Here is a 55,776-nt window from a genome sequence, read left to right as displayed (position 1 = left end):
GCCGGTCTGTGGCATGACCGCTGGCGCGCACCACCAACAATCGTGCGACGGCCTGACGAAGCTCGTCCGCATTCATGGATTGTCCGGGAGTTCGGTCCCTTCCGTTACATCTCCCCGTTCATCCCGCTCCCGTTCGAGTTCCCCAAGCAAATGGAGCACTGTGGTGCCTTTCTCAATCCCAAGATCGAGCTTGAAGACGATTTCAGGGGCTCGGCGCATTTGCAACCGACGGCCCAGCTCCCCACGTAGGAACCCTCTTGCAGCCTCAAGGCCATCCATGACCTCGTCTTTTTGCGCTTGTTCGCCGAAGACACTCACGAAAATTCGACAATGTTGAAGGTCGCCGCTGACCTCCACCTCGGTGATGCTCACCATCCCCTGATGAACTCGTTCGTCACGGATCCCATGGATGAGCAGCTCGCTGGTTTCCTTGCGGATTAAGGCGGCTACTCGCTCAACTCGACGTCCCTGGGCCATCGTCAGCTCAGTGGTGCTGTAGTAGTCACCATGGCACGGAGCACCAGCCCAAGGGTGATCAATCCACTAATCAAAGCCCCAATCAGAGCAACGGCAGTGACGGGATTGCTGAGCCGCTGAAGCAGGGGCTTCGCAACGGAGTTGAGGACTCCAAGACCGAAGGCAATGAGATAGCGCGGGTAACGCGTCACATTGACGAAAAACTCGCGCATGGTCCTGGCAGGGATATGAATCTGATAGCTACTCTGCCGGCTTAGGGCAAAGACGGTCATGCTGGAGCTGCATCAATTCCGTCATTCCGCCTTCTGCCTCAAGGTGAGGATGGCATTGCATGCCAAGGGTTTGAGCTTTCGAGAAGTGGAGGTCACACCTGGAATCGGGCAACTCGCCGTGTTCCGTTTGTCAGGGCAAAGACAAGTTCCGGTGCTCGTGGATGGCGACACGGTGGTGGCAGATTCCAGCGCGATCTGTCGTTATTTGGATGAGCTGCAGCCCGAACCACCGCTCTTCCCGAAGGACCCTCGATCTGTGGCCCAGATTCATTTGATTGAAGACTGGGCTGATACAACGCTTGCCGGATCCGTCCGCGCGGCTCTGCTTCAAGCGGCGGTGGATGATCCTGATTTGCGTGCGGCCCTCTTGCCTGATGACGTACCTGGCCCAATTAGGCAGGTGATGACCGGAGTGCCGACGGGTTGGCTGAGTGGGGTGAATGAGCTGTTTGGCCAGGAGGAGCGTTCCGCCATGCTCCACAACCTGATCGCGATTGCTGATGGCCTGACTCCAGACAGCGTCTTGGTTGGCGATTCCCTCAGCCTTGCGGATTTGGCAGTAGCGGCGCAGCTCTCCCTGTTGCGCTTTCCCGCTTCATCAGGGTCCCAATTGGCTGGTCGAGGCGTTGCCGGGCTCAGTGATCATCCTCGCCTTCAGCCTTTGTTTGAGTGGCGCGATCGACTGGAGGCTCGTGTGTTCAAGCAGGATCCTGCAGCCGTGTGAGCGTGAGCTTGTAGCGGCTTGCTCGTTGCACAAAAGATTCGCTGGCTTCCCCGGGGGCTGGATAGGTCTGTTGCCATTGCTCCACACAGATTCGGCTGATGTTTTCAGCGGTTGGAAGGTCTGGACATGGTTGATAGCGACTCAGGGTTTCAATTCTGCTGAGCCTTGGTGCTCTTGCCCCATGCATGACCTGAAGAACAAGCTCATCACTCAGAAAGACTGAGGTGTCGATCGAGGTTTTTTCCCTCCCGATCACGGTCGTTTCCAGTAGTCGATCGTTGCTCAGTCGAGCGAGCTGACGGTTCACCTGATGAGGGGCTTGCTCCACGCTGAGCAGTTGCTTGCCTAAAAGCGCTTGTCCAACGGCTTTGGCATTAAACGGTCGATTTCCCACCACATCGTTGTGCTGATTGAGCTGAAACTGGGCCAAATGCTGCAATGGGGGCAAGCTTTCGTCCACCTTGCCGTTCGCTAAAAGATCAAGGCTTTCCACCTCCCAAAGCCCTTCAAACCAATCCGGGTACACCAGGTCCTGGTTGGCGCGTGGCCGCGGCAGAGGAGCTGGATCCGGCCAAGCTGGCCATGCCTCAAGGCGGGCTTCGAGTTGCTGGCTGTTTTGGGTGTTGTCCGCTAAGGCTGGTTTTGAGGGCCCAACGAGTAGAAGCACGGCCATGATCAGTGCCAGCAGTGGCCGAGTCATGTCCGATCCCCTCATTCGTGCTTGTGATCACTACGTGGTACTCGAGCCTGGCAAGCCAGAACGACTGCTCAGCTCCGACGACACCCTGACATGGCTGACGGAGCAGCTGGAAAATATGTCAGTGCTACCCAGTGATTTGCGTGATTTTGGGTCTGCTGCTGCTGCCGCAGAAAGGCTGTTGGATACGGCGTGCGATCTCGAACTGGCGCCTGGGCTCAATCTTCAGTGGTTTGCGGTGCGTTTGGAGCCTGGAACATGAGCTCATGGGGTTTGAGGATGCCAGGAATGGCCTCAAGAATCTGCTCTGTCACAGCGTTCACCGTCTCGTCGCCCACCGTGATCCGTAAATCCGCCTCGGCATAAAGAGGGGTACGAGCTTCAAGGATCGCGTCGAGAGCAGCGGCAGGATCATGCTCCTGAAGCAATGGCCTTTCCCCTGGATCCACAAGGAGACGCGCCAGCAGTTGGTCCCGTTCAGGGGCAAGCCAGATCACGATCCCTTGATGCAGAACACCCCAGTTTTCTGGTTGCGTGATCACCCCACCACCGGTTGCAACCACGAGCGAATGGCGTTGGCCAATTGCTTGCAGCACCTGGCTTTCAAGGGTTCGGAACCCTTGCTCACCGTCTGTTTCAAAGATTTGGGGAATGGGGCGGCCAGCCAGCGCTTCCACGACTCCATCGGCGTCAACGAAGCCATAGCCCAGTCGTTGGGCTAAAGGGCGCCCTGTGCTGCTTTTGCCACTGCCCATCATTCCGATCAGATAAAGGTTGCGTCCGCCCAGACGGGCCTTCAAAGGGTGTGGTGTCGTGGTCGCGCCGTCAGCCATCATTCGGCAGGTGGGTGAACTCACTAGGATGATCGCTGGTCAGACCACGTCATGACTGATGCCATCACGACGGCACCGCACGGCCAAGGTCGTGGCTGTGTCATCACCCGCCGAGCCTGTTTCAGCTCCAGTCACCGTTACTGGTTGCCGGAATTAAGTGCTGATGACAATGCTGCCCGCTTTGGATCTTGTGCAATGGCCCCTGGCCATGGACACAACTACGAATTGATCGTGTCCATGGCCGGTGGTCTTGACGCCAACGGCATGGTGCTGAATCTCTCTGAGGTGAAGCATGCGATTCGTTCGGAGGTGACTGAACAACTCGACTTCCGCTTCCTCAATGAGGCTTGGCCAGAATTCGATGTCTCCAGTTCGGAGGGTTGCCTGCCAACCACCGAAGCTCTTGTTCGAATTATTTGGTCTCGGTTGGCCAATCAGCTCCCGCTTGTGGCGCTGCGCCTTTATGAATCATCTGGCCTGTGGGCCGACTACCTCGGACAAACCATGGACGCCTATCTCACCATCCGCACTCACTTCGCTGCTGCGCACCGCCTGGCAAGACCAGAGCTAAGCCAGGAAGAAAATGAGCTGATCTACGGCAAATGCGCCAGACCCCATGGCCATGGCCACAATTATCTAGTCGACGTAACGGTTCGCGGAAGCATTGATCCACGTACTGGGATGGTTTGCGATTTAGCAGCGCTTCAACGTCTCGTGAGCGATCTGGTCGTTGAGCCTTTTGATCACACTTTCCTGAATAAGGACGTCGCCCATTTCGCCGATTGTGTCCCTACCGCTGAGAACATTGCCCTTCATATCGTTGATCGACTGACCACTCCCGTGCGCGCCATTGGAGCGCAGCTTCATAAGGTTCGACTTCAGGAAAGCCCCAATAACGCTGCAGAGGTCTATGCCGAGGCTCCGGCGCTGAATGCAATGCCTGAAGCAATGCATGCCGTCGTGAACGGCTGAGCCCACTTCGACGTGCAGCGACCATTGGTTCGTCTAGTGCTTGCTGTCAGCCTGGATGGACGGCTTGCACCTTCCTCAGGTGGTGCTGCTCAACTAGGCGGTGCCGGTGATCGGCGGGTGCTTGAGCAAGCTTTGGCTTGGTCTGATGCTGTGTTGATCGGTGCAGGAACACTGCGAGCCCATCGCTGCACCTGTTTGATTCATGATCCACAGCTGTTGGCTCAGCGAAAGCAAGACGGCAGGCTCTTGCAGCCAGCGGCTTTTGTTGTGAGCCGCCATCCCGACTTTTGTCAGGAATGGCCGTTTTTCCACCAAGCGCTTGAGCGTCATCTCTTGACCCCAGATCGGATGTCAGCAGAGGGTTTTTTCTCTACTCATCGCTTGCAACCCTCTTGGGGAAGCACCTTGGTTGAGCTTGCTGCATTGGGTTTTCAGCGCTTTGTCCTTCTTGGAGGCGCTGGTCTTTGCGGATCACTACTGGAAGCCGATCAGGTGGATGAGCTGCAGTTGACCATGAGCCCATGCCTGCTGGGTGGTCGCTTCAGCTGGATTCCGAGCGACGGATTCAGAATGCCAACAGCGCTATCGCAGCCCGATGCTTGGACGTTGGTATCGGCTGATCGACTGAGCGGGAATGAGCTTGTGGTTCGTTATCGACGCAGTCGCTGAAAAATCTCGCTCAGGGGGACATCCTGTAGGTCTGTTGCTTGAAGTCCCAGCAGCGATGCCAGACAGCGCTTGATCACAACTTCGGCGTCATCTCCAATACGGCCAGACAACAATTCGCTGATGACACCCAGTTCTCTTCCACTGCGACTGGTTTCACGAATAAGACATTCACCGACCGGTTTGGCTATCGCCTGACAAGGCTGCTCTCCCATGCTGCTCAGTGGTTCAAGGTTGAGATCAGCGCCCTTTAGGGCTTGTTTCGCGAGTTGTTGACATTGATCAGCAAGCTGTCTCTCAAGTTTTGGACGCATCAGTTGCAGCAATGGCTGCAGGAGCCCTGCTTGGACAGCGCCTCCACTGAGCATCAAGCTGAGCGCCAAGAGTGTGAATGCCACCTGCGTTTTGTTTGGAGTCGAACGGTTCACAGCAGGCTGGACAGATCTGGCTTGTGTTCAGTGTGACTCTGTTAGCTCTCACTGGTTAGGGTCTTCACCTTCGCCGCTGTCTTCGCCGTTTATGGCATCCCTGAAGGCTCGATGGCATCGCTCGATTCGAGAGATTCCCGAACAGCAGTGGGAGCAACTGCTTGGTCCTGAAGCCATTCCCTTCTATCGCTGGAATTGGCTCGCTGCTCTTGAGGATTCTGGAAGCATTGCCCCCGATCAGGGATGGCAGCCGCTGCATCTATCCCTGTGGCGCGGAGAGGACCATCTTTGTGCGGTTGCTCCGCTGTATCTCAAGGGCCACAGCTACGGGGAATTTGTATTTGATCAAGCGTTCGCTCGGCTCGCTGGTGATCTTGGTCTTCGTTATTACCCAAAGTTGATTGGGATGAGCCCGGTAAGCCCGGTACAGGGCTATCGTTTTCATGTGGCTGCGGATGAAGATCTTGCAGCATTGACTCAACTCATGATGGAGTTGATTGATGCTTTTGCGCAGAATAATGGCATCCTTAGTTGCAATTTTCTCTATGTCGACCCGCTCTGGCGCCCTTTGGCAGAAGCGGCAGGTTGTGCCTCTTGGTTGAATCAGCAGAGTCTCTGGACATCAGATGATCAGTCCGATTTCAGCGACTATTTAGCAGGATTTAATGCTAATCAGCGGCGCAATATCAAACGAGAGCGGAAGGCGGTTCGTGAGGCAGGACTTGAAATTACGCCTCTTTGTGGTGAAGACCTTGACCCTGCGTTGATGCAATGCATGCATAGGTTCTATGAACAGCACTGCGCTCGTTGGGGGATGTGGGGTAGTAAGTATCTCGAGGCGTCGTTTTTCGATGCTTTAGCGACGAACTCATTACGGGAGCGGATTGTTCTTTTTAGTGCCCATCGTGGTAACCCGCGTGAACCAGTTGCGATGTCACTCTGTGTTCATGATGATGCGTCGCTCTGGGGCCGTTATTGGGGCAGTCATGAAGAGATTGATTGTTTGCATTTTGAGGTTTGTTATTACGCCCCGATTGAATGGGCGCTGAAGCAAGGATTGAAGAGTTTTGACCCAGGTGCAGGAGGGAGTCATAAACGACGACGTGGGTTTGTGGCTCGGCCTCAAACCAGCCTCCATCGCTGGTATGAGCCTCAAATGGATGGGCTGATACGTGGCTGGCTAGGCAAGGTCAATCCACTGATGCTGGAGGAGATTGAAGCGATCAATGCGGAACTCCCTTTTCGAAAAGAGGCTCCCTCTCTTGCTATGTAAGTTGAGAAGAGCATCTCAGCCAGATTGAACCAGATCAACACCGTCATTGACCCAAACGCGTGTGTTCAGCTTGATGATCAGTTGTCGCAGCGATTTATAGCTCTGGATCCGCTGGGTTATTTCTTGATTCGAGTGGACGCTGCTGCGGCTGAGTTGGTCGTTGAGCACTACGGCAACACGATTGATGAACGAGGCCTGGCTCGAGATCCCGATTCCGGGAAAGTGATTGCTTGCCGCCAAGGTGGCCCTAGAAAACCATCTGCCGTGTTGCGTGGGCGCACAGCAAAAGAAGTGGGCATTGCCTTAAGCGAAGGAGAGGAGAACTATTTCCTTAGCCGTTTGGATCATGCGTTGTATTTAGGCCGGGAGCTTCAAAAGGCTGAACAGTGCTTGAAGGACGGAAGCCCTTACGTTCAGGATTAATGCTCTAAACAGGCTGAAGCTCGCGTGAATTGCTGGGTTCCTCCGGTGGCAGTGATTCCAGCTGCTCGCGGATTTCCTTTTGCACAATTGCTCTGTACTCCATGAAGTGTTCATTGTGTGCAAGCACAACGATGAACTGTTCAAGCATGGCTGGATTCTGGCGTGCCATTCCAAAGAGATAGCGCCAGAAGCGTCCGCGCGTGTCGCGTTTGATGCCTTGGCGCCAGATTACGATTGAAAGTGCTTTGATATCAGTCCAAGTTGGTAATTTGCTGGTGCCTTTCCAGCGTGGAGCTCCCATTTTTAAGTAATAGGAATAAACCCGATCCATATAGGCATTGGGTTCATAGAGTGTGCAAAATGCTTCAACATATTCGTTGGCGATGTCACGAATGGGCCGGGTTGGTTTGAAATTAAGCAAATTAGTTTGATTCACTCCTTTGGCGGCCGATTCGTCTTGAATCAGGCGACCTTCTTTCTCAAGGCGATGCCATAGGGCTGTCTGGGGAAGAGCTTGAAGCATTCCCATCATTGCTGCAGGGATGCCTGTACGGGTCACGAAATCAACGATCCGGAGACCGGCACCATCCTTTTCTCCATCAAAGCCAATGATGAATCCGGCCATAACCCGAATGCCATTGGCCGTAATCCTGTCAACAGCGGCGTCAAGGGGATTGCGAGTGTTTTGAACTTTTCTCGCAACTTCCAAACTGGCTTCGTCTGGAGTTTCGATACCCAGAAACACGCTTTCAAAACGAGCTTCGTGCATCATTCGCATCATTTCATCGTCATCGGCTAGGTCAACTGAGGCCTCAGTGGCAAAACTAAATGGGTAGCCTCGATGTTCTTGCCAGGCTTTGATTTCCGGAAGCAAAAGCTTCGCGTTGCGCTTATTGCCGATGAAATTGTCATCCACCAGAAAGATCGAACGTCTCCATCCGAGGTCATAAAGAGATTGCAATTCAGCAATCAACTGCTCAGGTGTTTTTGTGCGTGGTTTGCGGCCGTAGAGAACGATGATGTCGCAAAATTCGCAATTAAATGGACATCCTCGAGAGAACTGCACGCTCATTGAGTCATAAGCTTCGAGCTGCAGCAGGTCAAAGCGAGGGATTGGAGTGGAGGTCACATCTGGTTTTTCTCCTTCTGCGCTAAATCGACCGCTGCTATCACCCCTTTGGATGGCTTCGATAAACAGAGGTAGGGTGATTTCTCCCTCATCCAAGATCTTGAAGTCGGCGTCCGCAATTTCCGGCGCATCAGGGGTGGAACTGGCGTAGGGGCCTCCCACAGCCACAGGAATGCCGCGGCGCCTTGCTTCATTGATCTGCTGTTTCATGTCGTCCTTCTGGACGATCATTCCTGAGATCACCACCAGCTCTGCCCAATTCCATTCGGCATCGGTCACATCGCGCACGTTGCGATCCACCAACTTCATCTCCCATTCCTGGGGAAGTAAGGCTGCAACCGTAACCAGGCCTAAGGGCGGCAGCAGTACCTTTCGGTTGACTAGTTCCAGAATTTTTTCGTAACTCCAGAATGTCTTGGGGAATACGGGGTAGATGAAAAGAGTGCGCATGTTCGTAACTGGAGAGCTAAGCGTTCGTGGAAGCCGGCCGACCCTCAATGCAGACCGGTTGTCAATCCGAAGATTTCGATGCGCACAAGCTTAAGCGTGTTTGTACGCAACTCGGCAGGGTTTCTGATCTAATGGTTGCTGCAATCTGTGTCTGTTATGGGCGTCGTTATTTATTTAGGTCTTGTGGGTGCCGGTTTGGTTGCAGCTTTTGCCTTCAGCACTCTTCTGCGCAGTATCAAGCTGATTTGACCTCGTTCATCGGCATTCCACCGCGACGCCAGATCTCCCCTAGGGAGAGAATCAGGCCGATCCCTCCTGCAATCGCAAATGTTGCTTGGAGTCCAAAGGTGATCGTGAGCTGAGCTGCGATCAGACCACTTAAGCCTCCACCACCCAAAAAAGCGATTTGGCTCAACCCGGCCATTCGGCCTCTCAGCACCTGCTTCGAGCCAACCTGCGTGATCAGATTGGCGCTACTGAGAAGGCCAGCTGTTCCCGCGCCGATGAGCCAAACCATCAGCAGCACGATGGGAATAAATCGGCTGCTAGCCATCCCAAGTTGAGCGACGGCTGTAATCAAGGCGAAACAACCCAGCGTGAGGCCAGGACGGCTGCTGAATTTGTGGCTATTGCGTTGCAAAACGATCCCACCGGTGATGCTTCCAGCAGCCAGCACACTTGTGAACAGACCAAGGTCTTGAGGGGTTGGCCCGAGTGTGTCGGCGGCAATCAGGGGTGCCAGACCTGGGTGGAAGAACCCAACCATGCAAATCAAGGCTGTGAACTTCAGCACATGCCGCAAAACGGGTCCGCATTCTTTCCAAGCTGAGTTGAGAGTGGCGGAATCTCTCGTGCTGCTTAGTTGTTCAATGGATTTGTTTGGCTTCAGCAGCCAGATCACGCTGGCAATTGGCAAAAGATAGGTGAGGGCATCAAGGCTCAGGGCCGTAGCGGGTCCTGTTAATGCCACAAGCCATCCCCCCAGGGGAGGACCGACTAATTTCCCAACATTGAATACAACTGAAAAACTGGCGAGATAGGGCGCCAATGTTCGTGGATCGTCCACAAGCAGCGCGCAGTATTTATTACGGGCAGTGAGTTCGTAGGCACCGGCAATCCCCATCAGCAGAGTGCTGGCGAGCAGCACTGCAACCTGGGCTGTGCCGTCCAAAAGAGGAATCGATAGGGCTGCAAGGAGCCCTGCCCCAAGGAGTGCCCACTGCGCCTGAATCAGTACCTGCTCGCAGCCAATTCGATCGGTCCGAACACCAGCAGGGCCACTCACGACCAGGGTCGGGAGAGAGAGCGCAGCAAAATGCAGGGCGAGCAACATGGCGTTGTCGGTGCCGCTCATCAAGATCCAGCCTTTGGCGGTGAGACCTGCGAAAGAACCAGCGGTGCTTACCCCCGAGGCAATAAGAAAAATTGTGCGTTGACGTTCATGCCAGCTGGGGCTTCTGTTCACGTCGCAGCGCGAGCGGCGGCGACCATGTGAGCAGCACTGACCACATGCCCGGAGAGGTCGTAGATGTCTGCTCCTGTGATCTGAACGGGCACCATGGTTCCCGGATTCACTTGCAGTCCGTTGTCCCCGGGTTGCACCAGCACTTCTCCGTCCACTTCTGGCGCGAATCGGGAGCATCGGCCAATCATTTCTCCGGTGGAGGGATTGTGTTGCTCAACTAAGACATCCACGGTTTTGCCAATCCAGGAGGCATTGCGAGCCGCGGAAATGGGCTGTTGCAAAGTCATCAACTTGTCCTTGCGCGCGATGGCAATCTCGTCTGGCACTGAATCAGGGAGAGTTGCTGCAGCCGTGCCATCTTCTGGTGAGAAGGTGAAAATCCCAACGTGATCAAAGCGTTGACGTTCTAAGAAACCGGCCAGATGTTCGAATTGATCCTCTGTTTCGCCGGGGAATCCCACAATCAATGTGGTGCGAAGGATCGCATTCGGTAGTTGTTCACGAATCTGATCGAGCAATCGCTCATTGACATCCGCTTGCCATGGCCGATTCATGGCTCGCAAAACCTCAGGATGGCTGTGCTGAAGCGGTAAATCGAGATAGGGCAGCACATTGGGAACATCTCGGTAGGCCGCAAGAACGGCAGGGGTAAGTCCCGTGGGGTAGGCGTAGTGCACGCGAATCCAGGGGATTTCCACGTCGCCGAGTGCCTTAAGGAGATCGGCGAGACGGGGCTTGCCATAGAGGTCTAGGCCGTAATTGGTGGTGATCTGGCTGATCAGGATCAATTCCTGAACCCCTTGTTCTGCCAACTGATGGGCTTCAGCCACGATCGATTCGATCGTTCTTGAGCGTTGATTTCCGCGGAGATGGGGAATGATGCAAAACGCGCAGCGGTAGTCGCAGCCTTCAGCAACTTTTAAATAGGCAACGGCTTCACCTGTGGTGCGGTAGCGGGGCAGGTTTTCGTCGGCCACAAAGGTTGGCGTTTGACTCACACGATTCACTCGTTCGCCCGCTTCTACCTGCTGCAGCACCTCCACGATGTGTTGATAGTCGCCGGTGCCCACGATCGCTTTTGCCTCTGGTATCGACTCCAGAAGCTCGTCCTGAAAATGCTGGGCCAGGCATCCAGCAATGATCAGCTCCTTGCCTTGCTCTGCAAGTCCCACGAGGGTTCTTACTGATTCTTCGCGGGCGTCTTGAATGAAGCTGCAGGTGTTCACCACCACAAGGTTGGCATCGTTTTCATCGCTGCTCACCCCATAGCCGGCTTCCGCGAGAAGTCCGAGCATGTGCTCTGTATCCACGCGATTTTTTTCGCAGCCCAGATGGGCGAAGGCCACTGTTGGCCGTTCCGAGAGGCTGTTGCCTGTTTTGGCGTCCACGGCCATGGCATGACCCTGCAATCCCTCAGTTTAGAAGCGGATGAACGTATAACACCCATGCGTAAACGCTGAATTGCTCACGCTTTGCTGCCAAAATCATGGGTAATTGATCGGCCTTAATGGCAACTCAGCGTCTCACCAGCCGACGCCGGCAGGACCAAGGCTCGAAATGGGTTCGGATTGTCATGGCCGTTTTGGCCACGGTCGGCGTCATCGATACGGGCTCGATCACTCTCAAATTTTGGGGAGTGCTTGGGGATCTCACCTGTCCGATGGGTGCGGGTGGTTGTGACAAGGTCCTGAATAGTCCTTGGGGCACGTTGTTTCAAGGGGATGGCTTCAGCATTCCCCTCTCCTTTTCAGGCTTGATTGCCTATCTAGCCGTTCTGGTCATGGCGGTTGTGCCCTTGCTCCCAGGTTTGTCAGAGAACAAAGCTGATTTGTCCCGTCGCACCTGGTGGGGCTTGTTCACGGTCTCACTTGTCATGGCTGTGTTCAGCCTGGTGCTCGTGGGTCTGATGGTGATCAAGATCCAGGCCTTCTGCTTTTTCTGCGTTCTCTCGGCGGTTCTCTCCCTCACCTTGTTGGTGTTGTCATTGGCCGGAGGAGGGTGGGACGACCCCTCTCAACTTCTGTTTCGGGGTTTCCTTCTCGCGCTGGCCGTGTTGCTTGGTGGCCTGATTTGGGCTTCAGTTCTCGATCCTGCACGTCCGGATGCTGTAGCTACAGGCCCAGGAGCACCTCCGCCGGTGCTCACTGAAAGCAACCCAGCAAAAATCTCTCTTGCCGAACACCTCACGGCTTCTGGAGCGGTGATGTATAGCGCCTATTGGTGCCCTCATTGCCATGAACAGAAGGAGATGTTCGGTCAGGAAGCTGCCAAAACCCTCAAGGTTGTTGAGTGCGCCCCAACAGGTCAAAACAATGAAGCCAAGCTGTGTCAAAGCAAGGGGATTGAAGGATTCCCCACGTGGGAGATCAACGGCGAGCTCGATTCTGGCGTGAAAAAACTTCCTGAGCTTGCCCGTCTTTCTGGATATCAGGGTTCCAAGGACTTCTGAACACAAGATCCAGGCTTTAAGTACTCACGGCTCTCGTTCCGGTGGCTTGGCCTTTGACTTGGCGGCTATGACAGCACCATTGAGGCATGGGAGCTGGGGTGTCATTACGGAAATGTCCGCCCCTGCTTTCTTTCCGGAACAAACAAGCTTCCAACAGCAAAGAGCTTGATTGCTGGCGATGCAGGAGATCCAGCATCAGGTTCAGCTCCGCTCGCCTGTTCTCATTAAGTAGGGTGAGCTGCCCAGGATGTTGCTGCTGCATGAGCTTGAGAGGCGTCATCGCTTCGAGGATTGGTGTGGCTTTCTGCAGTGTTTGCAATACGTCTTGCATGCCGTGGGCTGATCGATCTACGCCTGCAACTCGCCAGCATTCCGATCTCAGCCAATGGATGGATTGGGTTAGTTCTTGTTTGCTGAGCGCTCCACGACCTTGATCGTTGTCTGATGTTGCTTCTGATCGTCGTTCTTCTTCCGTTGTTTTAGAGAGTGGATTGCCAAGGTCGATGTCACGAAGTTGCCGAGCGAATACAAGGCATTCCATTAATGAGTTGCTGGCAAGCCGATTGGCTCCATGCAGACCGGTGCAGGCCACTTCTCCAACGGCGTAAAGACCAGGAAGGCTTGTGGCAGCTTGCAAGTTGGTGGCGACACCTCCCATCCAGTAATGGGCTGCTGGAGCCACGGGAATCGGCTGGTTCTGTGGGTTGATTCCAAAGCTGTGGCAGCGCTCAAGGATCGTTGGGAACCGCCGTAGCAAGGTCTCAGTGTTGATGGGGGTGAGGTCTAGTCCCATGTGAGCGACCCCTTGGGCCTGCATGCGACGCACCAGAGCACGACTGACCTGATCTCTTGGGGCTAAGTCTTTCCCTTCCAGTTCATGGACAGGGCTTTGTCCCAAGCCGTCGACAAGTAGAGCCCCCTCGCCGCGGACGGCTTCAGAGATTAAGAAGCAAGGTGCATGTTCAAGCTTGAGGGCTGTGGGATGGAACTGAATGAATTCCAGATCTTCGATTGCGGCTCCTGCTTGCCAGGCCAGTGCAACACCTTCGCCGCAGGCTTGTGCTGGGTTGGTGGTGTTGGTGTAGAGATGGCCTCCACCTCCGGTGGCCAACACCACGGCACGGGCAGGAATCCAGTGAAGTCTTGGGCCTTCGAGGACCTGGACGCCACAGCAGCGATTGTTTTGCACCCAGAGCTGGGTCACCCGAACGCCTCGGCGATGCTGCAAACCAGGACGAGCATCCACACGTTCTCTCAAGACATCCACCAAGGCTTTGCCTGTGCGGTCCTGTACATGGAGAACCCTTCGATGACTATGTGCCGCCTCGAGGGTGGTCGCCAGTGACCCATCCGGGTTGCGATCAAACTCCATGCCTAGCTCTTGCAGTCTGAGCACGCTTTGCGGGGCTTCATCAACAAGAAGGCGCACGGCATCTCCATCACACAGCCCAGCTCCTGCTCGTACTGTGTCTTCTCCGTGGCTTCCAGCGTCGTCGTTGGAACGGGTGACAGCTGCAATGCCTCCTTGAGCCCAGCGACTAGACGATCGCCTACTCGTGTTTCGATTGAGGAGCAGGACACGCAGACCCTTTGGAAGCTCCAAACAAGTCATCAGCCCGGCTGCACCGGCGCCAATCACGATCACATCCCAGGGTCCAGGCGCAATCGGATCGGTAGAGGTTGCGTGGCTGCTCATGGGAGCAAAAACCGCCAGTGTTCCTGGCGGTTCAAGCTTGGATCCGCGTCAACGAAACTGACCGTCGTTAATGCGATCGAAGCCCTCGTTGAGAGCAATCGATGGAGCGGTGACCACGAAATTGTCGCGATATTTCTCGAACAATTCTTTCTGACGTTCTGAAAGGTCGAGTTTCAGCACGTCATCGACGTTCTCGTAGGGACCTCCCAAAACAATCTTTCCCGCGAAGGTGGGGTACATCCCGGGGAATTGCTGAAAGCGCCGCACAGAGGAATTATTTAAATCAACCTTGTCGCCGCGTTCGGCGAGTTTGTCGTCTGCGACATTTCTGATCTCAGCGGCAGAAACACTGGGGGGAACGAGAAGGCCTATCAATAGGCCAGCGATCACAACCAAGCCCGTCAGCCAGGACAACAGGCGCTTCATCTGAACTCTCCGTCGGGATTCGCAACTGAACTTCCGGCAGCGCCGGTATGGAAACCTTACAAGTGCAGAACCCTTTTGCTGCCTCAGCACAGCCATGCGTTCGCAGTTCGTTTCAGATCAGACCGCTCAGGCTTGGAACTGAAAGCGACAGCACCAGAAACAATGCATCGATTAAAAGAGTGGTGGAGAGGACAGCAGCTGCAACACTCCAAGCCTTTTGGTGCTCTGAAGGTCGAGCTGATTGAGTCCAAAACTGCTTCGCTAACCAGACGATCAACCCTGCTGATGAAAGGAGGATCAAGAGCGAAACAGGTTGCAAAACCAATGTTGCAGCTTCATTAAGCAGCTGGGGAGCTTCTCTTGATGAGGCTTTGACAACCTCTGGCCAAAATGACATCACCCTGGTCAGAGCCATTGTGATGTCAGTGATAGCTGTGCCTAGGAGTGAAGCTAGGTAAAAGGAACAGCTCAGCTTCCAGCGACTGTTAAGCCCTCCAACGGCTAGAGGTAAGGCAATGGCCTCCACAGGTATGTGCAAGACCGGATGCATGCGCAGCCATCCCCAAAAAAGGGTGCCAGCGAGCCAACTCCCACTGAATCCCACCAGCAGGGTTCCGAATTCCTTCCAAGACGTATTGCCAACCTGTGCCGCCAAGATTCCTGTTGTCAGGAGAACTGCGGTGAATAAACAAGAACTAAATGGGTGAAAGCGCACCCAGGGCGCCTGAAGAAAGACTGGCAGAACAACCAATGCTGAAGCCCATATGCACAGCGAGCGAGAAAACGAAAACGTTGGAACCTGGGACGTCACCAGGGCCTTCGTCTCCGATGTTGGCGTCTGAATCAGACCACTCAGCAAAAGGGCTTCCCCGAATGGGGTAACTAAAGGACTCGAAGATTAGAAGATTTGAGCCCTTTGTCGGGATCTGGCGCCCAAGAATGATGGAAACGCATTTGTCTTCCTAAACACGTGCGGCTTTGCACGCAGTGGCTCATAGTCTTATTGCCCTCATTAAACGAGCGCTTTGACGCCAGATCCTGGACTGCTGGAAGCTTGCTGGCGTGACTTTGTGCTCGGTGTCGTGCAGGGGCTAACGGAATTTTTGCCGATCAGCAGCACGGCCCACCTCAAGGTTGTTCCCGTACTTGCCGGATGGGGTGACCCTGGCCTCTCGGTGACCGCCGTGATTCAACTAGGCAGCATCGTTGCTGTTATTGCTTATTTCCGTGCCGATTTGGCGGGAGTGCTCAAAGGCATCAGTGGAGCGTTCCGCCGCGGTCAATGGCGTGAACCTGAGGCGCGGCTTGGGATTGCGATGTTGATCGGCACCCTGCCCATTTTGATTGCCGGTTTGTGCATCAAGTTGTATTGGCCTGGTTACGCAACCTCCTCACTTCGAAGTGTTCCGGCCATTGCTGTGGTCTCGATTGTGATGGCGCTTCTGTTGGGTTTCGCTGAATTGCTCGGGCCCCGACTGAAGCAGCTCAATCAGGTGGACGGACGCGACGGACTTGTTGTTGGTCTGGCTCAAGTTTTTTCATTGATCCCGGGCGTTTCTCGTTCCGGAAGCACCCTCACGGCATCACTCTTTGATGGCTGGAAGCGGGCTGATGCGGCTCGCTTCTCGTTTTTGTTAGGGATTCCTGCCATCACGATCGCAGGATTGGTGGAATTGAAGGACGCATTCTCAGGCTCTAGCGCGGGAGGGGTGTTGCCTGTTTTTGTGGGCATCTGTTCTGCCGCAGTGGTGTCCTGGCTAGCGATCGACTGGCTTATTAAGTATCTCGAGAGCCACAGCACCAGGATTTTTGTGGTGTATAGGTTGCTCTTTGGTGTGCTTCTTCTGGTCTGGTGGTCTGGTTCGGCATCAAACTGATCGGAGTTGAGCTTCAGCCCCGTGTGGAATGAACCTTCTGCAGGTGTGGCTGTTGCGGCTCTTGATCCAGAGCGAGCCTCCCGCCAGCCTGCACCCGCCGTTGTGGCATCGGTGGAGCCGGGATCGATCGGAGAGGACCTTGGCTTTGAGCCTGGGGATCAGTTGTTGAGCATTAATGGTGTTCGCCCCCGAGATCTGATCGATTACCGCTATTTGATCGTTGAGGAAGAGTTGCATTTAGAGATTTGCGATGCAGCAGGGCAGCTTCACCAGGTGGACCTGGAAAAGGATGAGGACGACGGCCTTGGGCTGGTGTTTACAGAGGCCTTGTTCGATGGATTGCGTCAATGCAGCAATGCTTGTGCCTTCTGCTTCATCGATCAGCAACCACCTGGCCACCGCAGCAGTCTCTATCTCAAGGACGATGACTATCGCTTGAGCTTTCTCTATGGCTCTTATTTAACCCTTACAAATCTGAGCGACTCCGATTGGCAGAGGATTGAACAACAGCGTCTGTCGCCCTTATTCGTTTCTGTCCATGCAACTGACCCCGAGCTGCGCTCGAACCTTTTGCAGAATCCACGCGCCGGTCAGCTCATGCAGCAACTGACCTGGTTCGCTGAACGCGATCTGCAGATCCACGCGCAGGTTGTGGTGTGCCCTGATCAAAACGATGGAGCGGCTTTGCTGCGCACCATTCAGGATTTGGCTCAATTTGCTGGCGGTGAGTGGCCGGCAGTGCTCTCAGTTGCAGTTGTTCCTGTTGGCCTGACCCGGTTCAGGCCTTCCTCCGATGGCTTACGTGCGGTTAACCCAGTAGATGCCAGAAAGGTGATTGCCGCGGTGGAACCTCTTCAGAGGGAGTTTCAGGCCAAATTTGGTAGCAGCTTTGTCTGGCTTTCAGACGAGTGGTATTTGATTGCTGGTTTGTCTTTGCCCTCGCGTGCGAGCTACGAAGATTTTCCTCAGCAGGAAAATGGCGTTGGAAGTATTCGAGCGTTTCTTGCTTCTTTGGATGAGGCAACCACCAACCTCCCCCAGTCTGTTGAGAAACCCGTGAAAAGCAGTTGGGTGGTTGGACGTTTAGTTGAAACCGCTCTTGAACCTGTGATCAAGAGGCTTAACGCGGTGGAGGGAGTTCAGCTGACGTTGCATGGGCTCCCAAGTCCTTACTGGGGGCAAAATGAAGTCGTCACGGGCTTGCTGACCGGACAAGACCTTCTTGATGGCTTGATTGATCAAGACCTGGGTGATCAGCTTTTGCTCCCTTCCGTCATGCTCCGCCAAGGCGATCCGGTGTTTTTGGACGACATGACGTTGAATCAAATTCGGCAAATTTTGCCGGTTCCGATCCGAATCGTGCATGGAGCAGCTGAAATCGTGGCCTCAGCACTCGGTTCTCTCGAAAAAAGCACTTAAGCTCCTCTGAGTTCCAGTTTTGTTGTGCTTCGGACAACCGCTCATATTCTTCTGGTTGCAGGTTGTTTGCCTGTTTTTGCAGCTACGTCTGCACTTGCTCAGGTCACTAACGGCGAGTCCGCCTCCTCTGATTCGTTGTTGATGGATCAGTCGACACTGCCTAATGCCATTGAGATCAAAGGGCCACGTCCCAAGGCCGATCCATCGGTAATTGCACCTGCGGCAACCACTCTTCCTGAGGATTTGGAAGCACTGTCATCACCCGATAGTCTTGCCCTACCCGACCTTCCTTCTCAGGTCACGATCCGCGAACTTCGCCCTTTGACTCTGCAAGAGGTGGAGCGCTTAGTTGAAGTAAATAATCCAGGCTTAAAGGCTGCAGCTAGTCAGGTTGAGCAGGCTAAGTCGGAATTGCTTGCTGCGATTTCTCTCTGGTACCCCACAGTGAACCTTACTGCGAATGGGTTGCCCCAATATCTAGAGGGTGAGCAATATAGAAATCCTGATTTTGTTTCTACATTTAATCAGCAAAATCCTCTGACAGGAGAATCGTTTTCGGGACGTGACCCAAACACTTACACAAGACGTTGGTCGGCCAATTTTTCTGCCCAAGTGCAGTGGAATCTGATCGACCCTTCACGTGTTCCCCAAATAGCGGCAGCACGCGACAGCTTTGAGAAAGCAAGTGATACTTACCTCATTGCGTTGAGAGAGCTGAGGCTTCAGGCCTCAACAAGTTATTTTGAGCTCCAGCGTCAAGACGAACAAGTACGCATCGGTCAACAGTCGGTTCGTGCTTCGCTTGTGAGTTTGAGTGAAGCCCGTGCTCGATACCAAGCTGGAGTTGCGAATAAACTGGAAGTATTAGAAGCGCAAACGCAACTTTCGAGAGACCGATTGGTGCTCACCAATGCTTTGGCTGCTCAATCCAGTGCACGCCGATCCTTAGCTTCACTTCTGGATCTTCCGCAGGATGTCACCCCCACAGCAGCGGATCCAACTCGAGTGCTTGGAACTTGGCAACCATCACTTCAAGAAAGCATCATCGCTGCCTATGCGTTTAGGGAAGAGTTAGATCGATTCATCTTAGATATCTCAATCAACAACAGCAGGGCCAACACTGCTCTCGCTGCTGTGCAGCCAGTACTGAGCATTTTTAATAGTTTCGATACAGCTCGGAACCAGGGGCAGTCCAATCAATCGGGCTCGATCGATCTGGATGATTACAACTGGAATTACAGCAATGCCGTTGGTTTAAGCGCTACCTGGAACATTTTTGATGGTGGGCGTGCCCGTGCTCAATACCGTCAAAATAAGCAGCGTGCTGAAGAGAGCAAATACAACTTTGCTTCTGAGCGAGATCGCATTCGCTCAGAAGTTGAAGATAGTTTCTTCAATCTTCGCAGAGCGTCCCAGAACATTCATACCTCCACTAGTGAGGTCCTCACAGCGGCTGAGTCGCTTAGAATTGCCCGCCTACGATTTCAAGCTGGTGTAACAACACAACGTGAGGTTGTGGAAACTCAGCGTGATTTAACTGACGCTCAGGTCCGTTACGCCAATGCAATCAACGCTTATAACGTCAGTATCGCTGAATTGCGCCGTCGCACCGGACTTGATCAAGTGTTGGCATGTCCAGCCCTCAATTTGCCAGCTACAAAGCCAACTCAGGCAGATATTGATGTCCCCATCGAGCCGCAACCCAATCGTCCTCCTTGCGAAGCACCAGTTCCTGTGTTTCAGAGCTGAGCAGGGTGCCTGACCCGCTTACTCCTCAGCAACTCGAGCGAGTGCATCTCTTACTTGATCAAGTTGCAGAACATCAGCGCAATGACTTTGGCCACATCGTGTCCGACGTCAAACCGGATGGAAGCTTGATCACAGCCTGTGATCGATGGAGTGATGCTGCCTTTGTTCAGGGACTAGCCGAAATAGCCCCTGGTGAGGGGGTCCTCAGTGAAGAAGGAAGCCAGGAGTGTCCGTCGAGCCAGGCGTACTGGGTGGTTGATCCCTTGGATGGCACCACCAATTTCGCTGCTGGGATTCCTTACTGGGCTATTTCGATTGCAAGATTCGTGAATGGTGAGCCTTCAGAGGCGTTTCTCGATATCCCTTCTTTGCGCCAAAGGATCGTTGCGATTCGAGGACAAGGGGCTTGGCGGAATCAAAAACGGTTGACCCCCGAAAGCAGGGTTGCGGCTGGAAGTTCTTGCATATCTCTTTGCAGTAGATCCATTCGCGTTCTCCAGAAAAGACCAAACCATTCCTTTCCAGGAAAAATTCGTCTTTTGGGTGTTGCAAGCCTCAATTTGGTCAGTGTGGCGATGGGCCAAACCGCGGGTGCGCTCGAGGCCACTCCCAAAATTTGGGACTTAGCTGCAGCTTGGCTCGTGCTCACTGAACTGAGCTGCCCCTTGATTTGGCTCGGCCCTCACCCTGCTCATTTGCAACCAGGCTGGGATCTCTCAGAGATGGGCTTCCCTGTGGTGGCGGCTGGCTCTCAGAAGCAGCTGGAACGCTTGGCGCCTTGGGGAGAGCTTCTGCTGAAGGGTTGAGCTCTGCTGTTGCTTTCCCTCAAGGGTTGCAATGGGGGTGTGTGTTGGGTTATGGTTTTGGACTGCGCGGGGGAGTAACACTCCGAGGCGCAGCCGAGGGATGCAAAGAGCGAAAGCTTGAAGTGTTCTGAGGGTGCTTACGAGATTGGGGGAGCGATCCCACGATGTTGTAAGTTTCAAAGGCGGTCGCGAGACCGCAGGCCGCACGTCTCTGAAAGGGGACGCAAAGCCAGAACCTGGACAATTAAAAAGTTTAGGAACTGACGCTTTTATCGCGTTTAGTTCGAGTTAAGGCCGAAAGGTTTTAATGCGAACTAAATGATATTGCGATAAAGGTGTGAGGTCCCGTCAACAACATTTTAGTTGCAGAGAAGCATTGTGCTTACAACTTGAGGGTTTTCACGAACCATTGAGTTGTCGGTGTGCGCAATGTGGAGCAACGACCGGATCTGAGATCCTGGAAAGTCAAACGAGGAAGAGATTCTAAATTTGCACTCTTGTGAATCCTTCTGTCAGAGGAAGGGGGCGACAACTGCGACCAGTACGCCAGTGCTGGGCCCGTGGGTGAAGCAAGTCAATCTGAGGTGAGAACCAAAAGGGATTGATCTACAACGGAGAGTTTGATCCTGGCTCAGGATGAACGCTGGCGGCGTGCTTAACACATGCAAGTCGAACGAACCTTCGGGTTAGTGGCGGACGGGTGAGTAACGCGTGGGAATCTGCCCTCAGGAGGGGGATAACGGTTGGAAACGGCCGCTAATACCCCATATGCCGAGAGGTGAAATGAATTTCGCCTGAGGATGAGCCCGCGTCTGATTAGCTAGTTGGTGAGGTAAGAGCTCACCAAGGCATCGATCAGTAGCTGGTCTGAGAGGATGATCAGCCACACTGGGACTGAGACACGGCCCAGACTCCTACGGGAGGCAGCAGTGGGGAATTTTCCGCAATGGGCGAAAGCCTGACGGAGCAACGCCGCGTGAGGGATGAAGGCCTCTGGGCTGTAAACCTCTTTTATCAAGGAAGAAGATCTGACGGTACTTGATGAATAAGCCACGGCTAATTCCGTGCCAGCAGCCGCGGTAATACGGGAGTGGCAAGCGTTATCCGGAATTATTGGGCGTAAAGCGTCCGCAGGCGGCCCTACAAGTCTGCTGTTAAAAAGTGGAGCTTAACTCCATCATGGCAGTGGAAACTGTTGGGCTTGAGTGTGGTAGGGGCAGAGGGAATTCCCGGTGTAGCGGTGAAATGCGTAGATATCGGGAAGAACACCAGTGGCGAAGGCGCTCTGCTGGGCCATCACTGACGCTCATGGACGAAAGCCAGGGGAGCGAAAGGGATTAGATACCCCTGTAGTCCTGGCCGTAAACGATGAACACTAGGTGTCGGGGGAATCGACCCCTCCGGTGTCGTAGCCAACGCGTTAAGTGTTCCGCCTGGGGAGTACGCACGCAAGTGTGAAACTCAAAGGAATTGACGGGGGCCCGCACAAGCGGTGGAGTATGTGGTTTAATTCGATGCAACGCGAAGAACCTTACCAGGGTTTGACATCCTGCGAATCTCTTGGAAACTTGAGAGTGCCTTCGGGAGCGCAGTGACAGGTGGTGCATGGCTGTCGTCAGCTCGTGTCGTGAGATGTTGGGTTAAGTCCCGCAACGAGCGCAACCCACGTCTTTAGTTGCCAGCATTTAGTTGGGCACTCTAGAGAGACCGCCGGTGATAAACCGGAGGAAGGTGTGGATGACGTCAAGTCATCATGCCCCTTACATCCTGGGCTACACACGTACTACAATGCTACGGACAAAGGGCAGCAAGTTCGCGAGGACAAGCAAATCCCATAAACCGTGGCTCAGTTCAGATCGTAGGCTGCAACTCGCCTACGTGAAGGAGGAATCGCTAGTAATCGCAGGTCAGCATACTGCGGTGAATACGTTCCCGGGCCTTGTACACACCGCCCGTCACACCATGGAAGTTGGCCACGCCCGAAGCCGTTACTCCAACCCTTGTGGAGGAGGACGTCGAAGGTGGGGCTGATGACTGGGGTGAAGTCGTAACAAGGTAGCCGTACCGGAAGGTGCGGCTGGATCACCTCCTAACAGGGAGACAAACAACGATTTTGATGTCTGAGTTTTTTATTCTTAGGCCAAAATCCTGTCACCTTAGGTCGATCGGTACCTCAACTTTGAAGCTAAGAGAGTTCCAGCAATGGTTGTCTGCTTAGTGGAGATTTTTAGTTCCTAAACTTTGTCTAGTTCACAACCCATTAGGGATGAGACTCCTGGGCCATTAGCTCAGGTGGTTAGAGCGCACCCCTGATAAGGGTGAGGTCCCTGGTTCAAGTCCAGGATGGCCCATTCGGTGTAGGGGGTTTAGCTCAGTTGGTAGAGCGCCTGCTTTGCAAGCAGGATGTCAGGAGTTCGAGTCTCCTAACCTCCACTGACTGCAAAGAATCCCCATCTCCAAAACCTGGAGTATGAACTCGTATGGATTGTGATTTAGATGTGTCCGCTAGATGATCCTAGCTTCTTGTCATTTTAAGACATGGAAATGGTTCCATGATTTGATTGATAGGATGCTGGGCTCGATTCAATGTATTGAGAGATCAATGCATTGTTTTGATGTCTAGCCGAACCTTGACAACTGCATAGTAAAAGTCTGGAAAGAATAAAGCATCTCATAGATGCATCATTCTTGAGTGTTCATTCACTTTTGGATGGTGTTAATTCTAAGAGCAAGAGCCGAGACTCCAGCATGTTCTTTCAAATGTGTCGAGCATTTGAGAGTTTGATTTTAATTTCTACTTGTAGAAGTTAGAAGAATCTGTTTCAACGACAGCAAGCGTGTTGGAGATACATTGGTCAAGCTACAAAGGGCTCACGGCGGATACCTTGGCACACAGAGGCGATGAAGGACGTGGTTACCTGCGATAAGTCTCGGGGAGCTGGAAACACGCTTTGATCCGGGAATTTCCGAATGGGGCAACCCCTAGAACGGCCAGCTGAATCTATAGGCTGGCGCGAGCCAACCCAGCGAACTGAAACATCTTAGTAGCTGGAGGAAAGGAAAGTAAAAACGACTCCCTAAGTAGCGGCGAGCGAACGGGGAAGAGCCTAAACCAATGGTTTCGACCATTGGGGTTGTGGGACAGCAATGTGGATCAGGAATGTTAGTGGAAGTGTTTGAAAGACACGCCACAGAGGGTGAAAGCCCCGTACACGAAAACTGAACTGACCTAGCTGTATCCCGAGTAGCACGGAGCACGTGGAATTCCGTGTGAATCAGCGAGGACCACCTCGTAAGGCTAAGTACTCCTGTGTGACCGATAGCGAAACAGTACCGCGAGGGAAAGGTGAAAAGAACCCCGGGAGGGGAGTGAAATAGAACATGAAACCGTGAGCCTACAAGCAATGGGAGCCCTACTAATAGGGTGACCGTGTGCCTGTTGAAGAATGAGCCGGCGACTTATAGGCACTGGCGGGTTAAACCGGAAATGGTGGAGCCATAGCGAAAGCGAGTCTGAATAGGGCGTTTGTCAGTGTTTATAGACCCGAACCCGGGTGATCTAACCATGGCCAGGATGAAGCTTGGGTGATACCAAGTGGAGGTCCGAACCGACTGATGTTGAAAAATCAGCGGATGAGCTGTGGTTAGGGGTGAAATGCCAATCGAACCCGGAGCTAGCTGGTTCTCCCCGAAATACGTTGAGGCGTAGCGTCTCGTGCTCCAGCAGGGGGGTAAAGCCACCATTTCGGTGCGGGCTGCGAGAGCGGTACCAAATCGAGATGAACTCTGAATACCCTGTGTGTAGCGAGGCAGTCAGACTGTGGGGGATAAGCTCCATGGTCGAGAGGGAAACAGCCCAGACCGCCAGCTAAGGTCCCCAAATCAACACTAAGTGATAAAGGAGGTGGGATTGCCCAGACAACCAGGAGGTTTGCCTAGAAGCAGCCATCCTCAAAGGAGTGCGTAATAGCTCACTGGTCGAGCGATCCTGCGCCGAAAATGAATGGGGCTAAGTGTTGTACCGAAGCTGCGGATTTATGGTAGGGGAGCGTTCTATGTGGGGCGAAGCGTTAGCGTGAGCGGGCGTGGACTGCATAGAAGTGAGAATGTCGGCTTGAGTAGCGAAAACATGGGTGAGAATCCCATGCACCGAAACCCTAAGGGTTCCTCCGGCAGGCTCGTCCGCGGAGGGTTAGTCTGGACCTAAGGCGAGGCCGAAAGGCGTAGTCGATGGATAACAGGTCAACATTCCTGTACCGGTTATGTTTTGGGAAGAGGGACGGAGAAGGCTAGCCAAGCCAGATGTTGGTTACTGGTTCAAGCGTTCGAGGCGTTGAGGATCGGCGAAAACGATCCGAGCTGAGGCGTGAGTACGAGCTGCTACGGCAGCGAAGTTGGTGATGTCATGCTTCCAAGAAAAGCTCTATACCCGTTAAGGCATAACTGCCAGTACCCGAAACCGACACAGGTGGGGTGGTAGAGAATACCGAGGTGCGCGAGGTAACTCTCTCTAAGGAACTCGGCAAAATGGCCCCGTAACTTCGGGAGAAGGGGTGCCACAGCAATGTGGTCGCAGTGAAGAGGCCCTGGCGACTGTTTACCAAAAACACAGGTCTCCGCTAAGTCGCAAGACGATGTATGGGGGCTGACGCCTGCCCAGTGCCGGAAGGTTAAGGAAGCCGGTCAGCGTAAGCGAAGCTGGCGACTGAAGCCCCGGTGAACGGCGGCCGTAACTATAACGGTCCTAAGGTAGCGAAATTCCTTGTCGGGTAAGTTCCGACCCGCACGAAAGGCGTAACGATCAGGGCGCTGTCTCGGAGAGAGGCTCGGCGAAATAGAATTGTCTGTGAAGATGCGGACTACATACACCCGGACAGAAAGACCCTATGAAGCTTTACTGTAGCTTGGTATTGTGCCCGGGCTCTGAATGCGCAGGATAGGTGGGAGACGTTGATCTAGTGCTCGTGGGTGCTAGGGAGTCAATGGTGAGATACCACTCTTTCAGAGCTAGGGTTCTAACGTTCACCCGTTATCCGGGGAGCGGACAGTATCAGGTGGGCAGTTTGACTGGGGCGGTCGCCTCCTAAAAGGTAACGGAGGCGCGCAAAGGTTTCCTCAGGCTGGTTGGAAATCAGCCGACGAGTGCAAAAGCAGAAGGAAGCTTGACTGTGAGACCTACAAGTCGAACAGGGACGAAAGTCGGCTTTAGTGATCCGACGGTTCTGAGTGGAAGGGCCGTCGCTCAACGGATAAAAGTTACTCTAGGGATAACAGGCTGATCTCCCCCAAGAGTTCACATCGACGGGGAGGTTTGGCACCTCGATGTCGGCTCATCGCAACCTGGGGCTGAAGTCGGTCCCAAGGGTTGGGCTGTTCGCCCATTAAAGCGGTACGCGAGCTGGGTTCAGAACGTCGTGAGACAGTTCGGTCCATATCCGGTGTATGCGTAGGAATATTGAGAGGATTTCTCCCTAGTACGAGAGGACCGGGAGGAACACACCTCTGGTGTACCAGTTATCGTGCCAACGGTAAACGCTGGGTAGCCATGTGTGGAGTGGATAACCGCTGAAAGCATCTAAGTGGGAAGCCCACCTCAAGATGAGTATTCCCATGGGGTAACCCAGTAAGGTCACGGGAAGAACACCCGTTGATAGGCTCTACGTCGAAGTTCAGTAATGGATGCAGCGGAGGAGTACTAATAGACCGAGGGCTTGACCAACACTTGGTTCTTGCCTTGAAACAACTTTATTTGATCCAGATTGCATCATCAAGACGAAAGTTGAGGTGATGAAGCTATGCAGTTCTCAGGGATCAACCCTTGGGAATTTTCTATCCTGGTGTCCATAGCGCTGTGGAACCACTCCGATCCATCTCGAACTCGGTTGTGAAACGCAGCAGCGGCGACGATATTTGGGGGGTAGCCCCCTGAGAAAATAGCTCGATGCCAGGTAAAAACATTCCAAACGAAGAAAGCCATCCCTTGAAGGGGTGGCTTTTTTTGTGCCATTTCTCGCGTTACGTTGGTTTTGATTGGTGCCAGCAGCTGCCATGGCTAAACAAATCCGGCTGCGAAGGTTGGTTCGTAGTCTTTGGCGCGCCTGTTTGCGTTGGGCGAAGTGCGATTGCGTGGATCTGAGTGCTGCATTTGCGTATTACACGCTGCAATCGATCTTCCCGATCCTTCTCATTTCATTGTCAATTGCCTCGTGGTTTCTTGGCCGGCAAGATGCCTTAGAGAGCAAGATTATTGCCTATGCAAGTGGTGTTTTGCCGCCGTCGGCGGTAGTGATTGTGCAAAACACGCTAATGCAGTTAGTCCGTCAGGGATTTGGGGCTGGATTGTTAGGTGCTGGTGTGTTGTTACTCACTGCGGGTAATGTTTATCTAACATTGCAACGTGGTTCTGCAAGGCTTTGGGAGGGTGTGATCGTACCCCAGCAACGCAATCTGCCGTTCAAGCTTCAAGCAGTGCAGTTTATTCGAATCAGACTCGAAGCTTTTTTTGTAGTCATATTGATTGGCCTCTTAGTTGTTCTTGATCAGCTCAGTGCCAATGTGCGCATGATTCCTACTGCTGCTTTGACCGAGTTATCTGTCGCGATTCCTTGGCTTGGTGCCTTTCTATCTCATATCCCGGTCTTGCAATTTGGTCGGTTGATGGTTCCATTTCTCGGGTTTTCGGTGTCGGCCCTTTCTCTGCAATTTTTGCTTCCAAGTCGGAGAGTTCCGTTTAAGCCGCTCATACCAGGATCGTTATTAATTGGCTTTCTTCTTACTGTTCTTAATCTTGCAGTCAGTCGTAGCATTCTCTCTCTCGGGGCTCGTTACCAGGCGTATGGAGTAATTGGGAGTGTTCTCGTTCTCACCCTGTGGGTTTGGATGGTGGGTGTTGTGATTTATTTTGGTCAATGTTGGAGTGTTGAGCTAGCTAAGGCTTCTTTCAGGCATGGCAGGGATCCGAACAGATCCAACCATGCCTGAATGCAAAAAAACAGCGATTATGGAACCGTCGTTCGTTTGGAGTGTTGATTGATGGGACGCTTCCCTCCACTCCTTTGGTTGCTGCTGTTAGCGCTGTTGTTGCTGCCTACGGCAGCAGGCCGTGTCTTGCTTGATTTGGCTGGAGGCCTGCTCATTGCACTGCTTGCTTTACCAGTTGTTCTCGGTGGTTTGGGGTGGATCGGCTGGAAGGTGCTGCAGAGCCGTGTAAGAACGTGTGAGGCCTGTGGCTTGAGCACCATGACAACCGACGCTCAATGCCCTGCTTGTGGATCGATGTTTCCCTCTAAAAAATCTGGTGATTCATCTGCAGCAGCCGTTGAAGATTCTCGGCCAGCGAGTGATGTCACAATCGATATCAAGGCCGAGGATGTTGATCTTTAATGTCTCACTTTGTTTCTTGCATTGAATTGAGCTCTGTTAACTTGCGTTCTCTTAAATAGAGGAATAGTGGGCCTCCGCATGCAAAGGAAATGCTGAAACTCATAATTAAAGTGATCCACCAGCCCTTGATTTGTAGTTTTCTTCCTTCAGCAATGATCCAAATGCTGAAGGCTGATGCGGCAATGAAAAGATCCCTGTTTAATGAGCGGGAGGCTGGATTGATGTTGGCATCTTGGATAAACGTCTGGAGGTCAAATCCACCGCCGGCATTCATTTGTATGAATTCGAGATTGGCTTGCCAAGGAAGGATGGCTCCAGCGATGGCGAGCAAGAGGTAAGTCCATGGAAGGAATTTATTCATTGTTGCTCGTGTCGAGACTGCGTTCTTCCATGGTATTCGGATCGAGCTGGCGAACTGATTGTTCTACTTGGCTGAGAAGTAAGTCACAGTGATCGAGGTAGATCGAGGCACGAGCATAATTTCTTTGTAAATCCGCTATTGGAATGGAATCATCTTGTAATTGCCCTAGCAGCACATCAAGAGCTACCAAAGCTTCTTCATAGCTGAGCTTGGATGCATCTTCTTTCCAGGTGTCTTGTTCAGATGTCTTTGTAGGTTCGGGCTTTTTGCGAGGCATGGCTGTTAAGGAGATGTTTTTGAGTTAGATGTTTCATTCGCTTGAATGGTTTTGGCAACGGCCTGAATCACACCATCCTTGAGAAGGATTTGTAGCTGTTCATTGAGGCTGATGTCATTAATGCTTTGAATGGGCTGGCCGTTCGTTGTATTGAGCATCGCAAACCCCCGATTGAGCCATCGTTGGGGTGACAGAGCGCGCAACAATTGCTGCCGCTGTTGCCACTGATCTCGACGACGCTGAAGGGTTACCTCAGGTCGAAGTGCATCGAGCAGCAAATGTCGATCTCTTAGTCGAGAGTTGGCTTGCTCTAATCGCCAGCGTTTGTACTCGCTTAAGCGACTGCGTCGTTGGGTGATTGTTTGTTGTGCCGATTCTCTGCTCGGCATCAGCGTGACCATGGCGGCTGTGGGCGTTGCGGCTCGATGGTCTGCCACAAGATCAGCAACGGTGAGGTCATCTTCATGCCCGAGTCCTGTCACGACTGGAAGAGGGAAGGTTGCCAATTTTCGGCAAACCTCCGCATCATCAAAGACCATCAAATCTTCTCGGCTTCCTCCTCCTCGAGCGATCACGATTGCGTCCAATCCGAGCTGATGATGTGTTTCTGCAAGGCGATTTAGAACTCCGCAAATGATCGGCGCAACCTCCCCTTGGACGGGGATCGGCACCACAAGAAGCTCGCTCAAAGGCCATCGATCTTGTGCTGTCCGCAGCATGTCTGCGAGTGCTGAGCTGGGAACGCTTGTGAGGACGGCTAATCGGTTGGGATAGGCCGGCAACTTTCGATGCCGGCTGGGATCAATAACGCCTTCCTCTAGCAATTGTGCTTTGACCGTTTCAAACCGTCGCAACACGGTGGTCAGGCTGGGCCTCATATCGAGAACTTGAACAGCAAGGCTCGCTCGTGCTGACCAGAAATTGAGCTTGCCAATCACGGTGACTCCGTCACCGTCGGCAGGAACAAAGTCCAATTGTTTTAATTTTGAGGCCCAGGCCACAGCAGTGATGCTCGCCTCTCCATCACTCAACGTGAGCCAGAGATGCCCCTTTTTGACTTGAGGTCTCGAGACTGTTGCTTGGATAACAAACCGAGGAGCAAAACCCCGCTCCAGCAAAACGCCGATTGCGTTGTTGAGTTCGCGGACGGAGTAGCTGGGAAGTGATTCAGCGCTCAAGACGTTGGTATGCCAATCCCCAGTAGATGCAGACGATTCCAGAAACGATGCTCAGGATGATTCCCCACGTCTTGTCAACCTGAGTCAATCCGATGGCTAGGAAAACCAGCATGCTGCTCAGCAGCCTGGCTCCTTCACGGCGATTGCTAGCAAAGAAGGGAAGCATTGCTAACGGCGCGAATCTATCCATTTTGGCTTAGTGAGTGGTTCCCATAAAAAAATCCCGCCAGATGGCTGGCGGGACTGAAGGCTGGGACTCGGCCTAGCTCTGAACGAATCAACCGAGACCTACTTGGGTCAGGATGCCTTGACCGGTTAGAAGCTCGGTGCCTAGGCCGATGACGAAACCAAGCATGGCAAGACGACCATTCCAGGTCTCAGCGAAATTGACGAAGCCGAAGCGAGATGAGGTGTCAGACATGTAAAACTCCAATACCCCAATATCTTAACAAACCTTAGTGTTCTCTTGGCTGTCCCTTTGGATACATTTGGGGCGATCGGAAAGCGCTTCAGGGGCGGACCTTCCTTTTGGCCGTGGGCTCGGCATTCGTTGGATCCTCTGGCCAGGGATGCTTGGGATAGCGACCGCGCATCTCCTTGCGCACCTGTTCGTAGCTGCCCCGCCAGAACCCAGCAAGGTCGCGGGTGCGTTGAAGTGGGCGTCCTGCGGGAGATAACAATTCAATCGTCACGGGGAGTTGGCCATTCAAAACAGCAGGTCCCTCGAGGCTGCCAAACATTTCTTGCAGCTTGACCGACAGCACAATGTCGTCATTTTGATAGTTCAGTGCTGCATTGCGCCCTGAAGGGATTTTGATCTGCGTTGGTAAGAGCTGATCGAGTTGCTGGCGGTTCGACCAGGTGAGATCTCCCCAAAGGGCTTCCATCAGTTGCTCTTCCTTGACGTCGTCCCAACCTCTGCAATCCATCAAAGTGTCGCCAATCCAGGTGTTGGGATGCTTTCCCAAGTGTTGGAGAGTGCGTAGCGGCCACGGGGCTCCCAGCCGTTGGTGGGCCAGAGCGAGACGACTGCGAAGTTGTTCTGTTCGCTGGCTCCAAGGAAGTACAGCTAATCCGTCTTTGCGTAGTTGCTTGATCAAGACATCCCGACTTTGCTCACAAGACGCCTGTTGTTGTGTCTGTCGCTCGAGTTCCAGCGCACCAAGCTGCAAGACCCGTTCTGCTTTGACTCGCTTGGTTTGCTCGTCCCAAAGCACTCGCTCTTGCCAGTGGCCGATCTGATCGGCAAGGTCCCTAACCCATTGCTGTGTGAGGGGGAGGGCCAGTCGGATCTTGGCTCTCGTGTCACCGAGGTCGAGCTGTGCAATCGCAAGAGCAGCGGCGCCATCGAGCGGATCGCTGACTTGCAAAGCCGCACCGCGGCCTTGGCGAAGTAAAAATTGTCCGCGTTGTCCCGGACGTGCCACTGCAACCCATTCTGGAAAAGCTGTTGCAACCAGCTGAGCTGCGATTTGCTCGTCTGTCGCCTCAATGCCTTGGTGCTCTTGTTCCTGGTCGAATTGACCTAATTGTTGGAGCCATCGACGGCTCTGATCGAAGACTGTTCTGAGGCGATCAGCTGCTGCACGATCCCCTGTGCTTCGCGATGAGCTTCGGTTGTTCCGGAGAAAGAGCATGCGGCTCCAAAGGTCACTGCCGTAGTTGTGCTGGCTTAAGAGATCGCGCTCATTGAGGATGGCGGCGAGATCGGCTCCTAGTTGCGGTCGCCCCAAGGCACACGCTTGAAGTAGGAGCAGGCCCAGGCGTGGATGGGCACCAAACCGAGCCAACTTTTGCCCGGTGTTCGTGGGGCATCCTTTTGCATTAAGGGCTCCTAGAGCAAGCAATTGCCGGCGACCTTCCTGAAGTGCGGCCCGTGGAGGGGGCTCGAGCCAAGGCAAGGATTCGCCTAAACCAGCCCCCCAGAGGGCGAGGTCGAGCACGGTTGGTTGAGGGTCAGCTCGCTGCAACTCAGGAATGTCGTGGGCTGGCCGACGTTGCTGTTCGGCAGGAGACCAAAGCCTGATGCAACGACCGGCGTTTTGGCGCCCAGCACGGCCTCGCCGCTGATCAGCACTGGCCTGACTGGCCGGCACGGTGATCAGTCCCTCCATTCCAGTCCCAGGGTCAAATTGGGTATGGCGAGTGAGTCCGCAATCGATCACAAGGCGAACACCGTCCAGGGTGAGAGAGCTTTCGGCGATGGACGTTGCCAAAATCACGCGTCCCTCCTTCTTCTGGTTGCAAGGCTTCAGTGCCCGCCCCTGCTCTGCGAGGGATTGCCTTCCATGCAGAGCGATGACGTCCCATTGGCTCAGTAGGCCTGACTTGAGTAAACGTTGCCGGCAACGTTCGATCTCCCGTAATCCAGGCAAAAAAACCAAGACTGTGGGTGGCTTCTCACCACTGTTATCCGTAGTGGGCAGGTAGGCCATCTCCTGCTCAATCGCTCGTAAAACGCTCCCCTCGAGAGGTTCATTCACCTTGGGTGAGAGGTGTTGCGTCTCAACAGGGAAGGCCTTCCCTTCGCTCGTGAGTACCTGTGCATGAGGTAGTTGGGCGCGCAGGTTGGTGAGATCCAGAGTTGCCGACATCAGCAGCAGACAGAGATCTGGCCTGAGGAGTTCCTGCGCTTCACGAACCAATGCAAGCGCTAATTCACTGTTTCGACTGCGCTCATGGAATTCATCAAAGATCACGCAATTAATCCCTGTGAGCTCGGGATTGTTTTGCAGTCGACGGAGGAAGAGCCCGTCCGTCATCGCTTCAATCCGCGTGCGAGAGGAGCGCTTTTGCTCGTGCCGAACGGAATAGCCAACGCGTTCCCCAAGCGGTTCGTTCAGGCTGGCTGCGAGCCTGGTTGCTGCAGCCCTTGCCGCAAGTCGCCTGGGCTCAAGCATCAGGGAGCGACCGGGCAGAGGCTCAGTTCCTGCAATTTCTCCAAGAAGTGCCAAGGGCACCCGGGTTGTTTTGCCGGCACCCGGCGGTGATTGCAGTAAGACCGTGGCACCTGGAACCAGACTGGCTCGCAGTCTTGGCAATAAGGGATCAATGGGGAACTCGCCCAATGCCGCTCGCCTTTAGCTGAAAAAGTTGATCATCCCAACGAGCAAAATGCTGCTGAGGGCTCCGAAGGCCGCCAAGAGCCTCACCAATGGACCAAAGCGAACAGAAATGGAGGCCATGAAGAAATCCTTAAGGCCGGATTGAATTCATGTTTAGCTGAGCTCAGGGAGGATTCTCACTCCCTGTTTGCAGTGCTTCACAACTTCCCTAAATCAGACGTCAGCGAATGTGACGTGCCCCGTCAACAGGGTGGTATTCCTCACCCGTGAGCTCTTCATAAACGATGGCTGGGAGCCCTGTTTCGAACATGGTTTGCAGTGCCTCCTTGAGATAGGGGTTCCAGCCTCCTGTGCTGACATCGCCATGACGCACGGTCCAGTCCCAGGTGCCCTGTAGGTCTCGTGGAATGCGGCCTTCCCGATCTCGGCGCGCCACTAGATCCAACGATTCGACCAGTCCCACCTGAATAGGGTCTTTCCCGTAGGCAGGAGTCAGGCTGAGTTCAAGCCGAACAGGATCTTCTTTCAACAGCCTTAAGCGGAAGCGGGGCGGCAGTTTCACGGATTTGATTACCGCAGCCACAATCCGTGTTCGTTGATCCACCTAGGAGTCCCCTTTACGAGTCAATAGGACAACTCAAGCAGTTGCCATCAACCCAACTTATTCACCGGGGTTCGAAGTTGGATTTGGAGGTTCACTATCGCTGCCAAATCGCACGGTCAAAAGATCCTCCTCCGTGAGGCGTCCTTCTCCATCAAGAAGCTCTGGATGAATCGTCAGGCGACCTGTCCGGTCGACTTTCTCCGACACAAGCGGTTTGCTTGCAGCATTGAACCCTCGTCCCATCACACGAAAGGCTTGCCACAACAGGACGATGAAGATCAGTCCATAGACAAGAGGAAACAGGCTGCTGAGCATGGCAATCACCGCAGAACTCGGAGATGGGCCTAACCATCCATTCCATCATCGCTCCTTGTCGACAAAGGGACGTTGCTTTTGCGGACCCTGGTCGTATCCAGTCATGAAATCGCAGGAAATGGGTCTGTTCTTCTGGGGATTCACTTCCTATGGTCACGGTGACTCATCACGTTGATGAAATCGCGGCCATGGCGGTGTCTAATCCTTTGCTCTCATTGGTTTGCGCTGGTGCGTTGACATTCCCCGGGTTGCTGATGCAACCGCCTCGAGCGTTCTCCGCAGGGGCTGCACAAGCCGTCGCACCTAAGTCGTTCGTTGCGCAAGCTGTCGCACGCAGTGGACCGGCTGTTGTCACTCTTGAAACGCAGCGAACTGTCAGGGCGATGGGTGGAAATGGACTCCCTAGGAGCTTGATGGCGGATCCATTCCTGCGCCGCTTTTTTGGGATGCAATCTCAATCGGCTCCGCGTTCACGGGTTGAGCGTGGGCAGGGAAGTGGCGTGATTTTTGATGAACAAGGCTTGGTTCTGACCAACGCTCATGTCGTGGAGAATGCGGATCGAGTCACGGTGGGACTGCCTGATGGCAGACGTGTCGCTGGTCGGGTGATTGGGCAGGATTCTCTAACCGACTTGGCCGTTGTGCAGTTGGAAACAAGAGGGCCATGGCCTACGGCGCCCTTGGGCAACTCAGATCGTCTTCAGGTGGGGGATTGGGCTATCGCTGTGGGGAATCCCTTCGGTCTTGAGAACACAGTGACGATGGGTATTGTCAGCAACCTCAATCGCAACATGTCACAACTGGGAATTGCAGGAAAGCGTCTTGATCTCATCCAGACAGACGCTGCGATTAACCCTGGTAATTCGGGTGGCCCGTTGTTGAACGCTCGTGGTGATGTGATTGGAATCAATACCCTCGTGCGGTCAGGACCAGGGGCAGGTCTCGGTTTTGCAATCCCTATCAATCGGGCACGGGCGATCGCCAGTCAGCTCGTCAAGGAGGGAAGGGCGAGTCACCCCATGGTGGGTGTGGGGCTTTCAACGGTTCCTGCCCCAAGACCAGGGGCGACTGCTCCTCCTGGAGCTGTGATTCGATCAGTCGTGCCAGGTGGCCCCGCCGATCGTGGGAACTTGCGAGTCGATGATGTGATCGTGTCAATCGATGGTCAATCGATTAGCAATCCCTCTGAAGTTGTTTCGGCGATCGATCGACATGGAGTAGATCGACCCTTAAATCTTGAAGTGATGAGATCAGGTCAACGTATGACTCTTGCAATTACGCCCGTTGAGATGACAGCTTTGCGTTGATAGTCGTCTCGTATCTATTAATTAGCCGTCTGTGTCTTTGAGTTGCTCTACGCAGCGTGTAATGCATTCCCCATCATCGAGGGAGCACGTTGTGATGCACTCGAAGTAAGTCTCCACAGCGTCCCAAGTCTGTGCATGCTCAGCGCTTTCAGTCATGGACGAAGCTGCCCCAGCGGCAGTGACATGACGTGCTTGGGTGTTGTGCATGGCCGACTGGGGATCAGTGATGTCAGCCTATCCACACCGTCTGAACTGGTAAAGAGAAATGAGTTTTCCTGCCTAAACAAGTGTGAAGTTTCGTCTTGCGGCTAAGGGGAGGCCTTGCTACGCAGCGTTCTTTTTGCGGGCAGCACGCTCTTTTTGCTTTGCGTTATTCGCTTTGCGCTTGGCTTCTTTCTCGGCAATCAGCCGCTTTGTCTCAGCTTCAGCCCTTTCCTCAGCCTTTTTGTCTTGGTAGTAAGCGTAATTTCCCCGATATGTCACGAGTTCACCATCGTGAATTTCCACGATTTTGTTTGCTACACGTGAGATGAAGTAACGGTCATGCGATACAAGCAAAGCAGCTCCTTCGTAGTCGCATAGCGCGTCTTCAAGCATCTGTTTGGCAGGGATATCGAGATGGTTTGTGGGCTCATCCAGAACCAGTAAATTGCAGGGACTGAGCAACATCAGAGCAAGGGCAAGGCGTGCTTTCTCCCCGCCACTAAGTTTGCCGACGTCCTTAAAAACACTGTCGTTGCTGAAACAGAAACTCCCCAGTAGTGAGCGCACTTGAGTTTGTGTCCAATCAGGAACGGCTTCGAACATGGTCTCAATCACCGTTTTGTTGAGATCAAGGGCTTCTGCTTGGTTTTGTTCGAAATAGCTGGCAATGATGTTGTGCTCCCCGAGCCTTGCTGAACCTTCATCAGGACTTTCGACTCCCATGATCAAGCGGAGCAGGGTGGACTTTCCGGCTCCGTTGGGACCAACAAAGGCGATCCGATCCCCTCTCTCGATTTCGAGATCAGCTTCCATGAAAAGGATGTTTTCCCCGTAGCTGTGGGTCATGTTGTCGATGACAGCCACCTGTGCCCCAGATCGTGGTGCGGGGGGGAATCGGAAACTGGGTCCACTCACCGACTCAACCGGGGCATCAACCCTCTCCACTTTGTCCAGCTGCTTTTCTCGGCTTTTTGCCTGGGTGCTGCGCGTTGCACTGGCACGGAATCGATCGATGTAGGCCTGTTGGGTTGCGATCTCTTTCTGCTGTCGTTCAAAAGCTGCTTGTGAGGCTTCTTGCTCGAGTGCTTTTTGTTCGAGGTGCGAGGTGTAATTGCCCAAGTAGGCCCTCGAGACTCCTCGCTCCGTGCTCACAATTTGATTGCAGACACGATCCAGAAATGTACGGTCATGACTGATCACGACCAATGCAGCCTTTTGTTCGATGAGATATCCCTCGAGCCACTGAATCGTTTCGACATCGAGATGGTTGGTTGGCTCGTCTAATAGAAGAAGATCAGGGTCTTGTAGGAGGATTTTCCCAAGTGCCAGGCGCATTTGCCAGCCGCCGGAGTAGTCCGAAACCAGGCGGTCTGCTTCCTCGAGCTTGAAACCGATGGTGGGGAGCAATTTGTCGATTCGTGCATCGAGCTCGTAGCCATGCAGTCCTTCAAACCGGGTCTGCAGTCGCCCTAGTTCGTGAATGAGCGCGTCGAGATGATCGGGATCTTTCGCCGCGCGTTCGGACCCCATCTCCAATTCAACTTTTTTTTGTTTGCCCAGCACGATGGCGGCCTCGCCAAAGGCTTGAAACAGCTCTTCTCGTACCGTGCGGCTGGGGTCAACATCGAATTCCTGCTGCAGGTAAGCGATTCTTGGCTCGCCTTGCTTCACGATTTGGCCACTGCTGGCTTCTTCCATGCCAGCAATCAGCCGTAGCTGGGTTGATTTGCCTGCTCCATTCACGCCAACAAGGCCGATACGGTCTCCGGGCTTGACCTCCCAGGTCACATCCCTCAGAACTTCTCCGGTGGGATAAATCTTGCCGACTCGCTCAAGTCGCAGCACGGAGTGGAGGCAGGGATAACCCATCATCCCGTGTCGGGGTTTCCAGGCAGACTGCTGGAGCTTGGAGGAGGCTCAATGCGTCGACTAGAGCAAGTCACGGCCCTTGTGGTGGCAGCCGGTCTTGCCGTGATTAGTTATTGGTTGTTTTTTAGTTGGGCAGGAGGAGGAGGTGTGCGAGAACGTTCGGCACCGAAGCGTGCCTTCGCGCCCTCTGGCCAATCATTGGAGTCCAAGGACTCCACGCAAGCAGCCGAAATTAAAGCCCCCCCCTCGCTTTGATCAGCCATTGCTTAGTGATCTCGTCGTCGAGACTGTTGATGTGATCCTTCACCTCTTGGAGCGTGACAGGCAAGTTGAGTTGATTTCCGATTTCGCAGATGGAATCGAGGGCTCCTGAAGGATTTTGAAGTGCCTGCCTGAATAACCCCTTGCTGAGGTCTCGATCATTCTCAATGCGTGCGTACAGCGCAGCTGCGTTGGACATGATCGTCATGCTTCTGACGAAACCTTATTCACGCCATCACGAACTGCCATCCCTTCCCTATGCAGCTCGCTATGCCGCTTGGTCGAGCTCCGTGGCTTTAAGCCCAGAGGCTGATGCGTCTTCCATGCTGCGGGCATCCATGCAAAGCACTTTGCGCAGCTGGGCGTAATTGGCTGCTTGTGACCGGCGTCCGTCTTGAACGGCGCTGTATTCAGCTCGTTGGAGCACGTGATGGAGGTGAGTGAGCAGGTAGGTGCTGATGACAGCTGAAACCAGCACTTCGCTGTTTTCAGGGGTTCGGCTCGGGCGCCGAGTCTTTCGTCGGTCGTTGCTTTGACGATTGTTTTTACGAGGAACCGGCTTGGTAGCTGGAGGTAGCTGGGGTGAGCTGATGTCCTGGCTTTGGGAATGGGGCATGGCACTCCTGGAATGGGTGGGCCGAGGGCCTGGCCTGCAGTTGGATCAGGGATCTGATCAATGACAGCAGCATAGTGCTGGATACTACCCTTGCACATCTCTGTACACTTTTAAGTAGCTCTGCCTCTTTCTGGGTCGTGGCCACTCGCCAAAATTCATCCAGTGGGAAGCCCAAGTCACCTCGTATTCAGGTGGTGCTCCCCGAAGATCTTTGCCTCCGCTTGACGGCGTTGGCTGAGGATGAATCGCGCACGGTCAGCAACATGGCCAAGGTGTTGATTCAGCAAGGGGTTCAGCGATACGAACAGGGAGGCGACAGGCAAGTGGCAGCTCCAGTAGCGGCTGCAAATCAGTCGTCAACAGAGCAATTACGCAGTGCTCTGGAGTCGAAGCAAACCGGTCGGCTGCGGGGCGCACCACGTCGCGTCAGGCTTCATCGCCCGACTTGATCCAGCTTGACTTCAAGGTCTTTACGTAGGTGTTTTATGACTGGTCTGCGGCATTCACTGCGCGGCTGCTGGGCCATCAAGCCGGATTGACGCGTACTCCGAGGACGACCTCGTGCTGTGCACCAGTGATCGCAGGTGCATTTCCTGGATATCCCAAGTGATGCCACCACGCCAACAGAGCAAACACCATGGCTTCACGGCTTTGGCTGGGGAGTTGAAGCTCGTCGCTGCGACGCAGTCTTAGGCCTCGGCAGCGTGTGTTGAGTTCTCGCATCAACGTGAGGTTCTTGCTGCCACCGCCAGCGACCACTAGCTCGATGGGGAGGGGATGGTTTTGGTTGGAGAGCTGTTGAAGATCTTGCGCTACAACAGCCGCTGAGAAGGCTGTGAGCGTCGCGATTTGATTGGCAATCGGTTGTCCTTGCATGTCTCGAAGGCGCCTCGTTAGATCGGCTCGTCCGAAGACTTCACGACCTGTGGACTTGGGAGGGTTGAGCTGGAAGTAAGGCTCAGCAAGCCAGCGCAGAATCAAGGCTTCATCGCAGTGACCAGTCTCCGCAAGGCGGCCGCCCTGGTCGCAGCTTTCCTCCCCTTCGCTGAACTGTTCCATCGCCAGGTCGATCAAGCTGTTGGCAGGCCCGCAATCCCACCCCCTGACGGGTTGGAGTCGATCAGGACCTGCATCAGGTGGAATGAGGGTGAGATTGGCGATGCCACCCAAATTCAGCAATGCTCTCCAGCCTTTGGTTCGTCCCAAAAGGGCCGCATCAGCTTTGGGAACAAGCGGTGCTCCTTGACCTCCAAGTGCCAGATCAGCAGCCCGAAAGTCGAAGATCACAGGGCGATTCAGCAGTTGCGCCAGCAGGGGTGCTTGCAGCATCTGCCAGCTCGCTCCACGCTGAAGTTCGCCAGTTCCCGCTCGTTTGGGAGGTCGATGCCAAAGGGTCTGGCCATGACATCCCACCAGCTGCGCCTGTTCTTCTGGGTCGCACTGAAGAGCTGCTGCGGCCTGAATCTTGGTGATCGTTTCGGAAAGATTGAGGAGAGAGGAGGCGGTTTTGGCTTCGCCTTGGCCCACGGCCAAGATCAGTTGTCGTGTCGAGGTTGGATAGTCCAGCGATGCCGACCGCAACAGTGACCAACGGGGATGGTCGGCGGACCCGGAGAGTTCGACAAGAACAGCATCTACGCCATCGGCGCTTGTGCCGCTCATCAATCCGAGAACGCGCATGACTCAGGTTTTCGGAAGCTCTTGAAGATCGTCGGTTAAACCCATCACCACGAGAACGTGCCCTTCTTGAAGCACATGGGACGCTGGTGGGTTGACCATGAGTTCTTTCGCCGGACCTGCCGCAAGAACATTCACGCGAAAATTCTTGCGCAGGTTTAGGTCTCGTAGCGAGCGCCCCACGAACATCCCAGGCACCTTGATTTCTTCAATCGAATGATGCTTATCGAGTTCGAGTCGCTCCATCAGGTTGGGGCGTACCAATTCCACACCCAGCCGTTCGCCCTGCATTCGGGAGGGAAAGACCACTCGATCTGCTCCCACGCGCTTGAGCATTTTTTCGTGCAAATCGCTGGTGGCGCGTGCAATGACGCGCCGAACCTTGCTTCCTGCACTGTCTTTGGCAATGAGTGTGGCCGTGATGCTGGCTTCGATGGGTTCGCTGATGGCGACAACCACTGTTTCCATATCGAGGATCCCCGCTTCGCGAAGCGCTTCCTCATCGGTGCAGTCCACAATCCGGGCTTCGATCGAGGGCTCAAGTTGGCGTAGTTCCTCGATTGCCTTGGAGGAACGGTCGACAGCAAGAACTTCAGCACCGTTTTGCATCAGTTCCTTGCAGACAGCACTCCCGAAACGACCCAATCCCACAATCCCGAAGCTTGAAGGTTCTGCCTGGTTGGATTGGGACCAATGCCACCACTCCCTCACTGCATTGCTCCCAGGGATCGGTGATCAGACATAGAGATCTTCACGGGGATAACCAACGCGATTCTCGCGCTGTAGGTGTCCACGGTTGAAACTCTCCCAAATGGCGCTCAAAAGCAAGAGGATTCCCAGGCGTCCCACAAACATTCCCATCACAAGCACAAACTGACCAAAAGGAGCCAGCTGCCTTGTAACGCCTAGATCCAATCCCACGGTGGCAAAGGCGGAAATACACGTAAAAACCAGCTCCAGGAAAGTGAAGGGTTCTTCTCCGCTGAGATTGCTGCTTAGTGCCAATAGGAGGGCCATCCCCAGCACAAACAGAAGTGAGGCAACTGTGATGCTTAAAGCGCGCAGCACAACTTTGTCGGAGATCTGTCGATGGCGAATTACTACATCATTGTGACCTCGCAGGGTAGAGCGCGTAGCGGCCATAAGGGCTGCCACCGTTGTTGTTTTGATTCCACCTCCTGTTCCTCCCGGACTCGCACCGATGAACATCAGGGTCATCACCAACAACAGGCCTGAATCGGAAATGCTGTTCAGAGAGAGGGGAACCGTGGTGAATCCAGCGGTTCTTGAACTCACTGATTCAAAAAGGGCGCTCATTAACCGTTCTCCCCACCCCATATCTGTGAGCACATGGCCTAGCGAGAGGGATTCCGTCAGCATTAATCCGAAGGTCCCGATCAGGATGAGAAGACCAGAGGTGCGCAGAACGAGGCGCGTGTGCAGGCTGAGATGACGTCGTCTAAGCCGTTGGCGATTGATCCATAGGTCATTGGTGACACGCCAGCCCAGTCCGCCCAGGATTACCAACACCATGATCACTGCGTTCACAGTGTTGTTGGTGCGATAACTCTCAAGACTGTCGTTCCAGAGTCCAAAACCAGCGTTGTTGTACGCAGAAATGCTGTGAAAGAGAGCGGCCCATAGACGTTCTCCTCCAGGCGCAATGTCTGTAAAGCCAAAGACATAGAGCATGAACGCCCCAATCAAGATCAGCACTACAGCAGTGAGTGCAATGCCGCGAAAGGTGGTTCCTACACCCCCTACGCCAAATTCATCGAGGGTTTGACCACGATCGAGGCGACGCCGAAGAGCGGTTCCGCGAACCACAAACCCCTGCAGAAATGTCGTGACCGCCATCAATCCCAGGCCTCCGACCATGATCATCATGGCCAGCACGATTTGCCCAGGGCGGGTCAGATCTTCGCGGATGTCGATCACCGAAAGCCCTGTCACTGTCACGGCTGATGTGGCTGTGAAGAAGGCTTCCCACAGGCCCACTCTGGAGCTTGAACACAGTGGTGTCGCGAGGATCAGTGTGCCGGCTGCGATGACAAGTAACCCCGTTACAACGGTGAACTGGGGAATTGTTAGGCGGCGATACCAGGCCTGAGTGCGGTGAATGGCGTAGGGAATTGGCATCGCTTTCACCTGCCTCTCTGTGGCAAGACAATCAATGCAGCACTCCTGAGCGACAGCATCAGACCAGGCCGTCGTAGCGCCTGGAGGATGAGGGTGGGAGCCTGCTGATGACTATCGATGAGCTCAGCCATGGTTTAGCTCAGCCATGGTCGGGGAATGATGGCTGTTGGGTGAAGGATTCAGGGGTTGGTTCGCCGTCCCAAAACTGCTTTTCAAGCCAGTTTCGCAGACCCTTCAGTCCCGTACCCTCCGTGGCTGATAGATAGATCACATCCGGTTCGAGCGTGCGAATCGCATCGATCGCCGAAGCGTCGCAACGATCAATTTGGTTGGCCACCACTTTGCGCAGTTGGTCACAGCTGAGGCCATCCAAGAGTTGATGAACCGCTTCCAATTGTGATTGCCAATCGGGGTCGGCGAGATCCACCACCAGTAGCAACAGATCGGCCTCGCGTGTTTCCTCCAACGTGGCTCTGAATGCTTCCATCAGCGGTTTGGGAAGTTCACGAATGAATCCCACGGTGTCTGTCATGAGCAACTCTTTCGGTGCCGCTGATGTTTGGGGAAGGCTGAGTCTTCGCGTCGTGGGATCAAGCGTGGCGAATAACTTGTTCTCCGCCAGAACCGCCAGCCCTGGATTGCGACAGCACAGCGCGTTTAAAAGAGATGATTTTCCGGCATTGGTGTAACCCACGAGGGCGACGCGAGGTAGGCCGTCCCTGCGATCGCGCAAGCGGGCACGATGGGCTCCTAGATCGATCAGTGATCGCCCGAGATGTTCGATGCGACGGCTGATGGCGCGGCGATCCTTCTCCAATTGGGTTTCACCTGGCCCTCGCGTTCCAATCCCTCCTCCTTGGCGCGAGAGGCTGAGGCCGCGGCCTTTCAGCCTCGGAAGCCGATAGCGCAATTGAGCGAGCTCAACTTGAAGTCGTCCAGCGGCGCTCGCCGCTCGCTGGGCAAAAATATCCAGAATCAACTCACTGCGGTCCATCACTGGGCAGTCAATGATTGACTCAAGATTGCGGGCTTGAACTGGAGAGAGTTCCCGATCTGTGATCACGAGCGTGGCTTGATGGCGTCTCGCTTCGAGCGCCGCCTCTTGTAATTTTCCAGTACCCCAGAGTGTCTGAGGGTTGGGTTGTCCCTGTCGTTGCCGGCAGACCGCAACGGGCAGTGCACCTGCGCTGCGAACGAGCCCCTCCAATTCAGCCAGATCCCTCTCGCTCCGCTGTGTGTCGGCACCCGTGAGAATGAGCAGCAAGACCCGTTCTTGTCCTTCAGAAGGAGCCGTCGCAGCTCGAGTGGAATCAAGTTCTTTCTTGGCCTCTGGAGCGGGACGGTCGCAAAGCTCCATGAGAGTGCCAAGGGCGGCTTGATGCCAGCCAGACTGATGTCCTGGATCTGGTTGCCAAAGTGAGGCGAGATGCCCACCTCCTGTGGAGGGCGATGCCTGAAAACGAAGCCAGGTATCGGGCTTGAGGTCGAGGGCGACGACGGCATCTCTGCCATCGGGCTTCAGGTCCGTTCCCGCTTTTCCTTGCAAGCTGCTGATCAACCTCCAGCGTCGCTTGATCCGTCGTGGCCCTCCAGGTAGATGGCTGCGTAATTGTTCTGATTCGCTCAGGGGCCCGACCCAGAGCAGTCGGCAGAGTCCTCGTTCGTCGACGATCAGATGCAACGGCTGCCCCAAATCGAGCACCAGCTCAGACAGTCGTTCCAGGGTGAGCGGATCAGCGCCGCTTGAGCTGGGGTGCCTCCTCTGACTCAGACGCTCAAGCTGACGGTTCAGTGACGGGCGTAGGCCATTTGTTCGGCCTGCTAGACGAGCCTGTTTCAAGAATGAACCAGCCAGGCGCCTGCAGACCTCAAGCTCAAGGAGAGTCCTGGCATTCGAGCGAGGTAAGTGAGTCGCCTCATGCGATAGGCGAGTGGGCCGGCAAGGGTGAGTCCCATTCCTGTAATCGAGGCGTCTCCCATGCCAAGACTGAGCATCTCTCCAAGATCTTGAAACTGAAAACTGGGAACAGCCTGTCCTCTTCGAATGGCCTGAAGTGTTCGAGCCGCCGCCGCTCCTTGCTGGAGTGCCGATTGCGCAGAGCGGGGCCAAGGGGCGTCTGCATCGTTATGAGAGGCGACATCCCCAAGGACCACGACATTGGGGTCTGTCGTTAATTGCAACCCATCGTCAACACAGAGAAGCCCTCGCTCCCGGGTGGGGTTGGGGCTCAGGGTGGGCAGCACCGGTTTGGTCCCTGCCGTCCAGATCAAACCGTCATGGTTGAGAGATTGCGGTAAGTCGTTTGTAAGGAGTTGTACGGCGTTTGCTGATAAGGAGGTCACGCGGGTGTTCAGGTGACGATGCACGCCCCGTTGATCAAGTGCCTTTTGTGCTTGTTCACGATTGAAGGCTCGGGAGCGGGAGAGAATGCTGTCCCCTAATTCGACGAGATGAACGGCGGCGGATCCCTTCAGCATGTCGCTGAGTTTGCAAGCCAATTCAACGCCTGTTGCTCCTGCGCCAACGATGACCAGTGCCCCATCCTTGGCTGCTCGATTGCAAAGACTGTGGACGCGTTCTTTGAGTGGAGGAATATCCAGTAGGGAATGAAAGGTCAGGGCATGCTCCTTGACTCCTGCAATCCCAAAGTCATCGGGCTCAGAGCCAGTTGCGAGCACCAGCTGGCTGTAGTTCAGAACCTGGCCGCGGCTGGTTTGTAGAGATTTCTGCTCTGTATTGATCGATGTCACTCGGTCATCGAGGTGGGGAATGCGTCGCCCCTGGAGAAGACTGTCGTAGCTGGGAGCGATCTCCCAGCTCTTCATTTCGCCGCTGAGAAGCTCATAGAGAAGAGGTAAGAAGAGGAATTGTTGGCGCGGCTCAATCAATAACAACGGCGGACGTGGCCGTTGATTACTCAGCGCTAATGCTGTTGTTAGACCTGCAAATCCACCTCCCACAACAATGATTGGATCGTTGTGCATGGTGGTGTCGGAAGTCAGAACTTCAGAAATGGTTTTGAAACCATAGACATGACACCATGCCCCTCGGCGTTGGAAGATGGAGAGATGAGGGATGTGTCCACCTCCAAGAATCAGCCTGTCGTTGCCGCTGGCCCCAAGGCTGAGGCGGCAGAACTCCAACACGCGCGTGAGCAGCTTGAGCCGTTGGATGCGCGCGCAAGGTTGCTATGGGCCTATGAGCAGTTTGGGTCGGGTTTTGCCCTGACAACGAGCTTCGGAATCCAATCCTCTGTGTTGCTGCACTTGTTGAGCGGGATGGATCGAGGCCGAGATATTCCAGTGATCTGGGTGGATACCGGCTATCTCCCCCCTGAGACCTATCGCTACGCCGAAGATCTTCGCGAACGCTTCGATCTGAATCTCCACATCGCTCAGTCTTCCTCGTCTGCAGCTCGGATGGAGGCGCTCCATGGCCGCCTCTGGGAATCAGGTGTTGTTGAGGACATGGAGCTCTACCTCAAAATCCGCAAGGTAGAGCCCCTTGAAGAAGCGATGCATCGTCTTCAGGTGTCTTGCTGGGCGAGCGGTGTGCGCCGTGCTCAGACGGATACACGCCGAAGCATGACTGCGCTCGATCCCATTCGCGGTCGCTTGTCCCTGAGGCCGCTATTGGAGTGGACCTCACGCGATGTCTTCTACTACATGAAGGAGAACGATCTTCCTCAGCACCCCTTATTTGATCAGGGGTATTCCACGGTTGGAGACTGGCACTCCAGTGGCCCTGACGGGCAGGAGGCGACGGGACGAGACACTCGCTTTGCTGGCCTGAAGCAGGAATGTGGCATCCACGTGCCAGGTGTTATGGGTGATGGCATCTAGCGAGGACCTTCGATCCCGATGCTTGCTGATTGGAAACAGCCGCTGGCACTGGGCAGAGCAGACAGGGGCTTCTCAATGGGTCTACCAGCATGAGGCCGCGGCGCCTGAGGCGTTGGATCCACCTAGTGATCTCCTCGCATGGGCGGCTGTGGGGGTGATCCCAAACCATCCTTGTTTGCAGTCCAGTAAACGGTTGAACCTGAGTGCGATCCCCCTTCAGGGGATTCCCCCTTGGTTAGGCATCGATCGAGCGCTCGCTGGATGGGGAGCTTGGCGTGCGAATCAAAATCGTGTTGGCGTCCTAGTGGTGGATGCAGGCACGGTTCTCAGCCTTACCAGAATTTCTGCGGATGGATCGTTCTCTGGAGGGTTGTTGGCGGCTGGTTATGGCCTTCAATTGCGCGCGATGGGTGAGGCCACAGCAGGCCTTACAGCGACCTCGCCCTTGGTTTTAGAACCCGAAGATGCGGAGCCTTTCCCTTTCGAGACTCAGGCAGCCATGCGCTCTGGAGCGCAGCAAAGTTTGGTGGGTCTTATCCGTGAAGCCCACGCGCAAAGCCCTTGGCCGATTTGGCTCTGTGGAGGCGATTCCCCCCAACTACTCCCGAAACTTCAGGACCAGTTGGGGATGGAGGTGCTTCATGCCCCGAACTTGGTGATGGAGGCGATGGTCGAGCTGATCAGCTGATGCCTAAATCACTGAGGATTTGATCGGCCATGGAATCAGATTTCACTTTGCGGTAGATCAATTCCAACCGTCCTTCCGCGTCTACGACGAAGGTGTGTCGCATCATCCCCATGGATTCGCGACCCATGAACTTTTTCAGACCGTAGCTCTCAAAGCTGCTGGCAACGGGGCAGGGATCTTCATCACTCAACAGCGTGAAGGGCAATTCCTGTTTGGCGATGAAGCGCGTATGGGATGACGCGTTGTCCTTGCTGATCCCCAAGACGTGAATTCCATGGTCCTTGAAGGAGGACCAGCGATCTCGGAAATTGCAGGCCTCTTTCGTGCAACCAGGGGTGGCGTCTTTGGGATAGAAATAGATCACCACGCGCTTCCCCCGCAAGGAGGCCAAGTGCACGGGTTCTCCGTTTTGGTCAGGAAGTGTGAAATCAGGCGCGAGATCGCCGATCTGCAAAGTCATGGAGGAAGGCAACAGCCGGAGCGGAAGCGTAACCGTGATGTGGCTTGGACCGGCTTCCTCAAGGGATCCTTGCGTGTCAGATCAAGAACAAGCTTGGGCTTGCAACTTGGGTCAGACCCGTCAGCAGCGTTTCCTTGGCTCCCGATCGTGGATGCGTTCGTGTCTTAGTGATTTGTGGGGCGTGCCCGCGCAGGAAATTCCCCTGCATGCGCCCCCGGGTGCGCCTCCCTCGATGCACTTGGGTTGGGGATTTGTGAGCCTCAGCCATAGCCAAGACTCTGCGTTGATGGCCTGGTCTTCTGCCCCCGTTGGGGTTGATTTAGAGCGGTTGAATCGTCCCTTCGCTTCTGAAGCGCTGATGAGGCGTTATTACGGATCAAGCGAGCAGCACCAATTGAAAGGCCTCCCCAAACAAGCGTTTCACCAGAGTGTTTTGGAGCACTGGCTGATCAAGGAAGCTGCGATTAAGTGGCAACAGGGATCTCTGGCACAGGATCTGTCGCATTGGGTTGTGGCGGGCGATCGGTTGAGTGCAAGCCACCAGGGCAAAGGTCTTCAGGTATCAGCGCACTATCGCCATCTAGGGCAATGGGGTATGGCGATCGTTTCAGCTTGCGATCAGAATTTGACTGGAGTAAGGATCTGCCTAAGTCATGATTACAACTGGAATCAAGATTCTCCTTGGCGTGACTGAAGCTTGGATGCGATCTGTTCCCACCGCGGAGTCAGCTCTTTTTTCGGCGGCCTGCTAGGAGTGATCGCAACTAGCGAAACGCAGGTGTTGACTCCCGGAGAAATTGGTCTCCCAACGGATGCACGACTTGTTCAGCAGCTCAATGATCAAGAGACCAGCTTGTTGAATCAACCTTGATAAGCCGAAACCTTGCTTAGGGCGTTCATGCGCGGTCAGCCCGCCAGCTTTTATTGGGGACAATTTGCGTCATCGCTGGTTGCCCCTGGATTGAGTGGAGATAAGACGTGGATGTTCGCGTTGAACCGAAAGCCCGCAGTACGCGCTTATGGCTGACCCCTCAATGTGGGAGTGAAAACTATGTTGCGATTGTGCAATCCAAATGGCTTCAAGCTTGTAAGGCCTCAGCGTTGACGGATAACGCCTTTTTCTGCTGAACAGAAAGATGCTGTTTGCCCTTAAGGATGGAAGGTGTTTGAGACCTCAGAGATCTGAGTTTTGACCGCTTTAAAGCACTAATAAAGCGAGAGTCGTGAGTCTCGATTTAATACCTATAGTGCATTGGTTCTAATAGTGCGCATTAGGGACAGTTTCTTGTACTGGACCCACCATTTTTGTTGGCAATTCATTTTCCTGCGACTAAGTTTTAAATGATGTCTATATCTCCATCGTCCGTGTTCACACGTCTTGCAGCTGGCGTTCTCGCCGCCGCTTCTCTCACAACTCTGGCTGTTGCAGCCGAAGCCGCTGAGCGCCCTGTGCGCTGGAAAACCGGTGGTGCTGTTTGGTCCACTAAGTCTTCAGCTTTCAGAACCTTCTTCGCTGACGGTGAAATCACCGATCGCGGCCTCCAAGGTGGAATCAACAATTCCGGTTGGACTGCAGAAGAAATCCAGGAAGGCATGACCCGTTCTTACGAGGTTGACCTCGTGGGCGTTTCACGTTTTCTCTATTCCAGCGACGGCGTTGCCTTCCTGCAGGATCAGACCAAGAGCTACTACCCCTACTGGAGGAAGCAGGAGACAGCCGTTGTTGCTCTTCGCTCCGCCATCATTCTTGACGCTGCTGACGGCCAGATCTCTTCTGCCGGCATCCTGAATGCTCTCCCCGTTGATTTCGCTCTGGCTGACAACGGTGCATCTGATGGCTCCCAGAACGTCTGTAAGGACGGTCTTGATGGCGCCCAGGCCACTTCACTGATGTCTTGGTACGTCTTCCTGCCTGCTTGTGTGCAAGCCAAGCAGATCCTTCCTGCTGCTCCCGCACCTCGCGCTGCTGCACCTGCTCCCGTTCGCGGCCTCTGGTGATCGCACGGCTTCGGCCCTTTCAAGCCTCGGCAATGCCGGGGCTTTTTTTATGGCTGGCGTCTGGTGTTTCTGAAGGCAAGTCGCTGATGGATCAGGGGTTGTGGCAGTTGCCCTCCCTGTTTTGTTTGCAGAAGCTGCTGAAGCGTGCTGAGCACCCTCTTGGGCTGGCTGCAGCGATTAACGAGAGATCGATAAGGACGATCCTCTGCCAGCCAACGTTTCAGAAGGCGTTCGTCAATAGGGAGTGACAGAGATTCCTGCCATTGCTCTGTGCTCACTGATGTTGCGAGATCTGCAAGCTGCTGCCTTACGAGCTGATCAAGTTGCTGGGTGAAAAGCCACTGTTGTTCCTTCTCTATGAGTTCTGACAGTTCTTGTGTGGATCCAGGGCACTGCTCTGCAAGCGCTGCCGCGGGCCCGATGGCTGTTTGGCTGAGAAGGATATGCAGCTGAGCCCCTGGGGAAAGCTTCAAGAGGAGTTGCTGCCAAAATTCTGGAGATTCGATCCAAGCTCGATCATCACTGCTGAATCGACCTCCCACGACTTCGAATTGCCAGTCTTGAGGAAGCGTCTCCAACGCCTTGGTTCCTCCTGAAAGGAGATTGGGGCGATGGAGTGGATCAAGAAGATCCAGCTGTGCTTCAAGTCGGGCTTGCTCTTCAGGGGTGCTGCACAGGATCGTGACGCTCCCCTCATGTACAGCATTCAGTGGACCTAGGGCCCAGAGCAGGGACCTTCCCCCGAGCACCAGCACCCTGTCGGTGCGTTGAAAAGTCACTGCGCTCCACAGTCGCTGTTGCAGGTCTTGCAAACGCTCATCGTTTTGGGCGAGCTGTCGATGCAGCCAGCGCTCCATCTCAGGAAGGTCTGGACCACTACTGAGGAGCAGGGGGTGGGTTAGGGCCGCCTCTGCTGCGACGGCAAGCTGAGCAGCCCGACGTTCGAGCATCCTTCCTCGTCGTTCTCCCTCCCACCCTTGTTTGCTCGGTGTCCAGAACACCTCCCCCTGCAGGGCCTCGGGTAGGTAATTCTGTGCGATCCAATGCTCCCTGTAAGCGTGGGGGTAGCGGTACCCCTTTCCATCGCCGAAGGCTTCACCATCGCGATGCGCATCGCGCAGATGGCTTGGCACATTTTGGTCTTGCGTAGTGCGTACAACACGGATGGCTTCGAACAGTCCCATCGTGCTGTTGCTTTTTTCGGCGCAGGCCAGGTACAGGGCTGCCTGGGCAAGCGGGTAAAGCCCTTCTGGTAAACCGATGCGTTCGAAGGCTGCTGCGCAGGCTTCAACGACGACCACAGCTTGGGGGTCGGCTAGACCAATGTCTTCTCCCGCTGAGATCAACATCCGTCGAAAGATGAACCTTGGGTTTTCTCCTGCTTCCAACATCCGAGCCAGCCAAAATAAGGCTGCATCCGCATCGGAGCCCCGAAGCGATTTGATGAATGCGCTAATCGTGTCGAAGTGGGCATCTCCCTGTTTGTCGTAGAGCACAGCTCGCTCTTGAATCGACTCCTCGGCGATGGTCAAATCAATTTTAATCGTTGCTTCTGGATCGGTTGTGGTTGTGCTTTCCACTGCCAGCTCGAGGGCATTAAGAAGGCTGCGCGCGTCACCATTGGCCACATCCACCATGTGGGCTTCGGCCTCAGGAGTGATCGTGACCAAACGATTGCCATAGCCTCGCTCTTTGTCGTGAAGAGCCCGATGGAGCAATTGATGGAGATCGTTGGCTTCTAGGCTTTGAAGTCGAAACAGACGTGAACGACTTACGAGAGCTTTGTTGACTTCGAAGTAAGGGTTCTCAGTGGTGGCACCGATCAGAGTGAGAGTGCCGTTCTCCACCCAAGGGAGCAGCGCATCCTGTTGAGCACTGTTGAAGCGATGCACTTCATCGATGAACAGGATGGTTCGCAAGCCATGCCTCTCCAAGCGCTCTTTGGCGGCGTCCACTTGCTCACGCAGGTCCTTCACTCCTGCCAGAACAGCGTTCAGGCTGCTGAACTGCGCACGGGTGTGGGTGGCAATGATCCTGGCCAGGGTTGTCTTCCCGACGCCCGGCGGTCCGTGCAGGATCAGATTGCCTACCCGGTCTGCGGCGATCGCCCGGCGCAGCAAACGGCCTTCGGCGAGGATCGCGTTTTGGCCTGCAAATTCCTCGAGGGATGTGGGTCTCAATCGGTCAGCTAAGGGTGCCTGTTGCCGCCTTAGCTGGTTCCCGTGGTGGCTGAACAGATCCTCAACCAACCGACCAATCTCCCCTCAATGGTCTTTGTATATGGATTCTTGCCTGATCCGAACCAAAATTGGGTTGAAATTCGACCATAATCCCTTCGTTCGTCACAGGATTTGTGCTGCGTTTTCGACCACTGCTTCCTGTGCTTTTAACAGCAATTTCCATTAGTGCTTGTGGAGGCTCTGAAGAACAGACGCCAGCGCTACCGGTTCAGCAAGCATCTGTTCTTGAAGCTACCTTCACCGACGATATCGATACGGTGAGCACGCTCGAGGCCAATGAGTTGGTTGAGCTAGCAGCTCAAACGTCAGGTCGTGTCACTGAGATCAAAGTTTCTCAGGGTGATCGTATTGATGCTGGTCAGTTGCTCGTCGTGCTCGATCAGGTTCAGCAACGCGCGGCGTTGGCGGAACAACGAGCGAAAGCGGCAACAGCCAAAGTTGATTGGGAGCGTGAAGAATTTCTCGCAAAAGCAGGGGCTGCCTCGCTCCGTCAGCGGGACTCTTATCGCACGCGGTACGTCGCCGCAGTTGAAAAAGTCAAAGCTTTAGAAGCAGAGCTCAGCTACAGCAATTTGCGCTCACCGACAGCAGGGACCGTGGCAAATGTCCGGGTGAAGGTAGGGGATGTGGTTAATCAAAACCAACCGTTCACGAGTGTGGTGCAAAACAACATTCTTGAGGCGAAGGTCGAAGTGCCGGCGGTCTATGGCGACCGTCTCGCCATCGGCCAACCCATCATTTTGAGTGTGCCTGGAACGGTTAAGCCGCTTGCTACGAGTCAGATTGAATCGATTGACCCTCAAGTGAATCCTCAAACGCAGGGTCTGTTAGTGAAGGCTTTGTTTGACAACGATGATGGCCAGCTACGAAGTGGTCAGCGACTACGGACCAGGGTTCAATTGAAATCGGGTCAACAGATCTCAGTGCCGTTTGCGGCAGTGACGCAAACTTCAGGACAAAGCTTTGTCTTTCGGGTTGGCAACTTTGCGGACCTGAAAGCCAATCCAGGCAAGGCTGACATCGAACGGATCAGTAAAGGTATCGAGAAGGGAAAGTTGCCAGAAAATGCCCTTTTTGCACTTCAAACACCAGTCAATATTGGTGAGGTTCAGAACAACCGTTATCCGGTCACCAAAGGCCTAAAACTCAATGAGAAGGTGATTACGACCAATCTCCTCAATCTCAAGCATGGAATGCCGATTCAGGTGAAAACACAACGCGCGGGATCACAACCTGCTGCAGCTAAGAACTGAGGTTGATTCATGTCCGCATCAAATAATTTCATCACGCGACCGGTACTCAGTACCGTTTGCAGCCTTTTGATCGTGATTGTGGGATTGATCGCAATCCCTATCCTTCCTATTGAGAATCTTCCTGATATTGCTCCTCCAACGGTCAAAGTTCAGGCCACCTACGTAGGCGCTGATGCCGTCTCAGTTGAGCAGGGTGTGACCACCGTGCTTGAGCAGCAGATTAATGGTGTGGAAAATATGGATTTCATTACTTCCAACAGCTCGTCTGATGGCGTGAGCTCTGTATCTGTTTCTTTTAATAGTGGAACTGATGGGAATATTAACCAGGTTAATGTTCAGAATAGAGTTTCTTTGGCTGAGCCTCAACTCCCAGAGGAGGTTCGGAAAGCGGGAGTCACAGTTAATAAGGCTTCGAACTCGATTCTACTTGTTTATAATTTTGTCAACTCTGATCCTTCTAAGACGGAATATAGCGTTGAAACTATTAGTGGCTACTTAGATAAAAACTTAACCGATAACATTAAACGCGTACCTGGTGTTGGAGAAGTCACCTACTTCGGTAATCGTAAAGTTGCTTTTAGGCTGTGGCTCGACCCGGAAAAACTTGCGGCAAATGGGCTAACTTCTGCCGATGTTGTACAGCAACTTCAAAGCCAGAACCGTCTAGTGCCTGCAGGTAAGATCGGCGGCTCTCCTGCTCCTGAAGGCCAGCAATATACATTCACTGTGCAATTGCAAGGACGTTTAACGACGGAATCAGAGTTTGAAAATATCGTTTTAAAAACTACCGATACGGGTGGTTTGATCAAGCTTAAAGACGTTGGTCGCGTGAGCCTGGGTGGAGAGACCTATGGCATCGACGCGATGGACCTCAAAGGCACACCTTCTGTTGGTGTTGCTGTTTATCAGCTGTCGGGTAGTAACGCCATTCAGGTGTCTAACGGCGTGAAGGAGGTGATTGAGCAATTCGAACAGACGCTTCCTGTTGGTCTAGATACCCAGGTGATTTACGACACTACCGACTTCATTAATCAGTCAATCAAAGGTGTCACAAATTCTCTGCGGGATGCAGTGATTCTTGTGGTCTTGATTCTCTTTTTATTCCTCCAGAATTGGAAAGCGACGCTTGTTCCCGCCATCGCCATTCCTGTGGCCTTGATTGGTACGTTCGCTCTCGTGCTGGCTTTTGGGTTCTCTCTGAATCAGCTCACCTTGTTTGGCCTTGTTCTTGCAACAGGTTTGGTTGTTGATGACGCGATCACTGTGGTGGAAGACACGTCTGCCAAAAAAGCTGAAGGGATGACATCTGTACAGGCGGCGATGGCCACCATGGATGAACTCTTCAGCGCTGTGATTGCCACGTCGCTGGTGAAGATGGCGGTTTTCCTTCCTGTGTTGTTTTTCCCAGGAGCAACGGGAACGATTTACAAACAGTTTGCTGCCACCATCCTGTTCTCGATCGGGATCTCAACCTTCAACGCACTCACCTTCTCGCCAATGCTGGCGGCTCTGTTGCTTTCGAAGGACACCAAGCAGCTAAGCAAACAGCAATACGCCACAGCAGGTGTTTTTCTTGGATTTGCTTACGGCCTTCTGAGCGCCGGTGATGGGGCCGGATTGGTGCTGATTCCAGTGGTTGTTGGAGCCTTAGTGGGCTTCGTTGCGATGAAGCTCACTTCGATTCCATTGCGGATGCCTGGAGCTGCGGGCGGAGCCGTTGTGGGTTTAATTCTCGTTGGTGTGACCAATCTCATACCTGTGATTTTGTTCACGGCGATTGGTCTTGTTGTGGGCTGGTATGTTCCTCAGATTTTTATTCACTTCAATCGTTTTTACTCAGGCTTTGAGAAGCGTTATTCCAAAGTTCTTGACCAGGTGCTCAAAGCCCGTCCGATTGTGATGGCGGCTCTTGCCGCCGGGATCCTGCTCACTGGCTTTGCTTTCACACGCATTCCTGGCGGATTTGTTCCGATCGAAGACCAGGGTTATGCCATTGGCTTTGTGCAGGCTCCAGAGGGTGTTTCGAATGAAACGACCCTAGCGATTAACCGCAAAGTGGCAGAGGTTTTGCGATCTGAGGATGATATTTCCGCTGCTGCTTTGTTTAGTGGAGCAAGTTTGGATGGAAATGCTCCAAACAAAGGATTGTTCTTCTTTGGAACGAAGCATTGGGATGAACGTCAGGGAAGCGAACACTCCGTGGCCGCGATTGTTGAACGCCTGAACAAGAAGCTGTTGATGTCGATTGATGGTGGCCGAGTGTTTGTGGTGGAGCCTCCTTCGATTCCTGGTTATGGCGCTGGTGGTGGTTTTGAATTTCAGTTACTGGATAAGAGTAGTGGAGCTTATGGATTGAACCAATTCTTTGCTTCCGCTGGGCAGATTATTCAGGCGGGCAATGCCAATCCAATTCTTAACCGGGTCTATACATTGTTTTCCCCAGAATCACCTCAGATTGAGATCAAGGTGAATCGCGAGAAGATGGCTTCTCTAGGGGTTGATTTTGGCTCCGCCATGCAATCTTTCAGCGTCAATTTTGGTGGTGCCTATGTCAACGACACCTTCCAGGAGGGTAAGGTTCGACGTGTCTATGTACAGGCTGATGATGTCAATCGAGCAACGCCTGAGCAGCTTTCGTCGGTTTATGTGAAGAGTATGAAAGGGGAACAAATCCCTTTGTCTGAGTTTTTCACCGTAAAGCCAACCACTGGCCCCAGCGTGATCCCTCACTTCAATCTCTACCGCTCGATCAAAATTGACGGAACGCCAGCCGTTGGCAAAAGTTCTGGTCAGGCGATTACAGCGATGAAGACAATCTTCAAAGATGCCAATCTGCAAGGCTTGGGCTTCGATTGGACTGGTATTTCAAGAGAAGAGGTGAAGGCAGGATCCTTGGCGGTTGTGATTTTTGCTCTTGGTATTTTGGCGGTGTTCTTGGTGCTTTCAGCCCAATATGAAAGCTATTCGGATCCCATCATCATTCTGCTGACCGTACCAACTGCTTTGCTTGGTGCCTTGGTGTTTCTTGGTGCTGCTGGTCAGGTTCTCAATATTTATGCCCAGGTTGGTCTGGTGATGTTGATTGGCTTGGCCGGAGGTAACGCGATCTTGATTGTTGATCTTGCCAATCAAAAAATGGGCGAAGGCACTTCAGCTCTTGAAGCTGCTCGCTTTGCTGCTCAATCTCGCTTAAGACCGATTTTGATGACAGCAATTTCTTCCTTAACAGGATTTTTGCCTTTGATGTTGGCAAGTGGCGCTGGTGCGCAAAGTCAGTCTTCACTTGGTTTGGTTGTGTTTGGTGGCTTGTTAGTTGCTACTTTCCTTTCCACCCTGGTGGTTCCTGTGTTTTACGTGGTAATGAAGACACTCCTTGGTCAGGCTGATGCCAAGCCTTCTTCTGATCCGCAGCTGAACTAATGACAAAAAAGAGATTCAGTGGCTCAAGGGTGTTGGTGGCAATTGCAGCTGGACTGGCAATTGGTTGCGCAATTGCTTACTTTTTGAAGGTTTTAATTGAGAACACACCGGCTGAGATTGATCTTGGGAAGGTGCGATTGTTCTACTTAATGGTGATTACATCTTCTGGACTCGCTGGTTTTGCAATCGAAACCACCCGTCAACTCCAGGAAGAAGCCGTTGATCCTGTGTATCGCCATCCCAATGCCCATCGAGGCAGGCGTGGGTCACAGAAGAAATAACCCACGCCTGAATCCAATCAGGTAATCACGGTTGGACGATCCATTCCAGTGCGTTCTGTGATTTCGGCAAGTTGATCAATGGCTTTGATCATCTCGCCTAATGCAA

58 protein-coding genes, 2 tRNA genes and 3 rRNA genes (2 of these 63 running past the window's edge) are annotated in these 55,776 nt (G+C 53.9%); 30 read left to right on the top strand and 33 right to left on the bottom strand.

The genetic code is table 11. The features are described 5' to 3' along the window. The 3 genes in view from SYNC_RS11745 to SYNC_RS11735 are tightly spaced (at most 2 nt apart) and all read right to left on the bottom strand, a layout consistent with a single transcriptional unit that may run on beyond the window. Positions 1-76, bottom strand: partial view of a glycoside hydrolase family 3 N-terminal domain-containing protein gene (locus SYNC_RS11745; protein WP_011620457.1) — the beginning only. It extends 1,583 nt beyond the left edge of the window; only the first 76 of its 1,659 coding nucleotides appear in the window; its start codon is at positions 74-76; its stop codon lies off the left edge, out of view. Beyond that, complete coding sequence (gene rbfA, locus SYNC_RS11740) at positions 73-477, bottom strand: 30S ribosome-binding factor RbfA (RefSeq protein WP_011620456.1); 405 nt, start codon at positions 475-477, stop codon at positions 73-75. Before rbfA ends, SYNC_RS11745 begins: the two co-directional genes overlap by 4 nt. Before the next feature lie 2 nt (positions 478-479). Then, complete coding sequence (locus SYNC_RS11735; RefSeq protein ID WP_041427121.1) at positions 480-689, bottom strand: DUF751 family protein; 210 nt, start codon at positions 687-689, stop codon at positions 480-482. Between the two features lie 58 nt (positions 690-747). Here SYNC_RS11735 and SYNC_RS11730 point away from each other — a divergent pair, with 58 nt between their 5' ends. Continuing rightward, positions 748-1,473 carry a glutathione S-transferase family protein gene (locus SYNC_RS11730; protein WP_011620454.1) on the top strand — a complete coding sequence of 242 codons (726 nt, stop codon included), beginning with the start codon at positions 748-750 and terminating at the stop codon, positions 1,471-1,473. Here SYNC_RS11730 and SYNC_RS11725 read toward each other — a convergent pair. Then, positions 1,448-2,173 (bottom strand): DUF6816 family protein, encoded by a 726-nt coding sequence (locus tag SYNC_RS11725; RefSeq protein WP_041426739.1) that lies wholly within the window; start codon positions 2,171-2,173, stop codon positions 1,448-1,450. The two genes, SYNC_RS11730 and SYNC_RS11725, sit on opposite strands and share 26 nt — an antisense overlap. Here SYNC_RS11725 and SYNC_RS11720 point away from each other — a divergent pair. Then, positions 2,172-2,432, top strand: a complete 261-nt coding sequence (locus SYNC_RS11720; RefSeq protein ID WP_041426738.1) for a chlororespiratory reduction protein 7 — start codon at positions 2,172-2,174, stop codon at positions 2,430-2,432. The two genes, SYNC_RS11725 and SYNC_RS11720, sit on opposite strands and share 2 nt — an antisense overlap. Here SYNC_RS11720 and SYNC_RS11715 read toward each other — a convergent pair. Next, entirely contained in the window at positions 2,389-3,003 is a 615-nt protein-coding gene (locus SYNC_RS11715) for a shikimate kinase (protein WP_041427120.1), read from the bottom strand. The genes SYNC_RS11720 and SYNC_RS11715 overlap by 44 nt on opposite strands. A gap of 51 nt (positions 3,004-3,054) precedes the next feature. On the opposite strand from SYNC_RS11715, the gene SYNC_RS11710 reads away from it, so the two are divergent. Beyond that, the gene (locus tag SYNC_RS11710) at positions 3,055-3,975 is read left to right on the top strand and encodes a 6-carboxytetrahydropterin synthase (RefSeq protein WP_011620450.1); all 921 of its coding nucleotides are present in this window, start codon (positions 3,055-3,057) and stop codon (positions 3,973-3,975) included. A gap of 12 nt (positions 3,976-3,987) precedes the next feature. Then, positions 3,988-4,644, top strand: coding sequence for a RibD family protein (locus SYNC_RS11705; RefSeq protein ID WP_011620449.1), 657 nt, complete (start codon positions 3,988-3,990; stop codon positions 4,642-4,644). On the opposite strand, the gene SYNC_RS11700 is transcribed toward SYNC_RS11705, so the two are convergent. Beyond that, the gene (locus SYNC_RS11700; protein WP_011620448.1) at positions 4,626-5,039 is read right to left on the bottom strand and encodes a hypothetical protein; all 414 of its coding nucleotides are present in this window, start codon (positions 5,037-5,039) and stop codon (positions 4,626-4,628) included. The genes SYNC_RS11705 and SYNC_RS11700 overlap by 19 nt on opposite strands. A 121-nt stretch (positions 5,040-5,160) precedes the next feature. Here SYNC_RS11700 and SYNC_RS11695 point away from each other — a divergent pair, with 121 nt between their 5' ends. Then, the gene (locus SYNC_RS11695) at positions 5,161-6,342 is read left to right on the top strand and encodes a GNAT family N-acetyltransferase (RefSeq protein ID WP_041426737.1); all 1,182 of its coding nucleotides are present in this window, start codon (positions 5,161-5,163) and stop codon (positions 6,340-6,342) included. A gap of 24 nt (positions 6,343-6,366) precedes the next feature. After that, positions 6,367-6,765 carry a DUF4346 domain-containing protein gene (locus tag SYNC_RS11690; protein ID WP_011620446.1) on the top strand — a complete coding sequence of 133 codons (399 nt, stop codon included), beginning with the start codon at positions 6,367-6,369 and terminating at the stop codon, positions 6,763-6,765. A 4-nt stretch (positions 6,766-6,769) separates the two neighbouring features. On the opposite strand, the gene SYNC_RS11685 is transcribed toward SYNC_RS11690, so the two are convergent. The 3 genes from SYNC_RS11685 to rimO form a co-directional block, all read right to left on the bottom strand. Continuing rightward, positions 6,770-8,344 carry a B12-binding domain-containing radical SAM protein gene (locus tag SYNC_RS11685; protein WP_041426735.1) on the bottom strand — a complete coding sequence of 525 codons (1,575 nt, stop codon included), beginning with the start codon at positions 8,342-8,344 and terminating at the stop codon, positions 6,770-6,772. 235 nt (positions 8,345-8,579) lie between these two features. After that, positions 8,580-9,809, bottom strand: a complete 1,230-nt coding sequence (locus SYNC_RS11675; RefSeq protein ID WP_011620443.1) for an MFS transporter — start codon at positions 9,807-9,809, stop codon at positions 8,580-8,582. Further along, the gene (gene rimO, locus SYNC_RS11670; RefSeq protein ID WP_041426734.1) at positions 9,806-11,203 is read right to left on the bottom strand and encodes a 30S ribosomal protein S12 methylthiotransferase RimO; all 1,398 of its coding nucleotides are present in this window, start codon (positions 11,201-11,203) and stop codon (positions 9,806-9,808) included. Before rimO ends, SYNC_RS11675 begins: the two co-directional genes overlap by 4 nt. A 113-nt stretch (positions 11,204-11,316) precedes the next feature. On the opposite strand from rimO, the gene SYNC_RS11665 reads away from it, so the two are divergent. Continuing rightward, a complete protein-coding gene (locus SYNC_RS11665) occupies positions 11,317-12,258 on the top strand; it encodes a vitamin K epoxide reductase family protein (protein ID WP_011620441.1) in 942 nt (313 codons plus the stop codon). 16 nt (positions 12,259-12,274) lie between these two features. Here the strand turns inward: SYNC_RS11665 and nadB are convergent, their stop codons facing one another. The 3 genes from nadB to SYNC_RS11650 all read right to left on the bottom strand — a co-directional run bounded on the left by nadB (position 12,275) and on the right by SYNC_RS11650 (position 15,191). Then, positions 12,275-13,954, bottom strand: coding sequence for an L-aspartate oxidase (gene nadB, locus SYNC_RS11660; RefSeq protein ID WP_011620440.1), 1,680 nt, complete (start codon positions 13,952-13,954; stop codon positions 12,275-12,277). Positions 13,955-14,002: 48 nt separating this feature from the next. Next, entirely contained in the window at positions 14,003-14,380 is a 378-nt protein-coding gene (psbU, locus tag SYNC_RS11655) for a photosystem II complex extrinsic protein PsbU (protein ID WP_011620439.1), read from the bottom strand. A 112-nt stretch (positions 14,381-14,492) separates the two neighbouring features. Beyond that, complete coding sequence (locus SYNC_RS11650; protein ID WP_237699219.1) at positions 14,493-15,191, bottom strand: DUF3120 domain-containing protein; 699 nt, start codon at positions 15,189-15,191, stop codon at positions 14,493-14,495. A 214-nt stretch (positions 15,192-15,405) separates the two neighbouring features. Between SYNC_RS11650 and SYNC_RS11645 the strand changes: the two genes are divergently transcribed. From SYNC_RS11645 to SYNC_RS11595, 12 genes are all read left to right on the top strand, one after another. After that, positions 15,406-16,257, top strand: coding sequence for an undecaprenyl-diphosphate phosphatase (locus SYNC_RS11645; protein ID WP_011620437.1), 852 nt, complete (start codon positions 15,406-15,408; stop codon positions 16,255-16,257). Between the two features lie 21 nt (positions 16,258-16,278). Next, complete coding sequence (locus SYNC_RS11640) at positions 16,279-17,676, top strand: TIGR03279 family radical SAM protein (protein ID WP_041426733.1); 1,398 nt, start codon at positions 16,279-16,281, stop codon at positions 17,674-17,676. 141 nt (positions 17,677-17,817) lie between these two features. After that, positions 17,818-19,425 carry a TolC family protein gene (locus SYNC_RS11635; protein ID WP_148201907.1) on the top strand — a complete coding sequence of 536 codons (1,608 nt, stop codon included), beginning with the start codon at positions 17,818-17,820 and terminating at the stop codon, positions 19,423-19,425. Positions 19,426-19,430: 5 nt separating this feature from the next. Then, entirely contained in the window at positions 19,431-20,231 is an 801-nt protein-coding gene (locus SYNC_RS11630) for an inositol monophosphatase family protein (protein WP_083756098.1), read from the top strand. Further along, positions 20,228-20,362: a hypothetical protein gene (locus SYNC_RS15190; protein WP_255321988.1), complete on the top strand. Its 135-nt coding sequence runs from the start codon at positions 20,228-20,230 to the stop codon at positions 20,360-20,362. The genes SYNC_RS11630 and SYNC_RS15190 overlap by 4 nt, the downstream gene beginning before the upstream one ends. A 477-nt stretch (positions 20,363-20,839) precedes the next feature. Then, a 16S ribosomal RNA gene (locus SYNC_RS11625) occupies positions 20,840-22,324 on the top strand. A gap of 184 nt (positions 22,325-22,508) precedes the next feature. Continuing rightward, a tRNA-Ile gene (locus SYNC_RS11620) sits at positions 22,509-22,582 on the top strand. A gap of 9 nt (positions 22,583-22,591) precedes the next feature. Further along, positions 22,592-22,664: transfer RNA gene (locus SYNC_RS11615), tRNA-Ala, on the top strand. A gap of 420 nt (positions 22,665-23,084) precedes the next feature. Continuing rightward, positions 23,085-25,950: ribosomal RNA gene (locus SYNC_RS11610) — 23S ribosomal RNA — on the top strand. 114 nt (positions 25,951-26,064) lie between these two features. Next, positions 26,065-26,181: ribosomal RNA gene (rrf, locus tag SYNC_RS11605) — 5S ribosomal RNA — on the top strand. The 16S, 23S and 5S rRNA genes sit together here with 2 tRNA genes alongside, the layout of an rRNA operon. Positions 26,182-26,279: 98 nt before the next feature. Beyond that, a complete protein-coding gene (locus SYNC_RS11600) occupies positions 26,280-27,212 on the top strand; it encodes a YihY/virulence factor BrkB family protein (RefSeq protein WP_011620433.1) in 933 nt (310 codons plus the stop codon). A gap of 51 nt (positions 27,213-27,263) precedes the next feature. Next, positions 27,264-27,614 carry a hypothetical protein gene (locus tag SYNC_RS11595; RefSeq protein WP_011620432.1) on the top strand — a complete coding sequence of 117 codons (351 nt, stop codon included), beginning with the start codon at positions 27,264-27,266 and terminating at the stop codon, positions 27,612-27,614. 4 nt (positions 27,615-27,618) lie between these two features. On the opposite strand, the gene SYNC_RS11590 is transcribed toward SYNC_RS11595, so the two are convergent. The 8 genes from SYNC_RS11590 to SYNC_RS11560 form a co-directional block, all read right to left on the bottom strand. Continuing rightward, positions 27,619-27,975: a DUF2834 domain-containing protein gene (locus SYNC_RS11590; RefSeq protein WP_011620431.1), complete on the bottom strand. Its 357-nt coding sequence runs from the start codon at positions 27,973-27,975 to the stop codon at positions 27,619-27,621. Next, positions 27,968-28,252, bottom strand: a complete 285-nt coding sequence (gene xseB / locus SYNC_RS11585) for an exodeoxyribonuclease VII small subunit (protein WP_011620430.1) — start codon at positions 28,250-28,252, stop codon at positions 27,968-27,970. The genes SYNC_RS11590 and xseB overlap by 8 nt, the downstream gene beginning before the upstream one ends. A gap of 5 nt (positions 28,253-28,257) precedes the next feature. Further along, positions 28,258-29,430 carry an exodeoxyribonuclease VII large subunit gene (xseA, locus tag SYNC_RS11580; RefSeq protein ID WP_011620429.1) on the bottom strand — a complete coding sequence of 391 codons (1,173 nt, stop codon included), beginning with the start codon at positions 29,428-29,430 and terminating at the stop codon, positions 28,258-28,260. Next, the gene (locus SYNC_RS14055; RefSeq protein WP_011620428.1) at positions 29,420-29,620 is read right to left on the bottom strand and encodes a hypothetical protein; all 201 of its coding nucleotides are present in this window, start codon (positions 29,618-29,620) and stop codon (positions 29,420-29,422) included. Before SYNC_RS14055 ends, xseA begins: the two co-directional genes overlap by 11 nt. A gap of 87 nt (positions 29,621-29,707) precedes the next feature. Beyond that, a complete protein-coding gene (locus tag SYNC_RS11575) occupies positions 29,708-29,851 on the bottom strand; it encodes a chlorophyll a/b-binding protein (RefSeq protein ID WP_041426731.1) in 144 nt (47 codons plus the stop codon). An 88-nt stretch (positions 29,852-29,939) separates the two neighbouring features. Then, positions 29,940-32,498 carry an ATP-dependent helicase HrpB gene (hrpB, locus tag SYNC_RS11570; protein WP_011620426.1) on the bottom strand — a complete coding sequence of 853 codons (2,559 nt, stop codon included), beginning with the start codon at positions 32,496-32,498 and terminating at the stop codon, positions 29,940-29,942. Positions 32,499-32,715: 217 nt separating this feature from the next. Further along, complete coding sequence (locus tag SYNC_RS11565) at positions 32,716-33,099, bottom strand: hypothetical protein (RefSeq protein WP_006854531.1); 384 nt, start codon at positions 33,097-33,099, stop codon at positions 32,716-32,718. A gap of 57 nt (positions 33,100-33,156) precedes the next feature. Beyond that, positions 33,157-33,414, bottom strand: a complete 258-nt coding sequence (locus tag SYNC_RS11560; protein WP_041427118.1) for a DUF2973 domain-containing protein — start codon at positions 33,412-33,414, stop codon at positions 33,157-33,159. Between the two features lie 149 nt (positions 33,415-33,563). Between SYNC_RS11560 and SYNC_RS11555 the strand changes: the two genes are divergently transcribed. After that, on the top strand, positions 33,564-34,721 hold the full coding sequence (locus tag SYNC_RS11555) for a trypsin-like peptidase domain-containing protein (protein ID WP_011620423.1): 1,158 nt from the start codon (positions 33,564-33,566) through the stop codon (positions 34,719-34,721). A 21-nt stretch (positions 34,722-34,742) separates the two neighbouring features. Here SYNC_RS11555 and SYNC_RS11550 read toward each other — a convergent pair whose 3' ends face one another. Further along, positions 34,743-34,928, bottom strand: coding sequence for a hypothetical protein (locus SYNC_RS11550; RefSeq protein ID WP_041426730.1), 186 nt, complete (start codon positions 34,926-34,928; stop codon positions 34,743-34,745). A gap of 117 nt (positions 34,929-35,045) precedes the next feature. Continuing rightward, positions 35,046-36,797 (bottom strand): ATP-binding cassette domain-containing protein, encoded by a 1,752-nt coding sequence (locus tag SYNC_RS11545; RefSeq protein WP_011620422.1) that lies wholly within the window; start codon positions 36,795-36,797, stop codon positions 35,046-35,048. 3 nt (positions 36,798-36,800) lie between these two features. Between SYNC_RS11545 and SYNC_RS11540 the strand changes: the two genes are divergently transcribed. Further along, on the top strand, positions 36,801-37,049 hold the full coding sequence (locus tag SYNC_RS11540; protein ID WP_369791612.1) for a hypothetical protein: 249 nt from the start codon (positions 36,801-36,803) through the stop codon (positions 37,047-37,049). Here the strand turns inward: SYNC_RS11540 and SYNC_RS11535 are convergent. Beyond that, positions 37,027-37,254, bottom strand: a complete 228-nt coding sequence (locus SYNC_RS11535) for a hypothetical protein (protein WP_011620420.1) — start codon at positions 37,252-37,254, stop codon at positions 37,027-37,029. The genes SYNC_RS11540 and SYNC_RS11535 overlap by 23 nt on opposite strands. A 69-nt stretch (positions 37,255-37,323) precedes the next feature. After that, complete coding sequence (locus SYNC_RS11530) at positions 37,324-37,671, bottom strand: hypothetical protein (RefSeq protein ID WP_041426729.1); 348 nt, start codon at positions 37,669-37,671, stop codon at positions 37,324-37,326. 137 nt (positions 37,672-37,808) lie between these two features. On the opposite strand from SYNC_RS11530, the gene SYNC_RS11525 reads away from it, so the two are divergent. After that, the gene (locus SYNC_RS11525) at positions 37,809-38,120 is read left to right on the top strand and encodes a hypothetical protein (RefSeq protein WP_041427115.1); all 312 of its coding nucleotides are present in this window, start codon (positions 37,809-37,811) and stop codon (positions 38,118-38,120) included. A 76-nt stretch (positions 38,121-38,196) separates the two neighbouring features. On the opposite strand, the gene SYNC_RS11520 is transcribed toward SYNC_RS11525, so the two are convergent. The 6 genes from SYNC_RS11520 to SYNC_RS11500 are packed head-to-tail and all read right to left on the bottom strand — an operon-like array spanning position 38,197 to position 44,472. After that, on the bottom strand, positions 38,197-39,351 hold the full coding sequence (locus tag SYNC_RS11520) for an anhydro-N-acetylmuramic acid kinase (protein ID WP_011620416.1): 1,155 nt from the start codon (positions 39,349-39,351) through the stop codon (positions 38,197-38,199). Positions 39,352-39,354: 3 nt separating this feature from the next. After that, the gene (locus SYNC_RS11515) at positions 39,355-40,059 is read right to left on the bottom strand and encodes a TrkA family potassium uptake protein (protein WP_011620415.1); all 705 of its coding nucleotides are present in this window, start codon (positions 40,057-40,059) and stop codon (positions 39,355-39,357) included. Between the two features lie 24 nt (positions 40,060-40,083). Beyond that, the gene (locus tag SYNC_RS11510; RefSeq protein WP_011620414.1) at positions 40,084-41,487 is read right to left on the bottom strand and encodes a TrkH family potassium uptake protein; all 1,404 of its coding nucleotides are present in this window, start codon (positions 41,485-41,487) and stop codon (positions 40,084-40,086) included. Positions 41,488-41,492: 5 nt separating this feature from the next. Continuing rightward, positions 41,493-41,618 carry a hypothetical protein gene (locus SYNC_RS15185; protein WP_011620413.1) on the bottom strand — a complete coding sequence of 42 codons (126 nt, stop codon included), beginning with the start codon at positions 41,616-41,618 and terminating at the stop codon, positions 41,493-41,495. An 8-nt stretch (positions 41,619-41,626) separates the two neighbouring features. Continuing rightward, positions 41,627-43,327: a GTPase HflX gene (gene hflX, locus SYNC_RS11505; protein WP_011620412.1), complete on the bottom strand. Its 1,701-nt coding sequence runs from the start codon at positions 43,325-43,327 to the stop codon at positions 41,627-41,629. Next, positions 43,324-44,472 (bottom strand): NAD(P)/FAD-dependent oxidoreductase, encoded by a 1,149-nt coding sequence (locus SYNC_RS11500; RefSeq protein WP_041426728.1) that lies wholly within the window; start codon positions 44,470-44,472, stop codon positions 43,324-43,326. The genes hflX and SYNC_RS11500 overlap by 4 nt, the downstream gene beginning before the upstream one ends. Positions 44,473-44,520: 48 nt before the next feature. On the opposite strand from SYNC_RS11500, the gene SYNC_RS11495 reads away from it, so the two are divergent. Both SYNC_RS11495 and SYNC_RS11490 read left to right on the top strand, forming a co-directional pair. Next, the gene (locus tag SYNC_RS11495; RefSeq protein WP_041426727.1) at positions 44,521-45,330 is read left to right on the top strand and encodes a phosphoadenylyl-sulfate reductase; all 810 of its coding nucleotides are present in this window, start codon (positions 44,521-44,523) and stop codon (positions 45,328-45,330) included. Beyond that, positions 45,320-46,018: a type III pantothenate kinase gene (locus SYNC_RS11490; RefSeq protein ID WP_011620409.1), complete on the top strand. Its 699-nt coding sequence runs from the start codon at positions 45,320-45,322 to the stop codon at positions 46,016-46,018. The genes SYNC_RS11495 and SYNC_RS11490 overlap by 11 nt, the downstream gene beginning before the upstream one ends. Here SYNC_RS11490 and bcp read toward each other — a convergent pair. After that, on the bottom strand, positions 46,011-46,478 hold the full coding sequence (gene bcp / locus SYNC_RS11485; protein ID WP_011620408.1) for a thioredoxin-dependent thiol peroxidase: 468 nt from the start codon (positions 46,476-46,478) through the stop codon (positions 46,011-46,013). The two genes, SYNC_RS11490 and bcp, sit on opposite strands and share 8 nt — an antisense overlap. Between bcp and SYNC_RS11480 the strand changes: the two genes are divergently transcribed. The 3 genes from SYNC_RS11480 to SYNC_RS11475 all read left to right on the top strand — a co-directional run bounded on the left by SYNC_RS11480 (position 46,477) and on the right by SYNC_RS11475 (position 48,476). Further along, entirely contained in the window at positions 46,477-47,172 is a 696-nt protein-coding gene (locus SYNC_RS11480) for a 4'-phosphopantetheinyl transferase superfamily protein (RefSeq protein ID WP_237699218.1), read from the top strand. The genes bcp and SYNC_RS11480 overlap by 2 nt on opposite strands. A gap of 3 nt (positions 47,173-47,175) precedes the next feature. Further along, a complete protein-coding gene (locus SYNC_RS14825) occupies positions 47,176-47,349 on the top strand; it encodes a hypothetical protein (protein ID WP_011620406.1) in 174 nt (57 codons plus the stop codon). Positions 47,350-47,843: 494 nt separating this feature from the next. Continuing rightward, positions 47,844-48,476, top strand: a complete 633-nt coding sequence (locus SYNC_RS11475) for an alpha/beta hydrolase (protein ID WP_167897231.1) — start codon at positions 47,844-47,846, stop codon at positions 48,474-48,476. A gap of 47 nt (positions 48,477-48,523) precedes the next feature. Here SYNC_RS11475 and SYNC_RS11470 read toward each other — a convergent pair whose 3' ends face one another. Then, the gene (locus SYNC_RS11470) at positions 48,524-50,725 is read right to left on the bottom strand and encodes an AAA family ATPase (RefSeq protein ID WP_011620404.1); all 2,202 of its coding nucleotides are present in this window, start codon (positions 50,723-50,725) and stop codon (positions 48,524-48,526) included. A gap of 104 nt (positions 50,726-50,829) precedes the next feature. Here SYNC_RS11470 and SYNC_RS11465 point away from each other — a divergent pair, with 104 nt between their 5' ends. The 3 genes from SYNC_RS11465 to SYNC_RS11455 are packed head-to-tail and all read left to right on the top strand — an operon-like array spanning position 50,830 to position 55,670. Further along, on the top strand, positions 50,830-51,969 hold the full coding sequence (locus SYNC_RS11465) for an efflux RND transporter periplasmic adaptor subunit (RefSeq protein ID WP_011620403.1): 1,140 nt from the start codon (positions 50,830-50,832) through the stop codon (positions 51,967-51,969). 9 nt (positions 51,970-51,978) lie between these two features. Continuing rightward, positions 51,979-55,389, top strand: coding sequence for an efflux RND transporter permease subunit (locus SYNC_RS11460; protein WP_011620402.1), 3,411 nt, complete (start codon positions 51,979-51,981; stop codon positions 55,387-55,389). Next, complete coding sequence (locus tag SYNC_RS11455) at positions 55,389-55,670, top strand: hypothetical protein (RefSeq protein WP_011620401.1); 282 nt, start codon at positions 55,389-55,391, stop codon at positions 55,668-55,670. Before SYNC_RS11460 ends, SYNC_RS11455 begins: the two co-directional genes overlap by 1 nt. 17 nt (positions 55,671-55,687) lie before the next feature. Here SYNC_RS11455 and SYNC_RS11450 read toward each other — a convergent pair whose 3' ends face one another. Then, positions 55,688-55,776: the final stretch of an alpha-D-glucose phosphate-specific phosphoglucomutase gene (locus tag SYNC_RS11450; protein WP_041426726.1), read on the bottom strand. It continues 1,570 nt past the right edge of the window; the window shows 89 of its 1,659 coding nt (coding positions 1,571-1,659); its start codon lies off the right edge, out of view — the gene reads right to left on this strand; the stop codon is at positions 55,688-55,690.

The organism is Synechococcus sp. CC9311 (assembly GCF_000014585.1).
GTDB lineage: Bacteria > Cyanobacteriota > Cyanobacteriia > PCC-6307 > Cyanobiaceae > Synechococcus_C.
This window is presented reverse-complemented; position numbering and strand designations above follow the sequence as displayed.

Excerpts from the sequence above, each read along its gene's own strand:
- rbfA (WP_011620456.1), bottom strand. The coding sequence starts at position 477 with ATGGCCCAGGGACGTCGAGTTGAGCGAGTAGCCGCCTTAATCCGCAAG.
- SYNC_RS11735 (WP_041427121.1), bottom strand. The coding sequence starts at position 689 with ATGCGCGAGTTTTTCGTCAATGTGACGCGTTACCCGCGCTATCTCATT.
- SYNC_RS11730 (WP_011620454.1), top strand. The coding sequence starts at position 748 with ATGCTGGAGCTGCATCAATTCCGTCATTCCGCCTTCTGCCTCAAGGTG.
- SYNC_RS11720 (WP_041426738.1), top strand. The coding sequence starts at position 2,172 with ATGTCCGATCCCCTCATTCGTGCTTGTGATCACTACGTGGTACTCGAG.
- SYNC_RS11725 (WP_041426739.1), bottom strand. The coding sequence starts at position 2,173 with ATGACTCGGCCACTGCTGGCACTGATCATGGCCGTGCTTCTACTCGTT.
- SYNC_RS11715 (WP_041427120.1), bottom strand. The coding sequence starts at position 3,003 with ATGGCTGACGGCGCGACCACGACACCACACCCTTTGAAGGCCCGTCTG.
- SYNC_RS11710 (WP_011620450.1), top strand. The coding sequence starts at position 3,055 with ATGACTGATGCCATCACGACGGCACCGCACGGCCAAGGTCGTGGCTGT.
- SYNC_RS11695 (WP_041426737.1), top strand. The coding sequence starts at position 5,161 with ATGGCATCCCTGAAGGCTCGATGGCATCGCTCGATTCGAGAGATTCCC.
- SYNC_RS11685 (WP_041426735.1), bottom strand. The coding sequence starts at position 8,344 with ATGCGCACTCTTTTCATCTACCCCGTATTCCCCAAGACATTCTGGAGT.
- rimO (WP_041426734.1), bottom strand. The coding sequence starts at position 11,203 with ATGGCCGTGGACGCCAAAACAGGCAACAGCCTCTCGGAACGGCCAACA.
- SYNC_RS11665 (WP_011620441.1), top strand. The coding sequence starts at position 11,317 with ATGGCAACTCAGCGTCTCACCAGCCGACGCCGGCAGGACCAAGGCTCG.
- nadB (WP_011620440.1), bottom strand. The coding sequence starts at position 13,954 with ATGAGCAGCCACGCAACCTCTACCGATCCGATTGCGCCTGGACCCTGG.
- psbU (WP_011620439.1), bottom strand. The coding sequence starts at position 14,380 with ATGAAGCGCCTGTTGTCCTGGCTGACGGGCTTGGTTGTGATCGCTGGC.
- SYNC_RS11635 (WP_148201907.1), top strand. The coding sequence starts at position 17,818 with ATGGATCAGTCGACACTGCCTAATGCCATTGAGATCAAAGGGCCACGT.
- SYNC_RS11600 (WP_011620433.1), top strand. The coding sequence starts at position 26,280 with ATGGCTAAACAAATCCGGCTGCGAAGGTTGGTTCGTAGTCTTTGGCGC.
- SYNC_RS11595 (WP_011620432.1), top strand. The coding sequence starts at position 27,264 with ATGGGACGCTTCCCTCCACTCCTTTGGTTGCTGCTGTTAGCGCTGTTG.
- SYNC_RS11590 (WP_011620431.1), bottom strand. The coding sequence starts at position 27,975 with ATGAATAAATTCCTTCCATGGACTTACCTCTTGCTCGCCATCGCTGGA.
- xseB (WP_011620430.1), bottom strand. The coding sequence starts at position 28,252 with ATGCCTCGCAAAAAGCCCGAACCTACAAAGACATCTGAACAAGACACC.
- SYNC_RS14055 (WP_011620428.1), bottom strand. The coding sequence starts at position 29,620 with ATGGATAGATTCGCGCCGTTAGCAATGCTTCCCTTCTTTGCTAGCAAT.
- SYNC_RS11575 (WP_041426731.1), bottom strand. The coding sequence starts at position 29,851 with ATGTCTGACACCTCATCTCGCTTCGGCTTCGTCAATTTCGCTGAGACC.
- SYNC_RS11560 (WP_041427118.1), bottom strand. The coding sequence starts at position 33,414 with ATGCTCAGCAGCCTGTTTCCTCTTGTCTATGGACTGATCTTCATCGTC.
- SYNC_RS11555 (WP_011620423.1), top strand. The coding sequence starts at position 33,564 with ATGGTCACGGTGACTCATCACGTTGATGAAATCGCGGCCATGGCGGTG.
- SYNC_RS11550 (WP_041426730.1), bottom strand. The coding sequence starts at position 34,928 with ATGCACAACACCCAAGCACGTCATGTCACTGCCGCTGGGGCAGCTTCG.
- SYNC_RS11545 (WP_011620422.1), bottom strand. The coding sequence starts at position 36,797 with ATGATGGGTTATCCCTGCCTCCACTCCGTGCTGCGACTTGAGCGAGTC.
- SYNC_RS11535 (WP_011620420.1), bottom strand. The coding sequence starts at position 37,254 with ATGTCCAACGCAGCTGCGCTGTACGCACGCATTGAGAATGATCGAGAC.
- SYNC_RS11530 (WP_041426729.1), bottom strand. The coding sequence starts at position 37,671 with ATGCCCCATTCCCAAAGCCAGGACATCAGCTCACCCCAGCTACCTCCA.
- SYNC_RS11520 (WP_011620416.1), bottom strand. The coding sequence starts at position 39,351 with ATGCGCGTTCTCGGATTGATGAGCGGCACAAGCGCCGATGGCGTAGAT.
- SYNC_RS11510 (WP_011620414.1), bottom strand. The coding sequence starts at position 41,487 with ATGCCAATTCCCTACGCCATTCACCGCACTCAGGCCTGGTATCGCCGC.
- SYNC_RS15185 (WP_011620413.1), bottom strand. The coding sequence starts at position 41,618 with ATGGCTGAGCTCATCGATAGTCATCAGCAGGCTCCCACCCTCATCCTC.
- SYNC_RS11500 (WP_041426728.1), bottom strand. The coding sequence starts at position 44,472 with ATGCACAACGATCCAATCATTGTTGTGGGAGGTGGATTTGCAGGTCTA.
- SYNC_RS11495 (WP_041426727.1), top strand. The coding sequence starts at position 44,521 with ATGACACCATGCCCCTCGGCGTTGGAAGATGGAGAGATGAGGGATGTG.
- SYNC_RS11490 (WP_011620409.1), top strand. The coding sequence starts at position 45,320 with ATGGCATCTAGCGAGGACCTTCGATCCCGATGCTTGCTGATTGGAAAC.
- SYNC_RS11480 (WP_237699218.1), top strand. The coding sequence starts at position 46,477 with ATGGAGGAAGGCAACAGCCGGAGCGGAAGCGTAACCGTGATGTGGCTT.
- bcp (WP_011620408.1), bottom strand. The coding sequence starts at position 46,478 with ATGACTTTGCAGATCGGCGATCTCGCGCCTGATTTCACACTTCCTGAC.
- SYNC_RS11460 (WP_011620402.1), top strand. The coding sequence starts at position 51,979 with ATGTCCGCATCAAATAATTTCATCACGCGACCGGTACTCAGTACCGTT.
- SYNC_RS11455 (WP_011620401.1), top strand. The coding sequence starts at position 55,389 with ATGACAAAAAAGAGATTCAGTGGCTCAAGGGTGTTGGTGGCAATTGCA.